A 57,671-nucleotide genomic window follows, 5' to 3' on the forward strand; every position below is an offset into this window, starting at 1 on the left:
ACCAGCCGGTCAGCGGCGACACCCAGCATCGACAGAGCAACGATCGGCGTCGCATAATCGTCGATTGCGTCGCGGTCGTCGTCCTTGAAGATTTGCTGCTCCTGGCAGAAGACCGCGCGGCGCAGCGCATGGGCTTGCTGCCGCTCCCAGCCGGATGTGGCGAATTTCACCTGGAACTCACTGGCACGATAGGGCGCGAAGGGTTCGAAGATCATTTCGTCAGCATCCTTTCATAGGCGGAAAGGGCCGAGCAGGCGCCGCATTTGCCGCAGCCGGCCTTGATGTCCACGGCCTTCAATCCGCTCTCGACCAGCATCCTTGAAAGCGGCGCGAGGATCGAATGCATGAACTCCGGCTTCGGCGCCGGGTGGCTTTCGAGCGGCGTTCCGGAAATCGGGACGAAGGGTACGACGAAGGGATAAACGCCGAGCGCGACGAGCCTTGTGCAGATGTCGAGGATGGCCTCACGGGCATCGCCAAGACCTGCGAGGATATAGGTAGAGACCTGTCCGCGGCCGAAGACCTCGACGGCTGCCTTGAAGGACGCCATGTATTTCTCGATCGGTACCTGCGCCTTGCCGGGCATGATGCGGGCGCGGATCTCGGGGGTGACGACTTCGAGATGCATGCCGAGCGCATCGACGCCGGCGTCTTTCATGCGTTGAAACCAGATGTCGTCTTCCGGCGGTTCGCACTGCGCCTGGATCGGCAGATCGACGGCAGCTTTGATGGCGCGGGCACTTTCGGCAAGCACGGCGGCCCCCCGGTCGTCGCCCTTCGGCGTACCGGTCGTCATCACCATATGCTTGACGCCATCGAGTTCGACGGCGGCCTTGGCAACTTCGGCGAGCTGCGCCGGCGTCTTGTGCGCCACCGTGCGGCCGGCTGCGAGCGACTGGCCGATGGCGCAGAACTGACAGGTTTTCGTCCGGCTCTGATAGCGGATGCAGGTTTGCAGCACCGTCGTTGCCAGCACGTCCTTGCCGTGCAGGACGGCGATCTGCGAATACGGGACGCCGTCGGCCGTCGAACGCTCGTAGAAGCGCGGACGCAAGGGGAAGGAGACTTCGCCGATGACCGTTCCGTCACGACTGATGCGGCTTTTGCCTGCATCATCCGGTTTTTCCACCAGATAGGGGCTTTCGAAGGCCGGCGCCGTGTGCACCGGCACCATCACGGTCATGCCGTCGATGGTGATCGCCTTGTGATCGGAAGGTCCCGCGCCACCGCGCCGGCTTTCATGGCCGGCCTTCGGATCAACGAGCCGGGCTCCGAAGGACTGCAACTCGTTGATCAGCGTTTCGGTCGAGAGGGAGTTCTCCATCGGTCTTTGTCCTTGTCGGTGCGATTTCGTGAGTTGGAAGAAGGGATGCATCCGTCATCGGTGCGGTTACGCGGCCGTCCATCACCAGATGCAGCAGTTCGGGCCGGGCATAGTGGCCGACCGAATCCATCATCCGCTTGCGCTTGACGATCAGACTCATGTCGAGATCGGCAATCAGGATACCTTCGCCTTCGGTCAGCGGCGGCACGACATGTTTGCCTTCCGGAGAGATGATCGCCGTCATGCAGCCGCCGCGCAGTGCCTTTTGCAGCCCCTGGTCGGGCGTGATCGAGGTGATCTGCTCGTCGCTCAGCCATCCTGTGGAATTGACGACGAAGCAGCCGCTTTCCAGCGCATGATGGCGGATCGTCACCTCCATCTGCTCGGCAAAGATCGGGCCGACCATCGAACCCGGAAACTGGGCGATGTGGATTTCCTCGTGCTGGGCCATCAGCGCGTAGCGCGCCAGCGGATTGTAGTGTTCCCAGCAGGCCAGCGCGCCCAGACGGCCCACAGTGCTGTCGACGACCTTCAGGCCGGACGCGTCGCCCTGGCCCCAGATCATGCGTTCGTGGAAGGTCGGGGTGATCTTGCGGCGCTTGAGGATCAGCGTTCCGTCGGCGTCGAACAGAAGCTGGGTATTGTAGAGCGTGCCGTGATCCCGCTCGTTGACGCCCAGCGCCACGACGATGCCATGTTCGCGCGCCGCAGACGCGACGCTTTCGGTGGCAGCGCTCGGGACGGTGACCGCCTCCTCATAGAGACGGATGTGTTCGCGGCCGGAAAGGACGGGCGGCAGGACGAAGGAAAAGTACGGATACCAGGGTACGAAGGTTTCCGGAAAAACAATCAGTTCGGCGCCCTTGGCCGCTGCCTCGCGGATGGCATCCAGCACGCGGGCAAGCGTTTTTTCGCGCGACGTCAGATCCGGCGCGATCTGGACAGCGGCAACCCGGACGGTCGATTTTTTCTCCATGACGAATTCCTCGGTCGGTGAAGTGAGGGGGGGGGCGGAGCAGGGGCTCCGCCCGTTTTCAATGGATAAAGGCGGGTCAGAGGGTCCAGGTATCGAGGATGAAGGCACCGTCGCGGCGATGGATGAGGATCAGGTCGAGCACGTCGAGCGGACTGATCGGCTTGATGCCGGGGATCAGCGCGCCTTCACCATGACCATAGAGCGCCTGGAGCGCGAAACGGCAGGCATAGACCTTGCCGCCCTCTTCCATGAACTTGACGATCTGGTTGTTGAAGTTCAGATGGCCGGGAAAGGCCTCCGCGCCAAGCGTCGGAAAGCCGCGCTGGACGCCGAGCGTCACGCCCGGGCCGTAGAGCAGGATGGAGGTCTCGAAACCTTTCCGCTTCAGGCGGGTGGCCTGCAACAGATTGACGAAACCGATCGAGCCTTCGAAGGCGACGGTATGGAAGGTGACGAGGGCTTTCTCGCCCGCCGCCGCCTGAACGTCCTCGAAAACCTTTTCTTCATAATCGACAAGAAAGTCGCCTTTTTGATTGGCTGGCTTGGTCACTGCGGGCATGGATGGCTCCTTGGTTGAAATCCGATCCCCATCCGGGGAGCATCCATCCAATTGCAAGCCGTGTGCCAGATTGATTTTGCCCAAATGACAGTCAAATACCGCGAAAATACATTCAATTATACAGTCAATTTTGGCACGGGAAATTTCAGGGCTGATTTTCTGGGCGTTTCGATGCAAAAATCGAATGCAGAGAAGCTCAGAATGAATGCCATCAATATACATTCATTCAATTCGGCACCGGCGCAGCGCCCGCCCGGTTCTCCTTGCAGATACCATTTTTCTGGGGGTTGAGACATTTTTCGTGACAGGACGCGGTTGCAACAATATACGGTCAATGTCGACGAAGAAGGACATGGCGATATCCCGATGAAAGACTGGCGACCCGATTTAAGCCGCAGCAGCAGCCCTCGTTACATGGCCATCGCCGACCTGATCGAGATGGATCTGCGCAGCGGTCATCTGGTCATTGGAGACCGGCTGCCGCCGCAGCGTGCGTTGGCGAAGCGGCTGGACATCGATTTCACCACCGTGGCGCGCGGCTATGTCGAGGCGCAGAAGCGCGGGCTGGTGGATTCGCATGTCGGACGCGGCACCTTCGTCACCGGCGGCGCTGACAAGGAACGGCTCGGCTTTGTTTCCGATACAGCGCCGGATCCGCGCCGCGCGTCCGCCATCGATCTTTCGATGAACATGCCGCCGGAACCGACCGATCCGGAACTGATCGCGCGGATGCGCGAGGGGATATCGGCGGTGGCATCCAGCCTGATCCCGTTGCTGCGCTACCAGGGGTTCGGCGGCTCGGGCATGGACAAAGAGGCTGCCGCCGCCTGGCTCAGCCGGCGCGGGCTGGTGCCGTCGCAGGAACGCATTTTCGTGACGCCAGGGGCGCATCCGGCACTATTGGCCATCTGCGGCCTGTTGGCCAAGCCGGGCGAAACCATCCTGTCGGAGAGCATAACCTATCCCGGCATCCGCTCGATCGCGGCGCAGCTGCGGCTTAATCTGTCAGGCTTGCCGATGGACGCTCACGGCATCCTGCCGGATGCCTTCGCCGACGCATGCGAGAGACTGAAACCCAAGGGCCTCTATCTCAATCCGACCCTGCAGAACCCGCTGACGCTGACGATCCCGGAGCGACGGCGCGAGGAGATCTGCGCGGTGGCGCGCAAATTTCACGTGCCGATCATCGAGGATGACGCCTATGGCTTCATTCCGCTGCATGCGCCGCCGCCGTTCGCGGCCATGGCGCCGGACCTCACCTGGCATATCGGAGGCCTGGCAAAATGCATCGGCGCCGGTCTTCGGCTGGCCTATGTCGTTGCGCCGGATACCAAGGCGATCTGGCCTTTCGTCAGCGCCATGCGCGCCAACAACGTCATGGCATCGCCGCTCAACATGGCGCTTGCCACCCGCTGGATCGAGGATGGCACCGCCGATACGATCCTGCGCTTCATCCGCAAGGAGGCAACGGCACGCCAGGAAATGGTCGCAGCCGTTCTGCCGGCTGGCAGCTATCGCGGCGATCCGATCAGTTTCAATATCTGGCTGCCGCTGAACAACGGCTGGACGCGCTCAACCTTCGGCAGCCATATGCGCGCCTCCGGCATCGGGGTCGTCGCCAGCGATGCTTTTACCGTCGAAGGCCCAGCACCGGAGGCGGTGCGCGTCTGCCTTGGCGGACCCATCGACAGGGAAAAACTCCAGGGCGCCCTGGAGTATATGGGTCACGCGCTCGAAGGCCCGCCCGAACTCGCCGCGTCCTTCTTCTAGTCTCGTTCACCGTCTAGAAACACGCCTCGCTCCCGATGAGCAGGCGCTGCGTCACTATGCCATATCGAATCAATCGGATAAATGTACTTATATTGACTGCAATCAATGATGACATTGATCGCAAATATAGGAGCATTCGTCATGCAAACGGAATGGTCGCCAATCCCGCCGACAACAACGGGGCTCAGGGGTCGATGCCCGCGCTGCGGCCAGGGGCACATTTTCAACGGCTTCCTCAAGATGCGGCCAGAATGTGAAGTCTGCGGCCTCGACTATGGTTTTGCCGATCCGGCGGACGGCCCCGCATTCTTCGTCATCTGCTTTGCCTGCGTGCCAAGCGTCCTGCTCGGCGTGTGGCTTGAAGTCCAGTACAGTGCGCCCTTGTGGGTTCAGCTTCTGGTCACAGGCCCCTTCATGCTGGCCACCTGCATACCGCCCCTGCGGCCGCTCAAGGGATGGCTGGTCGCCAGCCAGTATTTCTACAAGGCGGAAGAGGGGAAACTTGTCTCGCCGTCGCCGATCGCACCGTCGAGCTCGGAAAGATGAGTCTCCCGGCCTCGATCATCTGCGACATTATCTGAAACATCTTGGCCATGCCGCCCGCCGTTTGCAACCGCAATCCGAAAGAGCCGGCGCGCGGCCACAGCGTTTGCCGCCATGGTCGCGCAGTCCTGGGGGACTTACTGCAGCAGGGCGCGGGCGCCGAGCGACAGTTCCTTCAGGATGATGGCGCAAGACGTCGCACCGGCATCGAGCACGCCGAGCGACCGTTCGCCGAGACGACTGGCGCGGCCGATCTTTGCAACGAGATGGATGGTCGAATCGCGGCCGGCTTCCGCGGCTTCCACCAATGCGTCGAGCGCCTCGCTGAAGGATTTTCCGGCAGCAGTCGCTGTGTCGAAGGCCTTGACGGCAGGCACCAGCGTATCGATCAGCGTCTTGTCGCCGACCTTGGCCGAGCCGATCTCCTGGATGCCGTCCAGTCCCGCATGCAACATGGCACTGTAGGTCTTCGCGTCCACCGCCTCGACGCCCTGCAGCTTTTCGGCAAATTCGGTAAACATGACGCCGTAGAGCGGCCCCATTGACCCACCGATTTCCGTCATCAGCAGCGTGCCGAGCGTATCGAGCGCGTCGGAAAGCGAAGCGTCTTTGCCCTTCAGGCGCTCGGCGGCCATGCCGAAGCCCTTGGCCATGTTGACGCCATGGTCGCCGTCTCCGATCTTGCCGTCGATCTCGCTGAGATAGGCGCGGTTTTCGATGATCCGTTCGGCCAGCGAAAGAACGATCGCGCCGGCGGCGGCATTTGAGAAAGTCTGCATGGTGATATCCCCCGTCAAAGTACGATCGTGCAGCGCGCCTCGGCATCGATGAGCGTTTTCAGCTCGTCGTCGAGGGCCATCACCGTCAGCGTCGCCCCGACCATTTCGAGCGAGGTGAAATAGTTGCCAATAAAGGTCTTGTGAATCTTCAGCCCACGCCCGGCGATCTCCTGCTCGATTGTATCGTAGAGGATGTAGAGTTCGTTGAGCGGCGTGGCACCGAGGCCGGAGACCAGGACCGCGACTTCCGTTCCTGCCGGCAGGGCATGATCGTCGAGTACGATCTTGCACATGTCCTTTGCCACAGCGTCCGCGGTCTTCAGGGGCTCGACCCGGACGCCGGGTTCGCCGTGGTGGCCGATGCCGACTTCCATGGTGCCCGGCTCGATCGGGAAATTCGGGTGTCCGACAGCCGGCAGGGTGCAGGGACCGAGCCCGACGCCGATCGAACGGCAATTGTCGATCGCCTTCTGCGCGGTTGCCCGCACTTCTTCAAGGCTTGCTCCGTTCGCCGCCTTGGCGCCGCCGACCTTCCACATGAAGATTTCCCCGGCCACGCCACGGCGCTTGTCGCGCTCCTCTGGCGGTGCCGAGCAAACATCGTCATTGGCAACCACCGTCGCGATCTCGATGCCGGCCTTTGCGGCCAGCTTGATCGCCATTTTCACGTTCATGTTGTCGCCCGCATAATTGCCGTAGAGGCAGACGACGCCCTTGCCGCTATCGGCTTCGCGCATGGCGTCATAAAAACTCTTGGCCGTTGGGGACGAGAACAGCTCGCCGACCGCCACGGCATCCAGCATGTTGCGGCCGGTGTAGCCGATGAAGGCCGGCTCATGCCCCGAACCGCCGCCGGTGATGACGCCGACCTTGCCCGGTACGGGCGCGTGCCGGGAGACGATGACCCTCGGATTTTCGGCAAGACGAACGAGATCGGAATGGGCCTTGACGAAACCCTTGACGGTATCTTCGACCACTTCGTCCGGATTATTGATGAACCTTTGCATGGTAACTCCTGTCTATGTCGTCGCGCGTCAGAGGATCGTGTAGCCGCCGTCGATCAGAAGATCGGCGCCGTTGATCATGTCCGCGCCGGCGGAGGCCAGAAACACGGCGGCGGCGGCAATTTCTTCGGGGTAGGCAAAGCGTCCCGTGGGGATGCGCTTGCGCGCAGCCTCTCCCTTTTCGCCGGCCCAGGCCTTCTTGCCGAGCTCGGTGAGCACGATGGTCGGCGACAGCGTGTTGACGCAGATGCCGTGCTTGCCCCATTCGGCGGCAAAGGTCTTAGACAGGCCGATGACGCCGAATTTCGAGGCACAATAGGCGACGTGTTCCTCGATGGCGACCGTGCCCGCCTGCGAGGCAAGATTGATGATCTTGCCGCCCTTGGCCGCTGCGATCATCACCCGGCCGACGGCCTGCGTCACGAGGAAGGTGCCCTTGAGATTGATGTCGATGGTCTTGTCCCAGTGCTCCAGCGCCAGGTCTTCGGCTGGAGCGAGAAAGGCAACGCCGGCGCTGTTGACGGCAATGTCGATACCGCCGAAGGCCGCGACGACATCGGCAACCGCTGCCTGGACCGATGCGGGGTCGGCGACATTGCAGACGAACGGCTTGGCTTCCCCGCCGAGGCGGGTCGCCTGAGCGGCAGCCGCATCGGCATTAATGTCGAGGACGGCAACCTTCGCGCCCTTGGATGCGAAGGCAGCGGTGATCGCTGCACCGATACCGGAGGCGCCGCCGGTGACCAGCGCCACCTTGCCGGTCAAGGGAAAGTTCAGGTCGATCTGTGGGGCAGTATCGGTCATGGTGTCAAACCTCGGTTGTGAGTTCAGCGAGGCGGTCTGCCCCGGTAGAGTGGCCGCCCGCTCTTATTCTTACTTACTTACGCGCTTCCAGCAGCTTGTCGACATTTTCGCCGGTCACGGGCGTCCACGGCGATGCCGGAAGCAAGGGCCTCGGCCGGATTGTTGAACTCGACGGGCGTGCCGCGCCAGGTCGCCCGAAAGCAAGCATCCGCCCCGGCTTTACTATCATGCAATTGAGCCGAAGCCTCCCTTTCAGCCACTAAAATGGCAAAGCGGGCACTGCGGATACGAAGCGTTAACTATATGCTTTGTAAATCAGAATCGCCAACATGGAGAACCGCCGGATGAGTGCTGCGTTGATGGATTTGCGTTTTTCGGAAACGGAAGAACGGGTCGTGCCGTTTCCTTTGTCGGGACAGGTCAGCACCATCAGGCGCTGCGCTTCGAAACTGGAAAGCATCCATGGCGAAGAGGCGCTTCAATATTGGAAAGCCGAATGCCGCGCCCTGGCGGAAAATCTGCGAAACCGCGGCTGTGCCGAAGAAGCGATCCGCGCGCAGGTCATGGCCTTCCAGACTGAAGTCCAGGTGGAAATGATGCGCCGGTATTCGGATCGCCTGGCCGCCGAAGCGTAAGGCGGCGACCACCTCGATCCGTAAACGGGTAAGAGCACGGCTGCGGCGACCGCATCGTCGGGCCTTGGACGCGGACGAAACCGCCACGCGCCGCAAAATATCAGGCGAAACATGATATTTGCCGATCGCGTCCGTTTAGGCGACGCGAGGTTTGGGCCCCCGCCGGCGAAAATGCACTTTTGTGGCGTGGTGCAAGATTTTTTCGACCAAAGCCCTTCAGATATACTTGACTCTAAAATTCATGATATCTAAACGTTTCCGCAGGGTAACGAATTCTAACGGCTGAAAGGTCGTCGGATTTTCGGCCCTGGGTTCGTGCGCTCAACATATTCGGGCTGCCGTCCCTTGGACTATAGGCATGCCCGGTCGATGCTCCTCTCTCGGAGCCTGCCCGGTTCGGGCAAACCCAAACCATCGTCATTGATCTTCCGGCCGGTGCGGCACCTCGCACCGGTACGGCGAAGCTTTGCGCTTCGGTTCGGTTTTGGGGAGGCCTTCGTTGTGAATACCATCATCAAGGATATGCGCGCCGATTTCTGGTGTCTCGCGGGTCTGTTCACGAGGACAGGCTTCCGTTCGACACCGGCTGAAGGCGCCCGGCCGGCCATTCACCACCCTTCCCGACGCGTGGAGAAGCTCCATGCAGAAACAGGAAAGACGATGACTATGGCAACGAGACCGATCTCCCACCACGACCGCGCACCTGCGCCAGCTGCAACGGCAAGGAGCGCTTGATATGGCTGTGACCATCACCGTCGGCACCACGGCCGGCCTCAACTATGACGACTATCTGAGCACCTCGTCCACCTCCTTCCTTAACGGCAACGTCGCCGACCCGGGCTATGGCGAGTTCTACGGCACCGCCCACTCCGTCTTCGGCGGGCCGCAGCATCTCGTTTCCAGCTCGGCTGTCGACGGAACCGCCACGCCGACGGAGAAGGGCGTGCTCGCCACCGGCGATTTCGACTATAATTTCAACGGCCATACCCTCGATGGCACGCTGAACAAGGTCGAATTCGGTTATGGCCCGAAGCTCAACACGGCTGGCCTGCTCGGCGCCGACAGCTACGTGACGCTCGACAGCGGCACGGACCTGACGATCGACGGCCTCAACCTGACGACGACAGGGGCAGGGGCCAACACCACGCACTCGATCCTCTACGGCTTCATCAGTGATACCGCCGTACCGCTGACGGACTATCTCGCGTCGCTCACATCGGGCGTCGAGTTCATCGGCAATACCGGCAACGACACTTTTACGGGCTATGGCTACAACGACGTCATCTCCGGCGGCGGTGGAGCCGATACGCTCAGGAGTGCTGGTGGCAATGACACCATCAATGGTGGCGCCGGGAACGACATCATCAACGGCGGTGCAGGCATCGATACGCTGACGGGCGCCGGCGGCAACGACATCTTCGTCTTCGTGTCGGCAGCGGAAGCCAATAGCGACACCATCGCCGATTTCAACGCTGGCACGTCATCGGGTTTCGCTGACCGTCTGGACCTCAGAGGCAGCAGTGTAACCGCTTTCTCCGGCGCGGCCGCCAACAACAGCATTTGGTTCGACAGTGGATCCAGCAAGTTCTTCGCCGACACGACCGGTGACGCAACGGCTGACTTCGAGATCAACGTCGCATCGATCTCCGGAACACTTGGCGGGAGCGATTTCATTTTCGTTTAGCCGCGACTTCGGGCGGATGGCTGCGCTTCGCCGCAGCCATCCGCCATTTTTGAAAACAGCCGGTCCTGATCTTCGGAATGCTTCGCGGATCAGGCTGGAACCACAAACCGCCAGGGCGTCAGCGCCCTTCACAAGCTCAAAGGACTTCAGATGGCCACCGCCTCGACGACTACACCGCAAGGGACCACCATCACGATCGACGACAACAGCTTTGATCCGCAGATTGCTGCCGGAACGGTTGTTGCCACGGTCACCGTCTCTGATCCGGATGGCCTGTGGAACTTTTTCATCGTCCCGCCAGACATCGATGGGCAAAGCGCCATGACGTCCTTCGGGTGGGTTTATGATGCTGCAGGGTCGCAGGGCGCGGCCGAAGAAGGCATCAGTTTCGAGGAAAACACGACCTCGTTCACGATCAAGATCGTTGCTCTCACGAACATCGATTTCGGCGCGCTCACCTCTTACGATTTCGGTTTCGCGACAGCCTACGGTCCGACCTACGACGAGGTCGAATACGAAGAGGGCATCTTCCTGCCGCTTACGATTGAGGAAGATCCCGGTGCCGTCCCCACCGCCACCGACGACACCGCCTCGGCAGGCAAGAACATCCGGACGACGATCAACGTTCTCGCCAACGACACCGATTCCGACGGCACGATCGATCCGACGACGGTGACGGTGGTTGATGGCCCCGATCATGGCACGTTCAGCGTCAATGCCACGACCGGCGTGATCACCTACACGCCGACGAAGGATTATGTCGGTTCGGACAGCTTTACCTATACGGTGAAGGACAATGACGGCAACGTGTCGGGCGAGGCGACGGTCACCATCGGCGTCGACTCGAAGCTGACGCTGACCTCGTCCAACGAAGCATTCGCCGCGGATGCGCTGGCCATCGGGACAGTCGAAGTCGACGGTGGTGCTGGCGACGACTATCTGAGCGGTTCCAGCAACCCTTCCACGGCGGGCGCCGACACGTTCTACGGCGGCGACGGCAACGACATCATCTTCGGCGCCACCGGCAATGACTATATCGAAGGTAATGCCGGCAACGATTACCTGCGCAGCGGCAGCGGCAACGACACGCTGGTCGGCGGCGAGGGTAACGATACCTATGGCATCCGCTTCTTCGCCAACAAGACGAGTAGCACGGTCGATACCGGAACGGTGACGATCATCGACGACGACGGTGTTTTGTGGAACGGCGCGCCGCGTCCGGCCACGGTTCCCTCTGAATGGAGCTCCCAGCCACCAGCCGCCGCCGGCTATCAGATCACGGGTACGGCGACGAGCACCGGAGAAGGTACCTGGGACCTGGTGGTGGCCGACGACAACGGCGGCACCAAGACCTTTGCGCTCACTCTGGACGGCGACGACCTGAAGATCGTCGGCGGCAGCGAGACCGTCACTATCAAGGACTACATCAACGGCAAATTCGGCATTACGCTGGACGGCGTTGTTGTTCCGACGCCGGTCGCCACGGCCGATTCGGCCGCGACGGTGAAGGACCTGTCGAAGACGATCGACGTGCTTGCCAACGACACGGACGCGGACGGCACGCTGGGTCCGACGACGGTGACGATCGTCGATGGCCCGCTGCACGGCACGCTCACCGTCAACGCAACGACGGGCGTGATCACCTACAAGCCGACAGCCGGTTATGTCGGCGCCGACAGCTTCACCTATACGGTCAAGGACGATGCCGGTAACACCTCGAACGTCGCGGCGGTAACCCTTGATGTGGCGGCAGCGCATATCCTCACCTCGGGCGACGATGTGTTCTCGGGCGACACGAAAGGCCTGACGGCCTCTGGTATCGAGGTCCACGGTGGCGCTGGCGATGACTATATCGTCACCAGCAACCAGGTGGCGATGCCCGACACGATCTATGGCGACGATGGCAACGACCTGATCTTCACCGGCCGCGGCGACGACTATGTCGAGGGCGGTGCTGGCAACGACGTGATCCATGCCCGCGCGGGCAACGACACGGTGATCGGCGGCGCAGGCGACGATACCTATGTCGTCCGTTTCACCGATACCGGCACGACAACGATCACCGACGACGACGGCACGCTTTTCCATGGCACGTTCACGCCGGCGAGCATCCCCGCGTCCTGGTCCCCGGCGCCGGGCGCAACGAGCGGTTTCGGCATCAGTGGCGAGGCGACCATCGTCAGCGAAGGTGTCTGGAGCCTGGCGGTGATCGAAACATCGGGCACCGTTCATACCCTCACGCTCACCTTGACGGACGGCGACCTCACCATCGTCGAATCCGGCAAGCCGCAGACCGTCGTCATCAAGGACTACGTCAACGGCACCTTCGGCATCACGCTGGCGTCTGAAAACCATGCGCCGACGAACCTTGCCCTGTCCAATGACAATGTCGATGAAAACAGCGATGTCGGTACTGTCGTCGGCACCCTGTCGGCCACCGATCCGGAAGGCGGCGCGGTGACCTACACCCTGGCCCAGCCAAGCGACTATTTCGAGATCGTCGGCAACCAGATCAAGGTCAAGGGTTCGCTCGATTACGAGACGATAGCGTCGCATGACCTCACGATCGTTGCATCGGATGCGGACGGCAATACAACGCAGCAGACGTTCGAGATCGGGGTCAACGATCTCGACGAAGCACCGACCGAACCGTCGAAGGGCACGATCACCATCGACGTGTCCGGCTCGGGCACGACGGGCGTCGATTTCGAAGCCTATATGCGCGGCGGCTTCATCTCCGACACAGTCGGCGGCGGCTTCCCGTCCTTCGACAACAGCAGCGCATTCATCGGCGAGGAGATGTTCATCGGCTACGGCACGGACGCCACGTCGAAATACGTTCTCGCCCACGGCAACCTCGAATATTCCTTCGGCACCCACACGATCGTCGGTGAAATCAACACGATCGAGTTCGGCACGCGCGGTACCGGCAGCTTCGACAGCAACGGCTACTTCACTGGCGCCGACACCCTGCTGAAGATCACCGGGCTCACCTTCGCCAATGGCAAGCCAGCCAACTCGACCGAAGAAGCGCAGATCGAGGCAAACGGCCTCGTACACCTCTTCGGTATCGCCCACATGTACGGCAACTCGACCGATCCGGATACCGCTGCAAAAGTGGCGGCGGCGCTCGACAAGATCGCCGATGGCCTCGATGCCTATGCCCAGCATTTCATCGGTTCGGCCGGAGCGGATATCTACGCCGGAACGCAATACAGCGACGAGATCGAAGGCGGCGCCGGAAACGACCTGCTTTCGGGCGGCAGCGGTGACGACACCATTACCGGCGGGGCTGGCAGCGATATCATCGCTGGCGGCTTCGGCTCGGATACCGCGACCTATGGCGAGCTCAAGTCCGCCTACACCGTGACCGACAACGAAGACGGAACGTTCACCGTACTCGACACGGTGGCCGGCACCAGCGACACCCTGACCGGCGTCGAGTTCCTGCGCTTCAAGGATGTGATCGTCGATCTCTCGGACGGCAGCGAAGAAGTGGTCGGAGAGCCGCCGGAAAATATCCAGCTTTCCGCTTCCACGGTTGCGGAAAACGCGACGGTTGGAACGGTCGTCGGCACACTTTCGGCGGTGGACCCGGATGGCGGCACGGTCAGCTTTGCGCTGACGGGCGCCGTCAGCGACAAGTTCGAGATCGTCGGCAACGAACTGCGCCTGAAGGCCGGCATCGATTTCGAAACCGCGCAGTCGCACGAGATCACCGTGCGGGTGACGGACTCGTTCGGTAGCACTACCGACAAGACCTTCACCATCGGCGTGACCGATGTGAACGAGGCTCCCGTGAGCCTGGCGCTCACCAAGACCAGTGTCGCCGAAAGCGCTGCGGTCGGTACGGTTGTCGGCACACTTTCGGCGGCCGATCCGGAAGACGGCGTGCTGACATACACGCTCGGCGCAGACACGGACGGCAAGTTCGAGATCGTCGGCAACCAGCTGCGCGTCAAGGCTGGCCTCAACTATGAGGCGGACGCCAGCCATCCGATCACCGTCATCGTCAAGGACGCGGCGGGCAACAGCACGTCCAGGAACTTTACCATCAAGGTCACCAACGTCGATGAAGCGCCGGGCTCCGTGACGCTGTCGAAGGCGACGGTTGCCGAGAATGCATCGGTCGGCACGACGGTCGGCACGCTGTCCGCGGTCGACCCGGAAGGCGGCGACGTTGTCTACAGCCTGTCGTCCAACCCGGGCGGCATGTTCAAGATCGTCGACAACAAGCTGCAGGTCGCAAAGGCGCTCAACTACGAGACCGGTGCGAGCTACACCATCAAGGTCGATGCCATCGACGTCGGCGGCAATACGACGGTGAAGACGTTCACCATCGGCGTTACCGACATCAACGAGGCACCGGGCTCGGTGGCCCTGTCGAAGGCGACCGTTGCCGAGAACTCGGCCGTTGGCACGACGATCGGAACGCTGTCCGCGGTCGATCCGGAAGGCAAGGCGCTGACATACAAGCTGACCGACAATGCCGGCGGCCTGTTCAAGCTCGACGGCAACAAGCTGCAGCTGGCCAAGTCGGTGAACTACGAGACCCTGAAGTCCGACACGATCACGGTCGAGGTCAAGGATGCGGGCGGTCTGACGGTGACCAAGACCTTCACCATCGGCGTCACCGACGTCAATGAGGCACCGGGCTCGGTGGCCCTGTCGAAGGCGACGGTTGCGGAAAACACCAAGGTCGGCACGACCGTTGGCACGTTCTCGGCGATCGACCCGGAAGGCAAGGCACTGACATACAAGCTGGCCGACAATGCCGGCGGCCTGTTCAAGCTCGATGGTAACAAGCTTCAGGTGGCCAAGGGCATCGACTACGAGACGGTCCAGAGCGACACCATCAAGGTCGAAGTCAAGGATGCCGGCGGACTGACGGTGACCAAGACGTTTACGATCGGCGTCACCGACGTGCTGGAAACGATCACCGGCACATCGGCGTCGCAGACGATCAAGGGCGGCATCGGCGCGGACAAGATCGTCGCAGGCGCGGGCAACGATACCCTGCAAGGCCTGGGCGGCAACGACAAGCTCTACGGCGACGCCGGCAACGACAAGCTCTATGGCGGGCTCGGCGCCGACGATCTCACAGGTGGCGCGGGCTCCGATACCTTCCAGTTCAAGGCGCTGTCGGATTCAACCGTTGCCTCCTCCGGTCGCGATACGATCTTCGACTTTTCGGGCATCGGCGGTGACCGGATCGATCTTTCGGGTATCGATGCGAGCACGAAGGCGTCCGGCGACCAGGCGTTCTCGTTCCTCGGAACGGCAAGCTTTACCGGCAAGGCCGGCGAGCTTCGCTATGAGAAGCAGGCGTCCGACACCTACGTCTATGCGGACGTCAACGGTGACAAGAAGGCCGACTTCGCCATCCATCTCGACGACGCCGTCACGTTGACGAAGGGATATTTCGTCCTGTGATGCCTCAAAGCCGGATGACAGACAGAAAAGGGGGTGGCCGGAAAGGCCGCCCCGAACTGCGTTCAAAGCCAGGTGCGTATCCGCAGCGACTGACGCTGCTGGCAACCGTTTCCGCCTTCGCGATCCTGACGGCCGCCTCGCCGGATTTCCTGGGCCGGCCTGCTTTCGCACAGGACGCCACGCAAGAGCCTCTTGTCGAGACCCCGGAAGGCGCGACCATGCTCGAAAAACTGGTGGCGACCGCCACCCGGATCGGCGAGAACGTCTACGACACCCTGTCCGGTTCGAGTGCCGCCACGCGCGACCAGCTCGAGGTCGAAATGCCGGGCGCGCCGGTTTCCCAGATCATGACGCTGGTTCCCGGCGTAACGACGCAGACCTCCGCCGACGATCCAGGCATCGCCATCAACATGCGCGGTCTGCAGGATTTCGGCCGCGTCAACGTGATGGTCGATGGCGCCCGCCAGAATTTCCAGAAGAACGGACATGAGGCCAACGGTACGTTCTATCTCGACACCAACATGCTGAAAGCGGTCGAAGTGACGCGCGGCCCGAGCTCGGTCGTCTACGGTAGCGGCGCCATCGGCGGCGTCGTCAACTTCACCACGATCGATGCCGACGACGTGCTGCAGGAAGGTGCCACCAAGGGCGGACGCGTCAAGCTCGGTCTCGACACCAACGGCTTCGGCCCGACCGTGCATGGTGAGGCAGCGATCAAGATCGAGGATGCCGCCGAATTCGTGATCGCCGGCACCTGGTTCCAGCCGGACGACTACAGCTCCGGTGATGGCGAGGATATCGAATCGGCGCAGGATCTTCGCTCAGGCCTTGCCAAGGCCAAGTTCCGCCCGACGGACGATCAGGAAATCACCCTGTCGGCGACGCGTTATTTCAACACGTTCGAAAACGGGACTTCCAGCATTCGTGAGGTCGATGTCACGGTCGATACCTACACGGCCGGTTATCGCTATACGCCGGATTCCGATTTCTGGGACCTGAGTGCAAAGGTCTATTATACAAGCACCCTGTCCGACCAGGCCGCTGCGGCCGGGGCGCTCGGCGATTCCGAACAGTCCTTCGATATCGGCACGGCCGGTCTCGATATCTTCAACACATCGAAATTCGATACAGGCGCGTTCTCGCACGAATTGACCTACGGCGCCGATATCTTCCGCGACCGCGTGACGACGGTGGACGCGGCCGGCAGCAGCGACGACCTGACGCCGTCGGGCACACGCGTCGCCTACGGCACCTATGTGCAGGACAAGATCTCCTTCGACGACTGGCTCGAAGTGATCGGCGCCCTTCGCTACGACGGCTACAGCCTGAAGGATGACGATGTCCGCATCGATGGCGAGCGCCTGTCGCCAAAGATCACGGTCGGCGTCACGCCCTGGGAGCAGGTGACCTTCTACACGACCTACGCCGAAGGCTATCGCGCACCGGCAATCACCGAGACCCTGATCGATGGCTTCCATCCACCGCCGGTCATGGGCCAGTTCTTCCCAAATCCGAATCTCAGGCCTGAAGTGGCACACACGATCGAGGCCGGGGTCAACCTGCGCTTCGACGATGTCATCGCCACGGATCAGCTGCGGGTGAAACTGGGCGTCTTCCAGAACGACGTCGACGACTATATCGACCAGGTGTTTCAGAGGTTCCCGATCCCGGGCGGCTATCAATATCAAAATATTGCAAAAGCGCGGATCAAGGGCTTCGAGTTCGAGGCCAACTACGATGCGGGCACGATCTTCGCCGGTCTCTCCGGCCAGATCATGGATGGCGAGAACCTGACGGATGGCGGGCCGCTGCAGAAAGTGCCGCCGTTCCGTGTTGTGACTTCGCTCGGCTTCCGGGCGCTGGACGAGCGCCTGACGGCCGGAACGCGGCTGACCGTCGTCGGCAAGAAAGACGATGATCTCGCCACCGGCTTCGTCGGTGAAGCATACCAGCTGGTCGATCTCTTCGCCAATTTCGAGGTCAACGACACGACGACGGCCAACCTGCAGCTGAACAACATCTTCGACCGGGAATACACCCAGTATCTGAATGCCGATCCCAGCCCGGGCTTCAATGCCAAGGCGTCTTTGACGATCAAATTCTGAGCCTGCCCCGCCCGCCGGCAACGCCGGCGGATGGTTTGAATAGCGACCGGCGGCCTTTCGCCGGCCATGGCTGCAAGCGACACCCGCAAGACGGGCGCGCCCAACGACAAGGACTGACGAGATGACCATCACCATCACCCTGACCGCCGAGATCGGCTCTTCCGCCGGCGTCGATTTCAACACGGAATTCACCAGCTATTTCTCAGAGCTGGTGCCGACGGGATGGCCATATATTCTGGGTGGCGCCAGCACGTTCGAGGGCGACGAGATCGTGCTGCTCGACAAGGTGGTCGAAGGCCAGGAAAGCGACACCAAGGCCATCATCCTCGATGGCGAGGATTTCAACTACTATTTCAACGACCACACGCTGAGCGGGACACTGACGACGGTGCGCCTGTCGACGCTCGGGGACAGCTACAATGAAGCTGACGGCTCTTTCGACCAGGAGGAGAACGGCCATATCACCAATGTCACGACGCCGATCGAGATCAGCGGGCTCAACATCTCCAATCCTTACGGCGTCAAAGGCGATCTCCACGACGTGATCTACGGCCTGATGGGCGGCGACCATGACGGAGGCGGCACCTCCAATCCGGCTCCGCTGGAAGCATTCCTGTGGGCCGAGGCGCATAATATCGTCGGCTCGACCGGCGCCGATAAATACAGCGGCACCCAGTTTGGCGATACCGTGCGCGGCAATGGCGGCAACGATGTCTTTGACGGCAAGGGCGGCTCCGATACCGCGGTCTTTTCCGGTACGAAGGCGAACTACACATTGACGAAGAATGCCGACGGCAGCATCACGGTCCAGGACAACCGCGCCGGCAAGGATGGCAAGGACACGCTGAAAAACATCGAGACGGCGAAGTTCTCCGACGGCACGATCGACCTGACGACCTGGTCCGACAAGGCGCCGACCTCGCTGGCGCTATCGAAGGCAACCGTCGCGGAGAATTCGGCTGTCGGCACCACGATCGGCACGCTGTCGGCGGTCGATCCGGAAGGCAAGACGCTCACCTACAAGCTGACGGACACGGCGGGCGGCCTGTTCAAGCTGTCGGGCAACAAGCTTCAGGTCGCCAAGGCGCTCAACTACGAGGCGCTGCAGAGCGACACGATCACCGTCCAGGTCTCCGATCCGGCCGGCAACACGACGACGAAGACCTTCGCCATCGGCGTGACGGACGTACTCGAAACCATCGCCGGCACATCTGCCGCCGAGACGCTGAAGGGCGGGATCGGCGCGGACAAGATCCTCGGCGGCGCCGGCAATGACGGGATTTATGGTTATGCTGGCAGCGACCAGTTGTTCGGCGAGGCCGGCAACGACACCCTGAACGGCGGCAAGGGTGCGGACAAGCTCGACGGCGGCGCGGGCACCGATACCGCGACCTATTCCGGCGCCACGGCAGGTGTCACGGCAAGCCTCGCAAATGCCGCCGTCAATACCGGCGATGCCAAGGGCGATGCCTATGTGTCGATCGAGCGGCTGACGGGCTCAAGCCACGCCGACAAGCTTTATGGCGATACATCCGTCAACCTGCTCAGCGGCGGTGCCGGCGACGATATCCTGTCGGCCGGTGCAGGCAACGACACGCTCTACAGCGGGCTCGGGGCCGACGATCTGACAGGCGGAGCGGGCGCGGACACTTTCGTCTTCAAGACGCTGGCCGACACCACGGTTGCCGCTGCCGGACGCGACACGATATTCGATTTTTCGGGCACCGGCGGCGACCGGATCGACCTGTCGGCCATCGACGCAAATGAGGCCGCCTCCGGCAATCAGGCATTCAAGTACCTGGGCACGGCAGCATTCACCGGCAAGGCCGGCGAACTCCGGTATAGCAAGCAGGCCTCTGACACCTATGTCTACGGCGACACCAACGGCGACAAGAAGGTCGATTTCGCCATTCACCTGGATGATGCGATCTCGCTGTCGAAGGGATATTTCGTGCTGTGATGCGAAGAGGCCGCTTTGCGGCGCCTCAGTCCGATCCGGCGGACAGCAGGTGGGGGGCGAGGCCTTTCCAAGGGCTCTAACGAAAACGCCCGGCATTTTCGCCGGGCGTCGCTCTGCAGGAGATGAGGGAGGATCTCCATAGCCTGCGGAAGGTCTTCGATCAGAGGATCATTTGCCGGCGTCGAGCCGGTCGATCGCCTGGACGTTGCCGGCCGACGAGCCGTTCGGATCGAATTCGGATTCCAGCCACTTGTCGACGATGGCTTTGGCCAGTTCCGGCCCGATGACGCGTGCGCCCATGGTGATGATCTGGGCATTGTTGGACTTGGCGGCGCGCTCGGCCGAATAGGTGTCGTGGGTGAGCGCCGCGCGGATGCCCGGCACCTTGTTGGCGGAGATCGAGACGCCGATGCCCGTGCCGCAGATCAGGATACCGCGGTCGTTCTGGCCGCTGACGATGGTTTCGGCCAATCCCTTTGACAAGTCCGCATAGAAGCCGGACTGGCTGAGATTGCTGACCTCCAGGCCGCTCTTGGTGGCAAGATGGGCTTCGATGACGTCGAGAAGCGGCTTGCCTGCGCTATCGGCGCCGATTGCGATTTTCATGACTGTTTCCTTCCGTTGACGGTGTTTTTCAAAGTGTAGAGGAGACGTGCTTCAGGATGTCGAGATAGCCGGCCACATCCCAGGCCGAGCGGCCGATGAACAGGCCGTCGATATGCGGTTTGGCGATCAGTTCCTCGCAATTGCCGGGATTGACGCTGCCGCCATAGAGGACGGGCACGGCAATGCCGAGGACCGCGCTCGCCCATTGCGCGATCAACGCATGGCGCTCGTCGGCATAGTCGGCGGAGGCCGGAATGCCGTTGACGCCGATCGCCCAGACCGGCTCGTAGGCGAGAAGCACGGGCTTTGCCTTGTCGGCGCCTTCGAGCAGAGCCAGGGCACCCTCGATCTGCCGCTTGAGAACGGCGTCGGCCTGGCCTGCCTCGCGTTCGGCCAGCGTCTCGCCGATGCAGATGAGCGGGACAAGACCGTGCTTCACAGCCGCCGCCGTCTTCAGCCCCACTGTGCGGTCCGTCTCGCCAAAATGTTCGCGCCGCTCGCTATGGCCGAGTTCGACAATATCGAGGTTGCAGTCCGTGAGCATCACCGGCGAGACTTCGCCGGTCCACGCACCCGCATCGTCCCAATGCATGTTCTGTGCGCCGACCTTGACGCTGGTGTCTGCAAGCCGGTCCTTGACCTGGCGGACGGCTGTGAACGGCGGGATGACGAAGCGCTGGACGCGGCTGTCGCGCGCCGCGTCGGCCTCGGCCAGTCCATCGGCAAAGATCATCGCCTCGGCGAGCGTCTTGTTCATCTTCCAGCTGGTTCCAACCCAGGCGGACGTCTCTGTCATGCTGTTTCCTCCGCGGTTTTCCCGCCAATTTTCTGAAGTTTGATGCCTGCTTCCCTGAGATCCGTTTCATAGACAGGGTCGATCTCCGCGCCGGTCAGAACCGCGTCAAACCCCTCGAGCCCGGTCAGGAAGTGCAGGGCGGATTTGCCGAACTTGCCGTGATCGACGAGCAGATAGGTGCGTGCCGCCGATTTCATCATCTGCCGCTTGGTCTGCACGACTTCCTGGTCCTGATGGAAGGCGGATGCGCCGTGGATGGCCGAGCTCGACAGGAAGGCCGCGTCGGCCCTGAGCGAGCGCAGGGCCTCTTCGGTGGTGATGCCGAAAAAGCCGTTGAACTTCTTCGAGTACTGGCCGCCGAGCGAGATGACGTCGATGCCGGCCACCGGCGCAAGCTTGTTGATCACGCCGAGATTGTTGGTGATGACTGTCAGCGGCCGGATATCCTTGAGATGGTCCGCCAGGCCGCCGGCCGTCGAGCCGTCGTCGATGATGATGATCTGGCCGGGCTCGATCAGCGTCGCGGCATGCTGCGCCAGCCGCCGCTTTTCTTCCGCCGCGATCTTTTCGCGATAGCGGAAATCGCTCTCGAATTGCGGACTCGACTGGATCGAGGCACCCCCATGTACCTTGCGCAGAAGGCCGGCCTGTTCGAGATCGTCGAGATCGCGGTGCACGGTCATCTTGCTGACGCCGAACCGGCCAGCGAGATCCTCGACCGAGGCCGAACCCGTTTCCATCAGGATATCCATGATCTTCTGACGCCGGTCTTCAGGCTTCATCGAACTGCTCGTTTGGTCTTTGTCATACGGTCAAAATAACGGCGCTTCTGAAAATTTCAACCTCCTTAGTGATACTTTGTGATTTTTATATGTGATAATGTGATATAGGCGGTCTACTCTCATGCGGCGAGCCAGGCTTTCTGCTTTCGCGGATTTGCTTTGTTGCGTCAGCCTGTTGCGGCGGGGTCGAATGCCGTGTCATGACTGCGGGGTGAACCACACATGCGCAGTCAGTGCCGGAGCGGGGGAGATTTTTCATGACCAAGACGGACATCGCTCGCCGGGTCTACAACAATGCCTGGAAGCTTGATCCGGTCGTGCGCAGCCTGCTCGACACGGATTTCTACAAGCTCCTGATGCTGCAGATGATCTGGCGGCTCTATCCGGAAGTCGATGCCACCTTCTCGGTGATCAACCGCACCAAGACCGTACTTCTGACCGACGAGATCGATGAGCAGGAACTGCGCGAGCAACTCGATTACGTGCGGGGCCTGCGTTTCACCAAGAAGGAAATGATCTGGCTCGCGGGTAACACTTTCTACGGCCGAAAGCAGATTTTCGCGCCGGATTTCCTTGCCTGGCTCGCCGATTTTCAGCTTCCGGACTATGAGCTTTCCCGCAAGCATGGTCAGTACGAGCTGACCTTCCCCGGCAAATGGACCCACACCAGCATGTGGGAAATCCCTGCGCTGGCGATCGTCAACGAGCTGCGCTCGCGCACGGCGATGAAGGACATGGGGCCTTTTGCCCTTGACGTGCTCTACGCCCGCGCGAAAGCCAAGATGTGGTCGAAGGTCGAGCAGCTCAGGGTCTATCCGGACCTGCGTATCTCCGATTTCGGCACGCGCCGCCGCCACAGCTTCCTGTGGCAGCGCTGGTGCGTCGAGGCGTTGAAGGAAGGCATCGGCAAATCGTTCTCTGGCACGAGCAACGTGCTTCTGGCCATGGACACCGATCTTGAAGCGCTCGGCACCAATGCGCACGAACTGCCGATGGTCGCGGCCGCCCTTGCGCGCAGCGACCAGGAACTGGGTGATGCTCCATACAAGGTTTTGCAGGACTGGAACCAGCTTTATGGCGGCAACCTTTTGATCGTGTTGCCGGATGCTTTCGGCACGGCAGCTTTTCTGCGCAATGCGCCGGACTGGGTTGCCGACTGGACGGGTTTTCGCCCGGACAGTGCACCGCCGATCGAAGGCGGGGAGAAGATCATCGCGTGGTGGAAGAAGATGGGCCGCGATCCGAAGGAAAAGCTGCTCATCTTCTCGGATGGCCTCGATGCCGAAACCATCCTTAAGACCTACCGGCATTTCCAGGGCCGGGTGCGGATGAGCTTCGGCTGGGGTACCAATCTCACCAACGATTTCGCCGGCTGCGCGCCGACGGAAATCAGCGGGCTCAATCCGATTTCCATCGTCTGCAAGGTCAGCGATGCGAACGGACGGCCGGCCGTCAAGCTCTCGGACAATCCACGCAAGGCGACCGGCGAACCATCGGAGGTCGAGCGTTATCTGAAATTCTTCGGAACCGAGGATTTTGCCGAACTGGCGGTCAAGGTCTGACCACCATACGGGCTGAATGGGATCGTGGCTCTTGTCGCGCTATCGCAGGACGCGTAGGTCTTTCGGAAATCCAGCTGTTTTTCCGGCTCAGTGCAAGACGAGAAGAAATTGATATCGGCAACAAAAGACTACGCACTTGAACTCTGCAATGTAAGCCGCAGGTTTGGACAGACCGTTGCGCTCGATGTCGTGTCGCTGGCGATCAGTCCCGGCGAGATCATCTGTCTCGTCGGCCGTTCCGGTTGCGGAAAATCGACACTGCTGAGAATGATCGCCGGGGTCGATACCATCGATTCCGGCCGCGTCCTGCTGAACGGAAACGAAGTGTCCGGCCCCTCCACCTTCGTGGAGCCGGAGAAGCGCAGGATCGGGTTCGTTTTCCAGGATTACGCACTCTTCCCGCATTTGACTGTCGAGCAGAACATTCTGTTCGGTCTCAAGGACCGGCCGAAACAGGAAGCGGCAGACAGGATCGCCTATGTTCTCGAGCATATCGGCATAGCGCACCTGAGCGCGCGGTATCCGCACATGCTGTCGGGCGGCGAGCAGCAGCGTGCCGCCTTGGCCCGCGCTTTGGCGCCCCAGCCGGATATCCTTCTGATGGACGAGCCGTTTTCAAATTTGGACCGCGGCCTGCGCGACAGGGTTCGCGATGAAACGCTTTCGCTCCTGCGAAAGCTCGGCACCACGGTCATCATGGTGACACACGACCCGGAGGAGGCCCTTTCGGCGGGCGACAGGGTTGTTTTGATGAAATCTGGCCGGATCGTCCAGACCGGAACGGGCTACGACCTGCACGACAGGCCCATAAATCCCTATGCTGCGGAATTCTTCTGCGCGTTCAACAAGGTGCCGGGCGTTTACCGCGATGGTCACGTCGAAACGGCAATAGGGCGGTTCGCGCGGCAACTCGATGCCGGCGAGGGCAGTCCGATGACACTCTATATCCGTCCGCGCGGTATCTCGGTCTCGCGCGAGGCGGGTGATATCAGCGGCCGGGTGAAAAGCCGTGTTTTCCTCGGCGAAGTCGAACAGCTTACTGTTCTGGTTGATGGCTTGGAGCAACCGCTTCAGGTGCGGACAATGAACCGGCTGCCGCCAGGAACGGAAGCGGTCGGCCTGACTGTCCTGCCGGACGGTTGGCTGACATTCCCTCCTGCCTAGATTGCAGGTTTGGGCGGCTTCAGTGATCCGATTGTTTACGGTAAAATCAGCCTGATAACTTGACTCGTTTAGTCAGTTAATGCTCGACAGCGTGGCATCGTTCATCTGGAGGGTTACATGAACACGTTGAGCATCGCAAAATCCGTACTGTTTTCCACGACCTTGCTGCTTAGCACAGGCGCCGTTTCGGCAGCGGAACTCAATATTTACACCACCCGCGAGCCGGGTCTGATCCAGCCTCTGCTGGATGCCTTCACGGCCGCCACGGGCACGAAGGTCAATACCGTCTTCCTCAAGGATGGCCTTGCCGAACGCGTCGTTGCCGAGGGCGAAAGCTCGCCGGCCGATATCCTGATGACCGTCGATGCCGGAAATCTCGTCGATCTCGTGGAAAAAGGCATTACGCAGCCCGTCGAGTCCACTGTCCTCACGCAGGCCATTCCGGAACTTCTGCGCGATGCGAACGGCCACTGGTTTGCGCTGTCGATGCGCGCCCGCGTCATCTATGCGGCAAAGGATCTCGATCTTGCCGCCTTCAACTACGAGGATCTGGCCGACCCGAAATGGAAGGGCAAGGTCTGCATTCGCTCCGGTCAGCATCCGTACAACACTGCGCTGTTTGCCGACTACATCGCTCATTACGGCGCTGAAGCGACGGAAAAATGGCTTGCCGGCGTCAAGGATAATCTGGCGCGCAAGGCGGCTGGCGGCGACCGTGACGGTGCCAAGGATATTCTCGGCGGCATCTGCGATATCGCCGTTGCCAATTCGTATTATGTCGGCCTGATGCGCTCGGGCAAGGGCGGCGAAGAACAGGCCGCGTGGGGCAACGCCATCAAGGTTATCCTGCCGACATTCAAGGACGGCGGCACGCAGGTTAACGTCAGCGGTGCAGCGGTCGCCAAGCATGCGCCGAACAAGGCCGAAGCCGTGAAGCTTCTGGAATATCTCGCTTCCGACGAGGCCCAGAAGATCTATGCCGAAGCGAACTTCGAATATCCGGTCAAGCCCGGCGCCGCAGCCGATCCGGTCATCGCATCCTTCGGCGAATTGAAGATCGATCCGAAGCCTTTGACGGAAATTGTCAGCCATCGTAAGCAGGCAAGCGAACTGGTCGACAAGGTCGGCTTCGACAACTAAGAAATCAGGAAGACGCCCGCAGTGCTGCGGGCGTCTTCCCGCCGCCGACGAGATGGATTTCCTCCGATGACCAGCGCCGCGCAAGGCAGCTACCGGCGCTCCGCCGGGTCCAGATGGCTGATCGGCGCCGGTGCTATCGCGTTTCTGGTCATGCTGCCGATCCTGGCGCTCGTGATGCAGGCGGTTCAGGGGTCCGCGGGACTATGGTCGCATCTGGTATCGACCATCCTGCCTGTCGCCCTGCTGGATACGCTGATCCTTCTTTCTGGTGTGGGCTTGATCACCGCCGTTCTCGGCACGACGACGGCCTGGCTGGTCACGGCCTATGCCTTTCCGGGTCGCCGGGTGCTCGAATGGGCCTTGCTGCTGCCCCTGGCGGTGCCGACTTACATCATCGCCTATGCCTATCTCGACATCCTGCATCCGGTCGGGCCGGTGCAAGGCGCCATCCGCTGGCTGCTTGGCTACTCCAGCCCAAGGGAATTCCGCCTGCCGGACGTGCGCTCGATGACGGGCTGCATCCTGCTTCTCGGTTTCGTGCTTTACCCCTATGTCTATATCCCGACGCGGGCAATGTTCCTGACCCAGTCGGCCAGTTTGGTCGAAGCCGCAAGAACGCTCGGCATTTCGAGGCGTGCGGTGTTCTGGCATGTCGCCTTGCCGCTGGCGAGGCCCGCGGTCGCCGTCGGCGTCAGCCTCGCGCTGATGGAAACCCTCAACGATATCGGCGCCTCCGAGTTTCTCGGTGTGCGGACACTGACCGTCTCCATCTATACCACCTGGATTACCCGGTCGGATCTGCCTGGCGCATCCCAGATCGCCCTGTCGTTGCTGCTGGTGGTGGTGACGCTGGTCGCCTTTGAGAAATGGGCGAGAGGTAAACAGCGCTATTCGACCGGCGCGCAGCGCAACCGCGCCTTTGAACCGCGACAGGTGTCAGCGGGCTTGGGCCTAGTGTTGTTCATAACGGTGCTTCTGCCGATTGTCGTCGGCTTTGCGGCGCCTGCAACCTATCTCGCCGTCGAAGCGTGGAAGCGTTTGGAGTTCGCCGGGCTTTCTGCACGCTTCCTCGGTGAGGCGTTCAACACGATCGTCCTTGCGACATTCGCCACGATCTTGACCGTTCTCGCCGGCTTGCTGGTCAGCTATGCCAGCCGCCTGCGCCCCGGGACCACATCTTCCTGGCTTCAGCGTCTTTCGACACTTGGTTATGCCGCCCCCGGCACGGTCATTGCGATCGGCGTGCTCATCGTATCGGCGACAGCCGACCGCTTCATCGACCGGACGGCGCATGCCTGGTTTGGCGTCTCAACGGGCTTGCTGTTCATCGGTTCCGGCGCCGCATTGCTCTACGCCTATACCGTCAGGTTTCTCGCTATCTCCGCCGGCGGGATCGATGCGGGACTGGCGCGCATTCCGATTTCCTTCGATCATGCGTCCCGCGTCCTGGGGCAATCGGCGGCGGGCACGTTTCGTTATGTGCATCTGCCGCTGTCGAAAGCGGCGATAACGGCCGCCGGGCTGCTGGTCTTCGTGGATTGCGTCAAGGAGCTTCCGGCAACCTTGCTGCTGCGGCCGCTCAACGTCGAGACATTTGCGACCCGCCTCTATGGCGAAGCCGCCAGGGGCACCTATGAGGAGGCTTCAATCGCGGCCCTCTCCATCGTCGCCATCGGCATCCTTCCCGTCATCATGCTCTCCCGGATGGGGCGAAACGGGCTGAGACCATAGCGCCGGATGGTTTTCGGTCGAACGATTTGATATTTGAACCCGTCCCAACATCAAAAGCCTGAGGCCAAAAACAAAAACCCAGCCGGTGGAGGCATCCGGCTGGGTTTCTCGCGCATTCTTGTTGGGGATGCGCCGGGAGAACTGGTCTTGTTACGCGCTCAGGCGCAGGCAGTCGGAGCGCGCGGCGAGGGGATGGACCATTGACAGCAGGCGGCGCTTCGGTGCCGCGAGCAGGTTGGCCGTATGATTTTTGGCACTCACTGTTCCCGGCTGCATCTGGCGAAGCGCGCTGGCGGCCGAGTAGAGAAGCGTTTTCATTTCATTGGTCGTGACGCCATCCGCACGCATGACGGCACGGATCATCGGGTCTGTCAGAACCTCAGTGATAGTCAGATCGCTGTTTGCCTGGTGCATTGGGGTATTCCTCGGGTTCATCGTCTTTTCCGGCGGGCGATCCCGGCCGGTGTCTTAAACTTGACATCGTTTTCTTGCGGTGTTACCAGTAGGTAACATTCGAATAGTTACCGACCGGTCACACCTATGTCAAGAAGCCTTGTCAATAAAAATTCGAAATCCGTATCGGGCCTGAAACCGGCAGATATAAGGCTGGAAAAAGGTGACTGTGTGCAGGCGCGCCAGGCGCCGCGCGATCGTATCGTTTCAATGGCTTGCGAGCTGTTTCGGCAACATGGAATTCGCGGCATCGGCGTCGATGCCATCGCGGAAGCGGCCGAGACCAACAAGATGACGCTCTACCGTCATTTCGGCTCGAAAGACGATCTGGTTTGCGAGACGCTGCGGTTTACTTCCGAAAAAGCCGCGGCCTTCTGGGAGCATCTGGAAGCTTCTCATCCGAACGATCCGATGGCCCAGCTTCAGGGCTGGGTTCAAGCCAGGGCACAGTGTCTTGCCGACGATAAATATGGTTGCGACCTTGCCAACGCGGCCGTCGAACTCAAGGAACAGGGCCATCCGGCCCATGTGGTGATCGAAAACTTCAAATTGGCCCAGCGCCGCCGCCTCGAAAAGCTCTGTCGCGATGCGGGGGTCAGCGAACCGGAACTTTTGTCCGACACGCTTTCGATGCTGATGGAGGGCGCCCAGGTGAGCAAGCTCGCCACTGGCAGCGAAGGCCCGTCGATGCGGTTCATGCGGGCCTGCGAGGCGGCAATCGCCTCCTTCCGCCAGCCGGCAAGCAGCACACTCGAAACTGCCGCGCCATAAGGTCGAAATCCCGGCCTGTCGTTCCAGTTCTCATAGGCTGATCTTCAGTGCGATCGAGCCTTTCGACGGAACAAAAACCATCTCCTCGTCATTTACTCGTTGAACCAGACAAATGCTGTGCGGCCGAACTCTCCTGCGCCGCCTGTCAACGAGAAGGACGGCATGTCCCCTTTCCAGGATGTCATCGTAGATTCGGATTCTGAAGATTGGTGGTCGGCGCATCGAGGCGCATCGCCGGTCGTCGGCTCGGCCATTCACAACGGACATCATATCCGCGGCGACCTGCAAGAACTGATCGGCCTTGATGGCGACCAACGCCTGCGCGAAGAAGATCCCTTCACCGAATTCTTCATTCGTGACCTGCCCAACCGCATCATCTTTCACCGATCCCGTTTCGAGATCGACCTCAACCGCGCCCGCGGTGGCGCGATTTATCTCAAGCCCGAGCAGGCCTGGGGACTGAAGGTCTGGAGGGACCAACTGCCGGCGGATTCCGTCGCCGCGTCGCTGCGCGTGCACGATGCCTACTACGCCATGCTGGAATCCTATCTGCGCGGGCTCGAACAGCAATACGGCACCTTCGTTCTCCTTGACATCCACAGCTACAACCACCGTCGCGACGGGCCTGACGCTCCGGAAATGGCCTTCGAAAAGGCGCCGCAGATCAATATTGGCACCTCCTCCATGGACCGCCAACGCTGGGCACCGGTGCTCGACCCCTTCATCGAGCAACTGGGAAGCTTCGAATTTCGCGGCCGACGCGTGGATGTGCGCGAAAACATCGCCTTCCAGGGCAAGGGCGAACAGACGCGCTTCGTCCACGAGCGGTTTCCACAGACGGGTTGCGCCATCGCCATCGAGTTCAAGAAATTCTTCATGGACGAGTGGACCGGCGAACCGGATATGGAAGCGCTCCAGGCGATGCGGGAAATGATCCGCCTGTCGCTGCCGGTTCTTGTTGAAGCCTTGCAGGCGCGGTCATGACCAGCACGCGCCGCAAAGACAGTAACGCGACGGGCGCCCGTCCGGAATGGCTGGAGGAAATCCTCGACTGCATCCGCACGGAAAAATCGGTGCGCAAGGATTTCAACGACGACAGCCGCCTTCATATCGACCGGCCGCTACCGTTCCTTTGCGTGCATGTCAGGCACGGCAGGGAAAATCTCGCGGCACGGGACATTGCCGCCGCCCATGCCTCCTATCTCATCGCCAACGATATCGACGAGGCCCTGCCGATCATCGCGGCGGTCGGCAACGCCCTTCGGACACGGTTCGGCGCCTTCATGCTGCTGGATATCGACGAACTCGAACATGACACGCTGATCACCGATGATGCGCCCTATCTGCCGCCCTTCGCAATCAGGATTGCCGCAACCGGGGAGTCAGCCGCCAAAGAGGCGGCAGCAGCATTGGCCGAGGGCGTCGATATCCACGAGGTCAAGTTCCGCACCCCGCATGTCGAGCCGTTCGAACTGAAGACGGATCGCCAGGCGGCGGCGCTGGCCGGGCAGACCGGATTTCCGCTTGTCGCAATCCGGTTTGCGCCGATCTACCGGCAACCGGAATCGGGAAACATCTATCCCGACCTGCGCGAGCGGCTGGTCGCCAATGTCTTTGACGCGGGACTGAAGGCTTTCGCGGCCTTTGTCGGCGCAACGCAAAGCCTGAAGCTGACGACGCATCGCGCGCTTGGCCGCAAGGCCTTCGTCGATGCCGTCAGCCGCGCCGACCGAAGCATCGACGACGTTGCATCGACTTTCGATTTCCTGCTTGCGGTGACGCCGATCAATGCCGATGCGGCCTGGCAGGAGTTCAAGGCGGACCAGTTCAAGCGCGCGCCACAGTTTCTCTATCGGCCGCTTTCGGTGCAGGTGGAGGTGGAAAAACGGAAACTCTTCTCGGTCGCCTTCGACCATTTCGAGGATCCGGTCCTCTACCATCTTTACCGCGAGAAGCAGCAGGAACTCGACCTGCAGCTGTCGCTGATCTCGGCGCGCGAGACCGGACGTTTCGTCGAGTACAGCCGCGCGCTTTACGGGCCGGTCGAACCGTCGCTCTACCGTGCGGCCACGGATATTCTTGTGAAAACGGCAATGCTTGCCAGCGATGGCGATGACCGCGAGTACGATCCGAAGACCGCGGATTGCCACGAGGTTGAAACGGCGGCGCGCGCGATGATCGCCGACTACCAGCGGCAGTATCAGGGCTTTGCCGCCGAGGTCGAATTGCGCGACGACCTGCCGTCGGGCATGCTGGTTTCTGGCGAACGTTTGCTCATCTCGCGCCACACCCTGATGCCCAGAAGCCGCGTCCACGCGCTTTTGAGCCATGAGATTGGCGTGCACCTGCTCACCTATTTCAACGGTTCCGCCCAAGGGCTTCGGCTTTTTCGCTCCGGTCTCGCCGGCTACGAAGGCATGCAGGAAGGCCTTGCCGTGTTTTCCGAATACATGGCTGGCGGCATGACGGCCGGCCGGTTGCGCCTGATCGCCGCCCGGGTCGTCGCCTGTTCGGCGATGCTGGACGGCAGGCCGTTTGAAGAGACCTACACCATGCTCACGAGCGAACACGGGTTCGGGCCGGTTGCAGCCTTCAATCTGACCATGAGACTGTATCGCGGTGGTGGTCTTGCCAAGGACGCCATCTATCTGCGCGGCCTGCTGGAATTGCTCAGCCATCTCGGATCCGGCGGTGCGCTCGATCCGTTCTGGATGGGCAAGATCTCCGCGTCGCATTTCCGGGTGATGCAGGAACTGAGCCTGCGCGGCCTGCTCAAGGCGCCCGTTATCCGCCCATCCTTCCTGTCACATCCGCAAGCACAGGCCCGCCTCGACAAGGCGCGGGCAGGACTGAACCCACTCGATATGATCATCGGTTAGGAGCCACCATGCGCGTCGCATTCTTCGTCAATTCAATCGAGAGCGAGGAACCCAATTTCAGCACGACGGCGCTGGCGATGGCAGCGCTCGCTCGCGGACATGACGTCTGCTATATCGCGCCCGGCGATTTCGTGCTGCGTCCGGATGACAGCCTGATGGTCCGGGCGACCACCGTGCCTGCCGGAAAGTACAAGAATGCCCAGGCGTTCCACGATGCTTTCCAGGGCAAGGATGCTACGATCCAGACCATCGACGTTCGCGAAGTCGACGTCATCTTCCTGCGCAACGACCCTTCGCTCGATTCCGACGACCGCCCCTGGGCCGCCCATATCGGCGCCATGTTCGGGCGGCTTGCCGGCGACCGGGGCGCCATCGTCGTCAACGATCCCTCGGGACTGGCGCTCGCGCAGAACAAGCTCTATTTCCAAGGCTTTCCGGAAGCGGTGCGGCCAACGACACTGATCTCCAGAAGCATCGAGGAAATCCGCGCCTTCATCGCCGACAACCGCAAGGGCGTCATCATCAAGCCGCTGCAAGGCTCCGGCGGCAAGAACGTCTTCAAGATCGCCACACCCGACGACGCCAACCTCAACCAGATCTTCGAGGCCGTCAGCGGCGAGGGCTACCTGATCGCCCAGGGCTACCTGCCGGAGGCCAAGGCCGGCGACATCCGCTTCTTCCTGATGAACGGCAAGCCGCTGGTGCGCGACGGCGTCTATGCCGCCTTCCGGCGCGTTCCCGCCAAGGGCGAGGTTCGTTCCAACATGCATGCCGCCGGTACGGCGGAAGCGGTCAAGATCACCGACGATATTCTGGCGGTCGCCGAAATGGTTCGGCCGAAGTTGATCGAGGACGGCATGTTCCTCGTCGGCCTCGACATCGTCGGCGACAAGATCCTCGAGATCAACGTCTTCACCCCCGGCGGGCTCCCCGAAATCGCCGCCATGCACAAGATCGATTTCTCTGAAGATATCATCGAGGCGCTGGAGAAGAAGACCGCCATCCGCAACGCCTATGCCGGCTCCATGTCGAACCGGGCGTTGGCGACGCTTTAGAGCGTTTCATCTTCAAACGCTCTAGGCTGTTTTCGCGGCCCATTTGTGCTATCGCGTGCGCCTTCAGACGATTGGAAGCGACCGTGATCCCCTGGACCCTGATTGACACAGCGACAATGCCTGATGGCGGCGGGGAACTGCGCCTGAAGCAGCGCGGCAGCGAGTTCTCCATCATGCTCGGCGCGATCGAACTGATGAACAGCCGACTGAGCGGCTCGGAAGAAGCGCTCGCCCGGCTTTCCTACGAGAGAATCCGCAGCCATGCCCGGCCGCATATGCTGATCGGCGGGCTCGGCATGGGCTTCACATTGCGGGCGGCTCTGGCGGCTCTTCCCGGGGATGCGCGCATAACGGTGGGTGAACTCGTACCCGCCGTCGTCGCCTGGGCGCGCGGACCCATGGCCGGGGTGTTTGCCGGCTGCCTCGATGACGAGCGCGTTGCCATCCGCGAAGGCGATGTCGGCCGTTTGATCCGGTCGGCCTCAGGCGATTACGACGCGATCCTTCTCGATGTCGACAATGGGCCGGAGGGACTGACACGCAGGGCGAATGATGATCTCTACAGCGTCACCGGTCTTCGCGCCGCCCGCAAGGCGCTGCGTCCGAACGGGGTTCTCTCCGTCTGGTCGTCCGCCCCGGATGCGGGTTTTACGCGCCGGCTGCGCGACGCCGGGTTTGCTGTCGAGGAACTGACAGTGCGCGCCAGCACCAAGGGCCGCGGAGCACGTCACGTCATCTGGATGGCCACCAGGAACGGGCAATAGGGGTTGGGGCTACAGGCCTTCGCGCTCCAGCAGGATGCGGACCTCGTCGAACCGGCGCTTGTTTTCAGCGTTCTTCTCGTCCGCCGAATAGCAGGTGCTTGCGACACAAAAGCGCGTTACGCCGAACGGCGCCTTGGCGCTTTCGAACTGGCACTCTATCGTATCGACCATATCCTTCTTCTCGACGCCGTCACGGGTGGAATATGTCATCCGGGCGCCCGGCGGCTTGAGTTCGGGGAAGGACTGGACGACGCCGGTGTGCAGGGTGCCAGTCATCAGCAGATGTTTTGCCACCTTCACGCACAGGTCCTCGACCTTCATCGACTGCGCGGCGGCCGGGGTCGCGACCAGCGCTAGGGCGAGGATGATTTTTCTCATGGCAGACTCCCAAAAATGCCGGCCCCACAGCCAGCCCAAAGGACATAACGGCACCGGTCGTTTTTGGTTCCATAGAAGGCGGCGCAAAACGGCCTGCTGTGGTTGCGATTGTCTTCGCCTGCAATTCAATTGAGCGTAGGATCAGGTGCGAATCGTTTTTGATGCGTCTTTTTCGCAGACTTGGGAGCGCATAGTTCTTCGTAGAATTCCCGGTTTCTGCGGTCCGCAAACTCCACGCAAACAAACTCTGCGTGCGGACCTTTTCACGCGGAACCAGGCACTCTCGTCGCAGTTATCTTTGGCCACGTTGCAAAGGGAGAAGCAGATGACGGATATCAGCGAAGACGACATCAGGATACGGGCCTACGCCCTCTGGGAGGCGGACGGATGCCCGGAAGGCAGCCACGAGGCGCACTGGCAGCAGGCCTTGCGGGAATTGACGGAGGAAGCGGAAGCCGCTGCCGCTCCGCAGAAGGCCGCCAAGACCTCGAAGCTTTCGGTGGTCAAGAACGACGCGGTGATTGAACCGGTCGCCAAGAAACGCAGCAAGATCGCCTGATTTTTCAGACCCTCGACGTGCCGTCGGCACGGCACGTCGGCGGGGACGGTACCGCCCCTCTTTCCCCGGGTTTTCTGACCGTAGCGCGGGGCAGAAATCTTTTGTCGTTCGTGGCGGCTTATTGCACCGCAAAATTTTTTGTCTCCGACGCGCTTTTCTGCGGACATCGACTTCACTTTGCAACATCATGGCATTCGACGGCGCGCTTCGGGCAAACTGTGCGGCGCCGCTAACCGTTGGTACAAGGAATGTGATCTGCGTGAAGATACTTTCGGTGGCGTCGGAAATTTTTCCATTGATCAAGACCGGCGGCCTCGCCGATGTGACGGGCTCGTTGCCGAAGGCCCTTGAAGGCTACAATTGCTACACACGCACGCTCGTTCCGGGATATCCGCAGCTGTTTGCAAAACTGCCCGGTGCCCGGCAGCTTCATTTTTTCCCCGACCTTTTCGGCGCCCCGGCCTCGCTGCTGGAAGCCCGGTATGAGCAGCTTGATCTGCTGATCCTCGATGCCCCCGCCCTCTACAATCGACCTGGCGGCCCGTATCTCGATGAGATGGGGCGCGATCATGCCGACAACTGGAAACGTTTCGCCGTGTTGTCCTATGTGGCATCGGCCATCGCGGGCGGATTGATTGCCGACTGGTCGCCCGATGTTGTTCACACCCATGACTGGCAGACGGCGCTGACCTCCGTCTACATGCAGTATTCCAGCAACGCGAAACAGGTTCCGAGCGTCCTGACGATCCACAATCTGGCGTTCCAGGGGCAGTTTCCGACCTCCGTCGTCAGCCAGATCGGTTTGCCGCCGGAAGCGGTATCGCTCGATTGCCTCGAATATTACGGCGATATCAGTTACCTGAAGGGTGGTATCCGCACCGCCGGCGCCATCACCACCGTCAGCCCCACCTATGCGCGCGAAGTGATCGCGCCGGAGCTTGGCATGGGCATGGCGGGTGCGCTCAGCTCGCGGCCGCGGGCACTGACGGGCATCGTCAACGGCATCGACATGGATATCTGGAATCCGGCCACGGACGCCTATCTGCCGGTCAACTACGACCACAAGCGGATCCGGCTGAGAGGACAGAACCGCGCCAAGCTGCTGGAAAACTTCCGCCTGGACGATGGGCCGGGACCGGTCTTTGCCGCCGTGACGCGGCTGACCTGGCAGAAGGGCGGCGACATGCTGGCCGAAGTGGCGGAGGAAATTTCCGCGCTCGGCGGCCGGCTGATCGTGCTCGGCAAGGGTGAGAAGCATATCGAGACGGCGCTGCTGGCCGCGGCCGGCCGCCATCCCAGCCGTATCGGCGTCAGGATCGGCTATGACGAGGCGACCGCCCATCTCATCCACGGCGGCTGCGACGTCATCATCCAGCCGTCACGTTTCGAGCCCTGCGGCCTCACGCAGCTCTATGCGCTGCGTTATGGTGCCGTACCGGTGGTGTCGCGCACCGGCGGTCTGTCGGAAACGATCATCGATGCCAATGACGCGGCTATTTCGGCGCGGGTGGCAACCGGCTTCCAGTTCCACCCGGCAACGGCCGAGAACCTGCGCTTCTCGATCCACCGCGCCTTTGCCGCCTATCGCGAGCCGAAGAAATGGGCGCGGTTGCAGAACCAGGGCATGAAGGCCAATTTTTCCTGGGAACGAAGCGCCGAACAATATGCAGCGCTCTACGCCCAGCTCATTCCCGACCGCCGGGTATTGCAGACTGCTCCTGCAAAGGCGGCGGAGTAACCGGCGCCGGCAAGGGAACGCTGTTTCCGGTTCACTCCGTTGGTCTCTTCGCAATCATTCCGGCCGAAACAGGGCAAGGCTGCGGCCCGGCATCTGAAAGACACCGGGCTCGTCCGCGCCCCTGTCTACATCTTCCATTGCCGCTTCCATTGCCGCTGTCGTCAGCACACAGGCCCATGAGCCAGACGGCGATGCCGGCAGGGTGAAGGCAACCGGTCCTTCATGCGGATTGAAAAGGATCAGCGCTTCGGACCAGATGCCATCGGTGTGCTGGAGATCCTCCCGGGCAAGATGAACGCCGATCGTCGTGCCGCCTTCGTCCTGCCAATGCTCTCGCGTCTGCTCCCCGCCGCCGGCATTGAACCAGGTCACGGTCATGCCGTCGCGCCAGCTGTCGCGGCGCAGAAGCGGCTGCCCGGCGCGCAGGGTCGTCAGCTGCCGGACGAAATTGCGAAGCTCTTCGGCGCTGTCGGGCAGGTTCTCCCAATGCACCCAGCTGATTTCGTTGTCCTGGCAATAGCCGTTGTTGTTGCCGAGCTGGCTTCGGCCGAATTCATCGCCGGCAAGCAGCATCGGTGTGCCGTGCGAAAGCAGCAGGGTGGCGAGGAAATTGCGCTTCTGCTGGTCGCGGACCGCGTTGATGCCAGCGTCGTCGGTCGCGCCTTCGACGCCGTAATTGTCGCTGCGGTTGTCGTTGTGTCCGTCCTTGCTGTCCTCGCCGTTCGCCTCGTTGTGCTTGTCGTTGTAGGAAACGAGGTCGTTGAGCGTGAATCCGTCATGGGCGGTGATGAAGTTGACGCTTGCCCAGGGACGCCGGCCGCGGAGATCGTAGATGTCGCCGGAGCCGAGCAGACGCGTGGCAAAGTCCGGAGCGGTGCCGTCCGTGTCCTTCCAGTAGTCGCGCACCGTGTCGCGATACTTGTCGTTCCATTCTGCCCAGCCCGGCGGAAAGCCGCCGACCTGATAACCGCCGGGGCCGATGTCCCAGGGCTCGCCGACCAGCTTGACCCTGGAGAGTACCGGATCCTGCGTCACCGCATCGAAGAAGCCGCCGCGCTGGTCGAAGCCCTCGGGCTCGCGGCCAAGGATGGTGCCGAGGTCGAAGCGGAAACCGTCGACATGCATCTCTTCGACCCAGTAGCGCAGAGAATCCGTCACCATCTGCAGCACCCGCGGATGCGAGGTGTTGACGGTATTTCCGGTGCCGGTATCGTTGATGTAATAGCGGTGGTCGTCCGGCAGCGTGCGGTAATAGGAGAAATTGTCGATCCCCTTCAGCGACAATGTCGGCCCGAGTTCGTTGCCTTCGGCCGTATGGTTGTAGACGACGTCGAGAATGACCTCGATGCCGCCGTCATGCAGCGCCCGCACCATGTCGCGCAAACCATCCATGCCACGCGGACCGTAGTATCGTGACGCCGGGGCGAAAAAGCCCAGGCTGTTGTAGCCCCAGAAATTGCGCAGCCCCTTGTCGATCAGGTGGCTGTCATCCGGGAAGAAATGGATCGGCAGAAGCTCCACCGACGTGATCCCGATGCTTTTCAGATAATCGACGATCGCCTTGTCTCCGAGACCTTCGAAGGTCCCGCGCACATTTTCCGGGATGGCCGGATGCAGTTGGGTGAAGCCCTTGACGTGGGTTTCGTAAAATATGGTCCTGGACCAGGGTATCGCAGGACCACGGTCGGCCTTCCAGTCATAGGCGCTGGAATCGATGACGCGGCATTTCGGCATGACGGACGCGCTGTCGCTGTCGTTGAAGGAAAGATCCTTGTCCGCGCTCTCAAGGTCATAACCGAAATGCGCCTTCGACCAGGAAACATTGCCGACGAGTTCGCGGGCATAGGGATCGATCAGCAGTTTGTTGGCATTGAAACGGTGCCCGCCCGGGGGATCGAAGGGGCCGTGAACCCGGTAGCCGTAGAGAGAGCCTGCCTTCAGGCCGGGAATATATCCGTGCCAGATTTCGTTGGTATATTCCGGTAGCTCGATGCGCGCTGTCTCGATCGATCCGGTGTCATCGAACAGGCAGAGCTCGACACGTTCGGCATGGGCTGAAAACAGCGCGAAATTCACACCGTCCGTGTCCGGAACCGCGCCCAGTTTCTGCCATCCGCCGGATTCCACCCTGAACTGGTTCACCCTGGCATCCATTCCCGAAAATCCCCTCGCAGCAAATCCTGAGCAAGAGAATTGTGCGACGCATCATTTTGTTCCATGCGAAGCCGCTTGAATGACAAATATTTTCAGGCACTGATCGTCGCATGCTTCGTTTGCCGAAAAATGGCGAAAACTTGTCGGAGCGCAATTGATGCGCGGGCAAAGCGCTCTATCTTGCTGTTGCCGGCGATTGGTTTCGTGGCTTGAGGCTCACTCTTTCATTTCAGGTTTTCATGCAAGCGCCTGCATCCGACATGCGATACCCGTTCCTCGCCGAGGGCGGCGAGATCGCGTCGCTGATCCTCAAGTTTGACTGGGCGAAAACCTCGATCGGACCACTGTCTCGCTGGCCCGGAAGCCTCAAATCCATCGTTGCCGTCATCCTGCGCGCCAAGGTGCCCATGGTCCTTTTATGGGGCACTGACGGTGTCATGATCTATAACGACGGATACGCCGCGTTTGCCGGCCAGCGCCATCCCGTTTCGCTCGGCTCGAATGTCGGGGAACACTGGCCCGAAGTTGCCGAGTTCAACGCAAATGTGCTGAAGGTCGTCCTGGGCGGCGGAACGCTCGGCTACAGGGACCAGCATCTTGTCATCGAGCGCAACGGCCTGCCGGAAGATGTCTGGCTCAATCTCGACTACAGCCCGGTGCCGGACGACGACGGCGTACCGGCAGGGGTGCTGGCGATCATCAAGGATACCACCCAGCGCGTCCGTACCGAACAGCGCCTGCGCATCGCCCAGGAAGCCGGCGGCATCGGCACGTTCGAATGGTATCCGGAAACGGGTATGCTGGACGTGTCGGACGAGTATCGCCGGATCTGGGGCCTTGCCCCCGACGTGGTGGTGACGGACCGGCTTCTGATCGACCTGCTGCATCCGGATGACCGCGCCAAGAGCGGGCCTGCCAAGCTCGGTCAGAGCAATCCGCTCGACTATGTCGAATACCGCCGGATCGATGCCCGAACCGGTGAGGTCCGCTGGATCGCGCGGCGTGGCGAGGTGGTCTCCAGCCCGGAAAGCGGTAGGCGGCGCTTCATCGGCATTGCTTTCGATATTACCGACCGCAAATGCGCGGAGGCTGCGGTCCGCGAAAGCGAGGCGCGCTGGCGCGGGCTGTTCGAACAGATGCAGGAAGGTTTCTTTGTCGGCGAAGTCATTCGCGACGAAAACGGCCAGATCAACGATTTTCGTTTTATCGAACTCAATCCTGCCTTCGAAAAACATTCCGGTCTCACCACCGAGAGCGCCATGGGACGCAGTGTCCGCGAGGTCATCCCGGGGATTGAGGATACTGTCCTCGACACCTATGCGCAGGTGGTCGACACGGGCGTCCCGCAGATCTTCGAGATTCAGGTGGCGGCCCTTGCCGATCGCTGGTTCGAGGTCCGGGCCCGCAAGGCGGGACCGGACAGGTTCGCCGCGCTCTTCGTCGATATTTCCAGCCGCAAGCTTGCGGAAAAGGCGGTGGCCGCGAGCGAGGCGCGGTTCCGCAATCTGGCGCAGTCGATGCCCAATCACGTCTGGACTGCCTTGCCGGATGGCCGGCTGGACTGGTTCAACGACGGCGTCTACCGTTACAGCGGTGCTTCTCTAGGCGCGCTCGATGGCGACGGCTGGGGTAGCATCGTTCATCCGGACGACCTTCAGAATGCCGCCGAAGCATGGGCGGCGGCGCGTCATGCCGGGCAGCAATATGAAGCCGAGTTCCGGCTACGCCGGCACGACGGTGCCTATCGCTGGCATATCGCCCGCGCCGTATCGCTGCGCGACACCTCCGGCAAGATCGAGAAATGGATCGGCACCAACACTGATATCCAGGAACAAAAGATCGCCGAGGCAGCGCTTGCGGATCTGGCCGCGACGCTGGAACAGCGCGTCGAGACACGCACCTCGGAACTGCTGCAAACCCAGGATGCCTTGCGCCAGAGCCAGAAAATGGAATCGATCGGCAACCTGACCGGCGGCGTGGCGCACGATTTCAACAATCTGCTGCAGGTCGTCAGCGGCAATCTTCAACTGCTCCTCAACGACGTGGCAGGCAACGACCGCGCCGAACAGCGCATCCAGAATGCCATGGCCGGCGTGGCGCGCGGATCGAAACTCGCGTCGCAACTGCTGTCCTTCGGACGCCGTCAGCCGCTTGCGCCGAAAGTGGTCAATATCGGCCGGCTGGTGCGCAATCTGGATGATATTCTCCGCCGGTCCATCGGCGAGGCGATCGAGATCGAGACGATCGTCGCCGGCGGCCTGTGGAACACCCATATCGATCCGGGCAATGTCGAGAACGCCATCCTCAACCTCGCCATCAACGCCCGCGACGCGATGGGCGGCAGCGGCAAGCTGACGATCGAGGCCGGCAACGCCTTTCTCGATGCCGATTATGCCGAGGCCTATAGCGACGTTCCGCCCGGACAGTACGTCCTGCTCGCCGTCACGGATACCGGCGCGGGCATGGCGCCGGAAACGCTGGAAAAGGTCTTCGAGCCGTTCTTCACCACCAAGCCCGAGGGCAGGGGCACGGGGCTCGGCCTGTCGATGGTCTACGGCTTCGTCAAGCAGTCCGGCGGTCATATCAAGATCTACAGCGAGCTTGGCCATGGCACGACGATCAAACTCTATCTGCCACGATCGACGCAGTCCGAAGACGCGATCGTCGAGAGGGATGCCGGTCCCATCACTGGCGGCAGCGAAACCATCCTGGTGGTGGAGGACGACGAAGCCGTGCGTGACACCGTCGTCGCCATCCTCACCGATCTCGGCTACCGGGTCCTGAAAGCCAGGGATGCGCAGAGCGCGCTGACGGTCATCGAAAGCGGTGCCTCGATCGATCTGCTGTTTACCGACGTCGTCATGCCCGGCACGCTGAAAAGCCCGGAGCTGGCGCGCAAGGCCCAGGAACGGCTGCCGCATCTGGGCGTGCTGTTCACCTCCGGATATACCGAGAACTCCATCGTCCATTCCGGCCGGCTCGACGAAGGCGTGGAGTTGCTGAGCAAACCCTATACGCGCGAAGCACTCGCCCGCCGGATCCGCCATGTTCTGGCAATGGCGCCGCCGCGCCCGCCGGTTGCGGAGGTGACTGTGGAAGCGGTTGACGGCGGGATACTGCCCGCCGGTAAACAGACGATCCTCGTCTGCGAGGACGACTGGCTGATCCGCGCGAGTACGGTCGACATGCTCGAAGACCAGGGCCATACCGTACTCGAAGCGGCCGACGCCAAGACCGCGCTTTCGATCCTCTCCGAACGGGCCGTCGATGTCCTCGTCACGGATGTCGGTCTTCCCGACATGTCGGGCGTGATGCTGGCGGAGCGGGCGAAGGCCCTGGTGCCCGGCTTGCCGGTGATCTTTGCCACCGGCCACAGCGATGTCGAAGGGGTGATCCCGGGACCGAATGTCCAGCTGGTCGTCAAGCCCTTTTCCGGCGAGACGCTGGCAGCTGCCATTGCTCTGGTGACAAGAGGCTGACGATCAGGCGTCGACGTCCCGAAACTGAAAATCAGGCGAAACGATCCAAAACGGCACGCCGCGAATTTCGTCGTGCCGAGGCAGGTGACAAAGTGCACCGGCAGTGGTCTAACTCTCTAAATTGCATGAAAGTGCATGCGGGGCGACGTGGATTGAGGGGTTCGGCGCGTGAAAAAATCTTGTGATATCCGGATGTTGGTCCTGCGGTTCTGGTTTGTCGCGGCAGCGGCGTTCGTTGCTGCGGCCTGCTCCGTCCAGCCTGTCATGGCGCAGACAGCCAGCCAGCCCGCATCGGCGGAAAAGGTCGATCAGCTCATCAAGCTTCTCGATGATCCCGAGATTCGGGCGTTGCTGAACAATCAGGCGGCCGCACCGGCTGCCGAGCCTTCCACGGACATGTCCGCAACGGAATTCAGCGCCTGGGGGAACAAGATCCGCGAGCATCTTCGTGGTCTCGGGCAGGCCATTCCGCAGGTGCCTTCCGAATTCATGCGCGCCGGCGGCACCATCGCGGCCGACATCAACGGCCACGGCCCGCTCGGCGTGTTCGTGCTTTTCCTGGCGATGGTTCTGATCGGTCTCGGCGCGGAATGGCTGTTCCACCGCATCGGCAGCCGCAGCCGCCTGCATGCGGCACTGGCACGGACGGATGGGGCAAGCGAAAATCCTCTGCACAGCGCCGGCCGTCATCTGTTTGCCTTGCTGGCGCCATTGGTCGCCTTCAGCCTGGCGAGCCTTGGCCTGTTCATGGCGATGACCTGGCCGCCGCTCCTGGACGCCTTGATGCTGCCTTTGCTGCTGGGTGTCATTGCCTGCCGTTTCGTGATCCGCATCGCCAGAGTCCTGCTTTTGGGACCGTCCTCCGCAAAGGATATTGACGCTTCATCCGGCCTGGTTCCGATTGACCGCGTCTCGGGTCTGTTCTGGTACAAACGCATCTTCTGGTTCGCCTGCATCTTTTTTGCCGGCTGGGCTCTGGTCGGGGTCATGGCGGCCCTTCAAATCGCGCCTGCGGTCAGGGGCGTGGTCGGATATGCTCTCGGTCTCGGTCTGCTACTCGTTTCGATCGAAACCGTCTGGAACCGGCCGGCGGCCATCGCCCGGCCGCATGGCCGGGGTGCCGCGGAATGGGCTCTGACGTTTTACCTCTGCCTGCTCTGGGCGATCTGGGTGGCCGGCCTCATCGTCATCCTGTGGGTGGGCATCTACGCGCTCATTCTGCCGGGCCTCTTGAGGGCGACCACCGCGATGGCGAAGAATGCCTTCGCCGGCGAGGCCGACGTGCCGGGCAGCGGCAATCCGGTTGTTGAAGTGCTGGTCGAACGTGGCGCACGGGCGGCCATCATCACGCTCGCCGTCGTCTGGCTCGGCTTCATCATCAGCAAGCGATCGTCGATGTTCACCGGCGAGGGGATGACCGATCGTATCATTCAGGGCGTCCTGGCGGGCGCGATCATCCTGCTCGTCGCCGATATCATCTGGCAGATCGCCAAGGCGGTGATCAACCGCACGCTGGAACGGGCCCGGGTTTCGACCGCAGATTCCGCCCATGCGGCGCGAAACGGCCGGCTGCTGACCTTGCTGCCGATCCTGCGGACCATGCTGGCAATCGTCATCGCCCTGATCGCCGTGATGATGGTTCTCTCCGGCCTCGGCGTTCAGGTCGCTCCTCTGATCGCGGGCGCCGGCATTTTCGGCGTGGCGATCGGCTTTGGATCGCAGACCCTAGTCAAGGACGTGATCAGCGGCGTCTTCTACATGATGGACGATGCCTTCCGGGTGGGAGAATACATCCAGAGCGGCAGCTACAAGGGAACCGTCGAATCCTTCAGCATCCGCTCGGTCAAGCTGCGCCACCATCGCGGCCCGGTCTTCACCGTGCCCTTCGGTACGCTCGGCGCCATCGAAAACATGAGCCGCGACTGGGTGATCGACAAGTTCACGATCTCGGTCGGCTACGACACCGACATCAACAAGGTCCGCAAAATGGTCAAGGGCGTTGGCGCGGCGCTGCTCGAGGATGAGGAGCTTGGACCGCTGATCATCGAAACCCTGAAGATGAAGGGTGTCGAGCAGTTCGGCGACTACGGCATCAACCTGAGCTTCGCGATGATGACCAAGCCCGGTTACCAGACGACGATCCGCCGCCGCGCCTATATGATGATCCGCGAGGCATTCACCCAGAACGGCGTCGTCTTCGCGTCGCCGACGGTCCAGGTCGCCGGCGGCGATCCGTCCGCGGCTGCGGCAGCCGCGGCACAGGTGAAAACCGCGATGGACCAGAAGAAGCTGGCCGAAGGCGGCGAGGGGGCTTGAGGGACAGCGCTGGAGGATGGAAGGAACTGGATGGGTTCATCCAGCTCACCATTCCAGAACGGCGCCTTATCAGCGTTGGCGGGCCTTGCGGGCCGCATAGCGACGGTCGCGCTCGGCCTTGCGTTCGGCTTCGTCCGCGACAACGCGTGCGATGCGATCACGGGCTGCTTCTTCGCGGGCCGTGGCTTCGGCTTTCGATTCGAGTTCCGCGGCAGCCGTCAGCGCTGCGGCTTCGGCGAGCTGACGCTCGTTTTCTTCCTGCTTCAGGCGGTCGCGTTCGGCGCGGCGGGCTTCGCGCGCAGCGGCATTGGCCTGCCGCTCGGCAAGCTTGGCAGCCAGTTCCGGATCGTCAGCCTTCGGCGCCGTTGCAAACTTCTTCAGAAGCTGTTGCTTGGCTTCGGCTGCGGCTTTGCGCCGATCGGCAAAGCCATTATCGGATGCGTGTCTCAATCTTCGTCGTCCTTGTTTGTGGATTTATCGTTGGTCGGCCGTGGCCGGGAGAGAACTCTCCGCCTCGCCAGCCGACACCTGTGTCGTTTCGCATTTTGCGCTCCCTCAAGATAGGGTGGAAACGCCAAAAAAATAGATAGCCGTCATCTTTCACGTCCAATTTTATTAGGACGGAAGGATAACAGCAGTATGGCGGCCGGGGAAACTGCGCCACGCAATCAGCGTTTTGCGGATTTCCGTGGTACGGCAACCTTCACCGGCGTAGCGGCTTCCTTTTCCAGCCGCAGTTCACGCAGCCGCAGGGTCTTGGCCTCGCGCTCCGCGGCGACAGCATCGATTTCCGAAATCGTCCGGTTGCGGGCCATGAACTGAGTTTGCGTCCTGCTGAAAGCGGACTCCGCCTGATCGCGGGTTTTTGTCGAATTCTCGGTCAAAATGATATCCTGGTGCTATCGCACCTGCGTTTCGTCCAGATCATTCTGTCGAATACGGTGTGCGCATTGGCCCTTCGGCCAAGAAAAAAGGCCAGGCGATTGGCCTGACCTTCCATTGGGCGTCGCCTCTGCAACGGTGCCAGTACATCCGTGGTCACCGGAGAGGCTGCGTCCGATTTAGGCAGCCTGGAGCTGGCAAGCGGACATTTTGCCCGACTTGTTGTCGCGTTCCATCTCGTAGCCGATCTTCTGGCCTTCGACGATTTCGCGCATGCCGGCACGCTCGACAGCGGAGATGTGAACGAAAACGTCCGCGCCGCCGTTGTCAGGCTGAATGAAGCCGAAGCCCTTTGTGGAGTTGAACCATTTAACTGTGCCAGTGGTCATAACGAACCCTTTCAATAGCAACATGTATCCGCCACCGTGCGACGCACAGCAGTCGGTAGTCTCGATTTTTGAAGGGGGAAGTTCGTCAGAGACGCGACAAGCGCGGGCAGAAACAAATATCAGTCAAACAACTATCGATGCCCGAACCTATAGAATGATCTTTCCGGTTTGTCAACTTTTGGTTTTTGGCGCTCTACGAATTTATCCTTTTGGTTGTATCCCTTTCCAGTTTCCCGCAGTTCCTCGTCTTCCTACCGATGACGGGAAATGAAACATCAAAGCCGGCAGCAAGGCATTTCCTTGAACGGTTCGCTTTCACTGTTCACAGTTCAGAGACAATGCGTCCATCCCCTCACGTCTATCACCAACGTGAAAATAGGCACATCTAAACAGGCGAAACGAGGCCCGGCTTTCCAGCGGGCAGAAAGGGATCAGATCATGCTCACTCAGATCAAGGGACTGCACCACGTCACCTCGATGGCGGCAGATGCCCGCACCAACAACCAGTTCTTCACCGACGTGCTCGGCCTGCGCCGGGTCAAGAAGACGGTCAACTTCGATTCGCCCGATGTCTACCATCTCTATTATGGCGACGAGACAGGCGCGCCCGGCACGGTCATGACCTATTTCCCGTTCCCCGACATGGGTCCCGGCCGCCCCGGCACCGGCGAGGTCGGCACCACGGTCTTCTCCGTTCCCGAGGGCTCGCTCGGCTTCTGGAGTGACCGGCTTTCGCAGCGCGGTGTTACGGGTCTGAAGGCGGAAGAAACCTTCGGCGAAAAGCGGCTGAACTTTGCCGGTCCCGATGGCGACGGTTTTGCGCTGGTCGAGGTGCGGGACGACAACCGCCCTGTCTGGACCGCCAATGGCGTTTCCGAGGACCATGCGATCCGCGGCTTCCATTCGGTCGCCATGCGTCTTCGCGACGAGGGGGCAACCGCCGAACTCTTGAAGTTCATGGGCTACGAAACGCTCGACGCCAGGGACGGCGTCACCCGGCTGATCGTACCCGGCGGCAATGGCGCCGGTCTCGTCGACCTTGAAACCATGCCGAACATCCAGCGCGGCCAGCAGGGCGCGGGCTCGGTGCACCATGTCGCCTTCTCGGTCGAAAACCGGGAAAAGCAGCTGGAGGTGCGCAAGGCCCTGATGGACACCGGCTACAATGTCACGCCGGTGATCGACCGCGACTATTTCTGGGCAATCTATTTCCGCACGCCGGGCGGCGTGCTGTTCGAGATCGCCACCAACGAACCGGGCTTCGACCGCGACGAGGATACCGCCCATCTCGGCGAAGCGCTCAAGCTGCCGCAGCAGCACAAGCACCTGCGGCCGATCCTTGAGCAGCACCTGGCAAAGCTGGAAGGCTAAGGGAGAGACATCATGACTGACTATGGTTACGTGCACCGGCTGAAGACCGGTGCACCCGGACATCCGATCTTCTTCGTCTTCCACGGGACCGGCGGCGACGAGCGGCAGTTCTTCGATTTCGGCGGCGACCTGCTGCCGGACGCGACGATCGTCTCGCCGCGCGGCGATGTTTCCGAACATGGCGCCGCGCGCTTCTTCCGCCGCACCGGCGAAGGCGTCTACGACATGGCCGATCTTGCCCGGGCGACCGACAAGATGGCTGATTTCGTGACCCGGCTGGCAGCGGAGCACAAGGCATCCGAGATCATTGGGCTTGGCTTTTCCAACGGTGCCAACATTCTCGCCAACCTCTTGATCGAGAAAAACCTGTTTGCCAAGGCGATCCTGCTGCATCCGCTCATTCCCTTCAAGCCGAAGGACAATGCGTCGCTAGCGGGCAAAAAGATCCTGATCACCGCCGGCCAGCGCGACCCGATCTGCCCGGCCCCGCTGACGCAGGCCCTTGCCGACTATTTTACGGCACAGAAGGCGAGCGTGGAAACTGAATGGCACACCGGCGGGCATGACATCCGCCCGAACGAGATCGAGGCGATTAAGCGGTTTGTGGGGTAGTCGCCCCGTATGCAACTGAGATCGGGGATGCTTTACCCCCCTCTGTCGGCGACGCCGACATCTCCCCCACAAGGGGGGAGATCACCAGCGACCCCGAATTCACCGGGGAAAAGAATGATCTCCCCCCTTGTGGGGGAGATGTCACGCAGTGACAGAGGGGGGTAAGTCTCCCCGATCTCCTCAATATCCCCGTGCCGCCCCCGACGCTGCCCGGCTGTCCATGGCGCCATTGTAGCGCGCGCCGCCGCCTTCCTCGATCTCCGCGAGGTTCTTGCCGCCGACCAGGATGCCCGCCGCCTGGCCCCAGATCGGCCAGCTGGCGTCGATCTGGACGTCGTGGCCCATCTCGGTCAACAGCTTCAACGTGTCGGACGAGAGGGCGAAGGGCTCCATGTAGACCTTGTCGGGCAGCCACTGATGGTGGATGCGTGGCGCGTCGATGGCTTCCTGGATGCTCATGCCGTGATCGATGACGTTGATGATCGCTTCCAGCGTGATGGTGATGATGCGGGCGCCGCCGGGGCTGCCGATGACCATGAAGGGCTTGCCGTCCTTCGAGATGATCGTCGGGCTCATCGACGACAGCGGCGTCTTCTTCGGCGCGATCGCATTGGCCTCGCCCTGCACCAGACCGTAGAGGTTCGGCGATCCCGGCTTCGAGGTGAAATCGTCCATCTCGTTGTTGAGCAGGATGCCGGTTCCGGGCGCAACGACGCCTGCGCCGAATGAGCCGTTCAGCGTATAGGTAACGGCAACGGCGTTGCCGTCATTGTCGACGATCGAATAATGCGTCGTCTCGGTGCTTTCGCCCATGCCCTTCGGCATCAGTTCTTTCGAGACCCCGGCCTTGAACGGATTGATTTTTTCGCGGATCTCCTTGGCATAGGCCTTGTCGGTGAGCTTTTCGACCGGGTTTTCGACGAAATCCGGATCGCCGAGCGCCGAGTTGCGGTCGACATAGGCATGGCGCATGGCCTCGACCATGGCATGCACGGTCTCGGCCGAGCCATAGCCGAGATAGGAGAGCGGATAACCTTCCAGCACGTTGAGAATCTCGCAGATGATGACGCCACCCGAGCTTGGCGGCGGCGAGGAGGCGATCTCGTAGCCGCGGTAATTGCAGGTCACAGGCTTCAGCTCGCGCACTGTATATTGCTCGAAATCGGCCTTGGCGAGAATGCCGCCGGTGGCAGCGCTCGCCTTGACGATGTCGTCGGCGATCGCGCCCTTGTAGAAGGCGTCCGGGCCTTTTTCCGAAATGCTTGAAAGGCTTGCGGCCAGTTCCGGCTGGACCAGCGTCTCGCCGATCGAAAAGGTCTTGCCGTCGGGTTTGAGGAAGATCGCGGCGGCGGCCTTGTCCTTCGACAGTTTTTTCGCACCATTCTGCAGCGAGGCGACGTCGCCCTGATCGAGGACGAAGCCGTCCTTGGCGAAGCGGATGGCCGGTGCCAGCAGGTCCTCGCGCGACAGCGTGCCGTATTTTTCGCGAGCGGTCTCGAAGCCCATGACCGAACCGGGAACGCCGACCGCCAGATAGCCGGCGGTGCTGGCGCCCTTGACGATCTCGCCCTTGTCATCAAGATACATCGTCTTGGTCGAAGCCATCGGCGCGCGTTCGCGGAAATCGAGGAAAGTGGTCTTGCCGTCCTTCAGCCGGATGGTCATGAAGCCGCCACCGCCGATATTGCCGGCGGTCGGATAGACGACAGCCAGCGCATACCCGACGGCAACCGCCGCATCGACGGCATTGCCGCCCTTCTTCAACACCTCGACACCGACATCGGAGGCGAGATGCTGGGCGGTGACGACCATGCCATGCTCGGCCTTGACCGGCTCGGGCGAAGCGGCGAAGGCCGGTTGCAGAGGCATGAGGGCGACGGAGATGATGAGGGCGGCGAAGGTGCCGCGACGGGCGACGGGTATCATGGTGTTCTCCCGGTTCCGGTTTTTCGGATAAGGCATCTTTGCCGAGATCGGTCGGCAATGCCACCCTTTGGGGATGGAAAACTGCCGCTGAGACGGAGAGACGGTACATTCAGAGCGTGTGGCCCCCTCATCCGGCGCCGTGCGCCACCTTCTCCCCGCCGGGGAGAAGAGGGAGATTGCGGCAGCTTCAACGCCCTTCAGCCACGCCCGGAAAATCCGCCGTGGGTTTGCTTTTGTGTTACTTGGCCGGGGCGCTGGAAAGTGCCGATGACTAAGTAATGTATATGACGCCTTCCAGCGCCCCGTTCGATGGTCGTCGGCGGCAACTCCGGTTCCTCTTTGACCGACATTCGCGTCAGCCTTCTGTGCCACACAGGCACGTCCGCAGCCGCAGCAGCCTGCGGAGGGGAACCATTTTCTGCTCGCCCACCGGATGAAGGCCTACGTCCTTCCCGCACCCGGCACCGGCCCCGCCTCACTGCCACGCCTGGCAGCGTATCCATTGGCGGAACGACGTCAGGATGACACAGGTTTTAAGGGCGGGGATCAGCGGGGATGATTTTTGAGTGGAAAGGAATTTTGAGGTGTGGCTGGGGCATCTCAAAGCTCTCCGTCATGCCTGTGCTTGTCACAGGCATCCAGCCACCGCGTGTCGGCGCGGTGAGAGAGTGGTCATGTCGGGTTGAGGAGTCTCTGCGCCATGGACATGGCGCGCTGGATCCCCACCAAAGGGCGAGGAAGACGGAAGGATATAACGCCCCAGGGAACCGTTTGCGTCACATTTTCAAGCGACGATGCAGGTTATTTCGAAGGGAGCAAGGCGCGCCCACGCCGAGGGCATGCCGAGCTGTCCTGTGTCAACGGACAGTTCCTCGGCGGTGAGATTGACGACCCAGACCGCGTGGCCGCTGGGCGCCCCCACCTGAAACGCCAGCACCTTGCCCGGCTTCGACGAAGTCACCGCCTGCCACCTCTGTCCGGCCATTTCCGCCAGTCCTTTGACGATCGCATGGAGCGGCCGTTGTCCGCCCTCGGAAACCGGCTCGCCCTTGCCGGCATAGAGCCCGAACGGGCCGGTCAGCGCCGACAGCGTCAATGTTTCGAGACCGGCGTCCAGCACCGATGCGGCATAACCGGCGGCGAAGGCGGCGGCAAACCGGGCGTTGTGGCGGGGGTCGCGGTTGGCCATCGGGATGCGGCCGCCATCCGGGTTGTCCATCGTGCGGCTGCCATAGGGGTTCTGGCGCATGGGGATGGTCGAGGGGCCGAGGCGGTAGGGTTTGTCGCCGTAGATGGCGCGGACGGACCTTGTGATGAAGGGCAGGGCCTCGAGCGTCTGCATGACGCTGATATCGTCGGCGGCATGGACGATCGGGTTGGTGCAGTGGCTGATGAAAGCGAGGTTTTCGCCGGGCACGCGCTTGCGGTTGAGCTCGGTGAAATAGGAGAGCATACCGCCGCCGAGGCGAACACCGGGAAAGGCTTTCGCGGCCGCCGCGTAAACATCCTCGAGTGGCGGGCAATCGGGCCACTGGCTGCCGGGCGGGGTCGATTGCCGATCGACGGAGGGGCAGACCATGATGGCGTCGGGTGCGAAACCGGCAGCGCGCATCCGGGCCGCGATCTCCTGCATTTCCGCGTCGAGCGGGCGCTGGCAGGGGACGGCGATTTCGAGGGTGGTGGTACCATTGTGGATCGCGGCTAAGGCGGCGAAATCGATGAAGGCGCTGATGTCATGACCGGCTGCGGGATCGAAATGGAAGAGCAGGTCCTGGGCCTTTGGCGCGTCCGGCCGCTGAAGGGCGGTGAGGCTGGCTTTGGCTTCTTCCGGTGTGATCAGCAGGCCGATGGCGGGCATGGTCCCGGTCACAGTGCCGGGGGTGAGGCTGATAATGGGGCCATTTCCGCCGGATGCGGGGCGATTGCCCGAGGCGGGGCGGCTGTCGGTGATCGTCAGGGTGATCTGCTGGCTGACCGGCTCGTTTGCCGGGATCCGGTAGGGCCAGGGCAAAGCGAGGGGGCGGACATAGGTCTTGTAGGAGGCGTCCGACCAGTTGCGCTGGTCCTCCATCTCGAACGTGTCGCCGTCCATGCGGCATTCGACGCTGACGCCGGGGAGCGCCATGTGGGTGATGGCGCGCATGTCCTTGAACGGCTGCCAGGGGTCGATGAGGTCGGGCAGCTGGGTGTCTTCGACTGTGCCGTCGACATGCTCGACGGTGACGGGCGTGCCGGCGACGCCGACGATCGGGTGCAGGATGCAGAAGCCGCAGCGGTTGGTCTCGAAACCGGTGGCCGAACGGGCCTCTGCCCTGAAGGTCAGCGTGCCGCCGGCGGTGCCTTCGATCGAGGCGACGATGTCGAGAAAGGTGTCGTCCGGGCCTTGGCAACGCGCATTGTAGGCAACGGTGAAGCCGGTCTCCGTTTCCGTGACCGCAAGAATCGACAAAGCGGGATCATAGGTGCCCCAGTCGCGATCGCGGACCAGATAGGAAATCGCGCGCAGTATCTCGACGCCGTCATAGGTAATCGCGCGCAGATTGCCGCCGGCAAGCTGCGCCGTCAGCTTTCCGGCCTTGAGGACTTGCGGGGCGGATTCGGTTTTCTTTGTGCCGTAAAGCTGGAAGACAAGGTCGGCGCCGGTCATTTCAGCAAGGTTCCGATATCGACGGTGGCCTTGCTGGCCGCACTTTCATAGGCCGCCTCGACGAGCGCGAAGGTCTTGAGGTTATCCGCGCCGGACGTAGAGGTTTCCTTCCCATGGCGCAGACTGTCGGTCCAATGCTGCTGGATGGCGAAGACGCTTTCCTGGATATTGTGCCATGGACGCGACGCCCAGGGCAGAAGCGTCGGGGCGACGTCGCTGTTGACGGTGCCCCCGGCATTGGTGACCTGCAGCTCATAGCCCTGCGACAGCCGCAGCGAGCCTTCGGTACCGTCGATTTCGATCAGCGTTTCTGGAAAAGGCTCTGTTGCCTGTTTCGTGGCATAGCTGACATCGACGATGGAGGTTGCGCCGCTGTCGTGGTCGAGCAGGATGGTGGCGACGTCCTCGCCGTTGATCTTCGGATTGACGCGTTTGGTGCGGGCCGACAGCGCGGTGACGTCGCCGAGAATATAGCGGGCGATATCCAGCGTGTGGATGCCGAGATCCTCGATGATGAAGCGCTTGCCTTCGGCAAGGTAAGGCTGGCCGGAAAAGACGTCGTAGCCGGAGCGGAAGGAAAAGCGGCCCCAGAAGGGCGTGCCGATCGCGCCGGAATCCAGCGCCTTGCGGACAGCCTGGATCGGCGTCTGCCAGCGGAAATTCTCGTGGATCATCAGCGGAATGCCGGCGGCGGCGCAGGCCGCGACCATGGCCTTGGCATCGGCGAGCGTCGGGGCAAACGGCTTCTGGCAGATGGCCGGAACCCTGTGGGCGGCAGCCATCTCCACCAACGCGCGGTGGCTGTTGACGGTGGTGGCGATATCGACGAACTCGAAGCCGCCATCGGCAAACATCTGGGCGGCATCGGTGTAGCGGCGCACGATACCGAACTGGTCGCCGACGATCTTCAGGCGCTTAGGGTCACGGTCGCAGATGGCGACGATGGCGGCACCCTTGACGTCGTTCCAGCCGTGCATCTGGTTGACGGCGAAGAAGCCGCAGCCGATCAGGGCGCCCTTCAGGTCTGGCATAAAGTTCTTTCCTTCCCAATCTAAAAAGAACCCCTCCCCAACCCCTCCCCCTTGTGGGGAGGGGTTGGGGAGGGGTCTTAAAAACCTTAACCCTTCTTCGCCAGCTGCATCAACGTCACCTGCTGCTGCAAGCGGCGCTGGGCCTGGTCAACCACCACGGCGACGATGATGACGATGCCCTTGATGACCATCTGCCAGAAGGAGGAGACGCCCATCATCACCAGGCCATCGGACAGAATGCCGATGACGAAGGCGCCGATGATGGTGCCGCCGATCGTGCCGCGGCCGCCGGACATCGATGTACCGCCGAGAACGGCCGCAGCGATGGCGTTGAGCTCGAAGGAATTGCCGGTGGCCGGATGCGAGGCCATCAGCTCCGAGGAGATGACGATGCCGACGATGGCGGCGCAGAAGCCGGAGAACATGTAGACGAACATCTTGACGCGATCGACGCGGATGCCGGACATGCGGGCGGCGCGCTCGTTGCCGCCGACGGCAAAGATCTGCCGGCCGATCGGCACGTATTTCGCCACATAGGCGGCGGCGAGCGCTACGACGATGAGGATCCAGATTGATACCGGCAGGCCGATGATGCGGCCGGAACCGAGGAAGCCGAAGCCGGTGGTGGCAAGCTCTTCCTTGCCGACGAGGTTCGGGAAGGTCTGGCCGTCCGAGGAGAGCAGCGCAAATCCGCGTGCGACGTAGAGCGTGCCGAGCGTGGCGATGAAGGGGGCGACGTTGAGCCTGGTGATCAACAGGCCGTTGATGGCGCCGATGACGATGCCGACGGCGAGCGTGATCAGGCAGACCTCGACGACGTTGAAATACATCGTATAGCCGATCTGCAGGTCGATGCCGTTGAGGATCAAGCCGCCGGCGACCATGCCGCAGAGGCCGACGATCGAACCGACCGACAGGTCGATGCCGCCGGTGATGATGACGAAGGTCATGCCCATGGCGAGGAAGGCGTTCAGCGCCACGTGCTTCGACATCAGGATGATGTTGGCCGTCGACAGGAAGTTCGGCGCGAAGACCGAGAAGAAGGCGATGACGGCGAAGAGGGCGATGAACGTGCGCAGCTTCATCAGCGTCAGGAGGATCGAGCCGCCGTCAACAGCGGGTACTTTTTCGGTCGCGGTTGCCGTGGTCATCACGCAATGTCCCCAATGGTTTTGTGTTCGGCCGACTTGTGTCCCTCGGACGCGGCCTTGACGATCAACTCTTCGGTGGCGTCCGCCCGGTCAAGGATCGTCGTGATCCTGCCGTTGCTCATCACGGCGATGCGGTCGGAGAGCGCCATGACCTCTTCGAGGTCGGAGGTGGAAAACAGGATGGCGAGGCCTTCGCCGGCGAGCCGGCGCATGGTGCGGAAGACGTCCGCCTTGGCGCCGACATCGATGCCGCGGCTCGGCTCGTCCATCAGAAGAACCTTCGGATTGGTCATCAGCGCCTTGCCGATGACGACCTTCTGCTGGTTGCCGCCGGACATGGAGGTGACGTCGAAATCCGGGTTCGGCGCCTTGATCGACAGGTTCCGGACCTGCTCCTTGATGGCCGACCGTTCGCGCTCGCCGGAGATGTGGAAGCCAAATTTGACAAATTTTTCCAGGCTCGCCAGCGTCAGGTTCGAGGCAATCGACAGGACCTGGACAAGGCCTTCACGCTGGCGGTCTTCCGGGATGAGGGCGAGGCCCTTGCGGATACGGGTGGAGGTGTCCCTGGCGACGATTTCCTCGCCGGCAACGAAAATCTTGCCGGTCGAATGCGCATGCTGGCCGATGACGCATTCGAAGAATTCGCTGCGGCCGGCACCCATCAGGCCGTAGATGCCCATCACCTCGCCTGATTTGACCGAGATCGACAGATGATCGACGGCAAGGCCGCCGGTCCGGCGCGGCAGGCAGATGTCTTCGGCGCGGAAGGCTTCCGCACCGAGCTTGTGATCGACGGACTTGGCGAAATCCTTGGCGTCAGAACCGATCATCGAGCGGACGATCCATCTGGTGTCGATGTCGCGCACCATCGCCTGACCGGTGATCTGGCCGTCACGCAACACGGTGATGTAGTCGCCGATCCGCATCAGCTCTTCCAGCCGGTGCGAGATGTAGACGATGGCGACGCCTTGTGCCTTCAGCTCGCCGATCACCTTGAACAGGATATCGACTTCGGCGGCAGAGAGCGCCGAGGTCGGCTCGTCGAGGATCAGGATGCGGGTGTCGAGCGAAATCGCCTTGGCGATTTCGACGAGCTGCTGCTGACCGATCGGCAGGTCCTCGACCATGGTTTCGGCGCTGATGCCGGCGTCGAGCTTGTCGAGGAAGATATTGGCTTTTGCGACCTGCGCCTTGTGGTCGATGCCGCGAATACCACGGGTGATTTCGCGGGTGGCGAAGATGTTTTCGGCCACCGAGAGATTGCCGAACAGGTTGAGTTCCTGAAACACCATGCCGATGCCGTGCTTCTGCGCGTCGGCCGGCGAGTTGAACTCGACTTCCTTGCCGTCAAGCAGGATGCGGCCGAGCGAGGGTTTCTCGACGCCGGCGATCATGCGCATCAGCGTCGACTTGCCGGCGCCGTTTTCGCCGACCAGCACATTGACCGCGCCGCGCTTCAGCTCGAGGCTGGCATGCTTGACGGCGACGATGCCGGAATAGACCTTGGTGACGTCGTCGAGTTTCAGGATCGTATCATGGGTTTCGGCCGCCATCTCAGCCGCCGATCGTGATGGTGGCGGGCGTCAGCAGCGCCGGCTGGCCGGCAGACGGCAGCGGATAGGCGCCGAGCGCCTCCACCTTTTTGCCTTCGAGGCCGTCACGCGACAGCTTTTCGAGCGTCAGGCCGTTGACGTGGATGTTGAAGGCCTTGCCGAATTCGGCCCACTGGATCTGGTTCTTGAATTCGTTGAAATTGACGAAGTCGAGGCTGTCGCGAATGGCAGTGCCCTTGATGACCGGGCCGATCTGGATGCGGACATCAGCCTTGCCGTCGCCATCGACATCGGTGTCGAGATAGGCGGCGCGGGATGTTGTCTCGGCCTTGACGATGGTGCCGGATACTTTCGCCGCAAAGGTCCAGGGCGCACTGCCCTCTTTCTCCTTGTGGCCGTATTTCGCTGCGGCGGCATTCAGGTCGGATGCGGCAAGGGCCGAGACCTCCTGGAAGGTGCCGGCGCGCTTTTCGAGGAACGGAATGACTTTCGCATCCCAGATTTCGGCGACCTGACGGTCGGGATTGAACCCGCCGCTCGCGGCTTCCGCAGCCTCTTCGGCCGTTGGCGTCCTGATGATCTTGCAACCGGGCAAAGCCAGCACGATGGCGAGCGAGATTGCGGCGGCTGTCGCGAAGTTCGGCATGGAATTCTGCTCCGTCACATGGAAAGAAACGCAGGGCGAAGACGATCCGCCCTGCGTGCATCCTTTGGGAGGATCAGTTGGTCAGCGCGAAGGTTTCGAGCTTGGCGGAATTCTCGCCGTTGATCAGCACGCAATCCATCAGCTGCTTTTCCTCAGCCGGGCCCTTGCCGGTCTTGATGAACGTGTCGGCCTGCTCGACCGCCATCTGGGCCTGCGCGTAAGCCGGCTGCAGCACGGTTGCCTTGATGCCGCCTGCGGCAATCGAGTCACGCACGTCGTTGGAACCGTCGAAGCCGACGACGATCACGTCCTTGCGGCCGGCGGCCTGGAGAGCGGCGATCGCGCCCATGGCCATCGTATCGTTGCCGGAGATGACGCCCTTGATGTCGGGGTTTGCCTGCAGGATGGTTTCCATCTTGGAATAACCTTCCGTCTGGCTCCAGTTGGCCGACTGCTGGGCGACCATCTTCAGGTCCGGATATTCGTCGATGATGTCATGATAGCCCTTCGAGCGGATGCCGGCATTGAGATCGGCTTCGCGGCCGAGAAGCTCGACATAGTTGCCCTTCTCACCCATCAGCTTGACAAACTCTTCGGCGCCGAGCTGGGCACCCTGATAGTTGTTGGAAACGATCTGCGAGACGGCGACGCCCGTGGCGTTGATTTCGCGGTCGATCAGGAAAGAGGGGACGCCTGCGTCCTTGGCCTTCTGGACGGCGGCGATCGAGGCTTCCGAGCCGGCATTGTCGAGGATGATCGCCTTGGCGCCACGGCCGATGGCGGTATCGATCAGCTGGCTCTGCTTGTTGGCGTCGTCATCGTGAACCAGAACAAGGGTCTCGTAGCCGAGTTCCTTGGCCTTGGCTTCGGCACCGACAGCTTCCGCCTTGAAGAACGGGTTGTCGTGCGAGGGCGTGATGATGGCGATGAGGTCGGCGGCGAAGGCCGGCATGGCGACGCCCAGCGAAAGGGCGCCGGCAAAGGCGGCAAGGGTCAGTCTGCGTGTCAGTTTCATGTGGTTCCTCCCAGGTGAATTGATCGGCCCCGTTCCCGGCGGAACCGATGGATTGTCAGGCTCTAAAGCCCGATGGCGGTCAGGTGATGCGCCGGATGCTTTCGGCGATCTCCTCGGGTTCGAAAACTTTCTTCCAGTCGTCGCGCATCAGCGCGGGGATGCCGAATTCGATGGCCTTGTTGCAGGCATCGGAGAACACGCCCTGGACTTCGCCGAAGATGACGGCGCCGAGGACGTTCATGTGGCCGAGCAGGAAGTCACGGGCGGCCTCTTCCGGCACGCCGCGCTTGACGCACTCGTCCATGGCCTGCTTCATCACGACCAGCAGCGAGGCGGCAACGGTTTCCGACAGGCCCGGCTCCAGCATCGCCATCTGATCGACGGTGACGCGGTGCGAGCGCATGACCGGCGCCCAGATGGTCTTGGCGATTTCCTCGCCGAGGCCATAGGCCTCTTCCGGTCCCTGCATCAGAGCGGAGACGATATGCTGCTTGGCAAACAGGCCGCCGAAATGATCCTTCTTCGCCTGCATCTCCGTCTCG

Annotated in this window: 46 protein-coding genes (2 of these 46 only partly in view); 22 read left to right on the forward strand and 24 right to left on the reverse strand. The window is 61.7% G+C overall.

Features of this window, described 5'->3' with window-relative positions:
- The 4 genes from J2Z75_RS19915 to J2Z75_RS19930 form a co-directional block, all read right to left on the reverse strand.
- On the reverse strand, positions 1-215 hold the start of the coding sequence (locus tag J2Z75_RS19915; RefSeq protein WP_209854518.1) for an MSMEG_0567/Sll0786 family nitrogen starvation N-acetyltransferase. It extends 328 nt beyond the left edge of the window; the window shows 215 of its 543 coding nt (coding positions 1-215); its start codon is at positions 213-215; its stop codon lies beyond the left edge, outside the window.
- Complete coding sequence (locus tag J2Z75_RS19920) at positions 212-1,324, reverse strand: MSMEG_0568 family radical SAM protein (protein WP_209854519.1); 1,113 nt, start codon at positions 1,322-1,324, stop codon at positions 212-214. The genes J2Z75_RS19915 and J2Z75_RS19920 overlap by 4 nt, the downstream gene beginning before the upstream one ends.
- Positions 1,257-2,300 (reverse strand): Nit6803 family nitrilase, encoded by a 1,044-nt coding sequence (locus J2Z75_RS19925; protein ID WP_209854520.1) that lies wholly within the window; start codon positions 2,298-2,300, stop codon positions 1,257-1,259. Before J2Z75_RS19925 ends, J2Z75_RS19920 begins: the two co-directional genes overlap by 68 nt.
- A gap of 76 nt (positions 2,301-2,376) precedes the next feature.
- On the reverse strand, positions 2,377-2,859 hold the full coding sequence (locus J2Z75_RS19930) for an MSMEG_0572/Sll0783 family nitrogen starvation response protein (protein WP_209854521.1): 483 nt from the start codon (positions 2,857-2,859) through the stop codon (positions 2,377-2,379).
- Between the two features lie 366 nt (positions 2,860-3,225).
- On the opposite strand from J2Z75_RS19930, the gene J2Z75_RS19935 reads away from it, so the two are divergent.
- Positions 3,226-4,629 (forward strand): aminotransferase-like domain-containing protein, encoded by a 1,404-nt coding sequence (locus J2Z75_RS19935; protein ID WP_209854522.1) that lies wholly within the window; start codon positions 3,226-3,228, stop codon positions 4,627-4,629.
- 141 nt (positions 4,630-4,770) lie between these two features.
- Positions 4,771-5,175 carry a DUF983 domain-containing protein gene (locus J2Z75_RS19940; protein WP_209854523.1) on the forward strand — a complete coding sequence of 135 codons (405 nt, stop codon included), beginning with the start codon at positions 4,771-4,773 and terminating at the stop codon, positions 5,173-5,175.
- Positions 5,176-5,309: 134 nt separating this feature from the next.
- On the opposite strand, the gene dhaL is transcribed toward J2Z75_RS19940, so the two are convergent.
- From dhaL to J2Z75_RS19955, 3 genes are read right to left on the reverse strand one after another with little or no spacing between them, the layout of a single operon-like run.
- Complete coding sequence (gene dhaL, locus J2Z75_RS19945) at positions 5,310-5,951, reverse strand: dihydroxyacetone kinase subunit DhaL (protein WP_209854524.1); 642 nt, start codon at positions 5,949-5,951, stop codon at positions 5,310-5,312.
- Between the two features lie 14 nt (positions 5,952-5,965).
- Positions 5,966-6,958: a dihydroxyacetone kinase subunit DhaK gene (locus J2Z75_RS19950; protein ID WP_209854525.1), complete on the reverse strand. Its 993-nt coding sequence runs from the start codon at positions 6,956-6,958 to the stop codon at positions 5,966-5,968.
- 27 nt (positions 6,959-6,985) lie between these two features.
- Positions 6,986-7,759 carry an SDR family oxidoreductase gene (locus J2Z75_RS19955; protein WP_209854526.1) on the reverse strand — a complete coding sequence of 258 codons (774 nt, stop codon included), beginning with the start codon at positions 7,757-7,759 and terminating at the stop codon, positions 6,986-6,988.
- 344 nt (positions 7,760-8,103) lie between these two features.
- Between J2Z75_RS19955 and J2Z75_RS19960 the strand changes: the two genes are divergently transcribed.
- The 5 genes from J2Z75_RS19960 (at position 8,104) to J2Z75_RS29615 (ending at position 19,576) form a co-directional block, all read left to right on the forward strand.
- Positions 8,104-8,394: a DUF6074 family protein gene (locus J2Z75_RS19960; protein ID WP_209854527.1), complete on the forward strand. Its 291-nt coding sequence runs from the start codon at positions 8,104-8,106 to the stop codon at positions 8,392-8,394.
- A 736-nt stretch (positions 8,395-9,130) separates the two neighbouring features.
- Positions 9,131-10,078, forward strand: coding sequence for a calcium-binding protein (locus J2Z75_RS19965; protein WP_209854528.1), 948 nt, complete (start codon positions 9,131-9,133; stop codon positions 10,076-10,078).
- Between the two features lie 150 nt (positions 10,079-10,228).
- The gene (locus J2Z75_RS29310) at positions 10,229-15,511 is read left to right on the forward strand and encodes a cadherin domain-containing protein (protein WP_234937455.1); all 5,283 of its coding nucleotides are present in this window, start codon (positions 10,229-10,231) and stop codon (positions 15,509-15,511) included.
- A gap of 14 nt (positions 15,512-15,525) precedes the next feature.
- A complete protein-coding gene (locus J2Z75_RS19995; RefSeq protein ID WP_209854529.1) occupies positions 15,526-17,616 on the forward strand; it encodes a TonB-dependent hemoglobin/transferrin/lactoferrin family receptor in 2,091 nt (696 codons plus the stop codon).
- A gap of 121 nt (positions 17,617-17,737) precedes the next feature.
- Entirely contained in the window at positions 17,738-19,576 is a 1,839-nt protein-coding gene (locus J2Z75_RS29615) for a calcium-binding protein (RefSeq protein ID WP_327791280.1), read from the forward strand.
- A 168-nt stretch (positions 19,577-19,744) separates the two neighbouring features.
- Here the strand turns inward: J2Z75_RS29615 and derI are convergent, their stop codons facing one another.
- The 3 genes from derI to J2Z75_RS20015 are packed head-to-tail and all read right to left on the reverse strand — an operon-like array spanning position 19,745 to position 21,760.
- Positions 19,745-20,182 (reverse strand): D-erythrulose-4-phosphate isomerase, encoded by a 438-nt coding sequence (derI, locus tag J2Z75_RS20005; protein WP_209854530.1) that lies wholly within the window; start codon positions 20,180-20,182, stop codon positions 19,745-19,747.
- A 28-nt stretch (positions 20,183-20,210) separates the two neighbouring features.
- Positions 20,211-20,978 (reverse strand): triose-phosphate isomerase, encoded by a 768-nt coding sequence (locus J2Z75_RS20010; RefSeq protein ID WP_209854531.1) that lies wholly within the window; start codon positions 20,976-20,978, stop codon positions 20,211-20,213.
- Positions 20,975-21,760 carry a DeoR/GlpR family DNA-binding transcription regulator gene (locus tag J2Z75_RS20015; RefSeq protein ID WP_209854532.1) on the reverse strand — a complete coding sequence of 262 codons (786 nt, stop codon included), beginning with the start codon at positions 21,758-21,760 and terminating at the stop codon, positions 20,975-20,977. The genes J2Z75_RS20010 and J2Z75_RS20015 overlap by 4 nt, the downstream gene beginning before the upstream one ends.
- Before the next feature lie 257 nt (positions 21,761-22,017).
- On the opposite strand from J2Z75_RS20015, the gene pncB reads away from it, so the two are divergent.
- The 4 genes from pncB (at position 22,018) to J2Z75_RS20035 (ending at position 27,357) form a co-directional block, all read left to right on the forward strand.
- A complete protein-coding gene (gene pncB / locus J2Z75_RS20020) occupies positions 22,018-23,322 on the forward strand; it encodes a nicotinate phosphoribosyltransferase (protein WP_209854533.1) in 1,305 nt (434 codons plus the stop codon).
- Positions 23,323-23,430: 108 nt separating this feature from the next.
- Complete coding sequence (locus J2Z75_RS20025; RefSeq protein WP_234937456.1) at positions 23,431-24,486, forward strand: ABC transporter ATP-binding protein; 1,056 nt, start codon at positions 23,431-23,433, stop codon at positions 24,484-24,486.
- A gap of 117 nt (positions 24,487-24,603) precedes the next feature.
- Complete coding sequence (locus tag J2Z75_RS20030; protein WP_209854534.1) at positions 24,604-25,626, forward strand: Fe(3+) ABC transporter substrate-binding protein; 1,023 nt, start codon at positions 24,604-24,606, stop codon at positions 25,624-25,626.
- A 150-nt stretch (positions 25,627-25,776) separates the two neighbouring features.
- Entirely contained in the window at positions 25,777-27,357 is a 1,581-nt protein-coding gene (locus J2Z75_RS20035; RefSeq protein WP_234937474.1) for an ABC transporter permease, read from the forward strand.
- Between the two features lie 150 nt (positions 27,358-27,507).
- Here J2Z75_RS20035 and J2Z75_RS20040 read toward each other — a convergent pair whose 3' ends face one another.
- Positions 27,508-27,771: a hypothetical protein gene (locus tag J2Z75_RS20040; protein WP_209854652.1), complete on the reverse strand. Its 264-nt coding sequence runs from the start codon at positions 27,769-27,771 to the stop codon at positions 27,508-27,510.
- Positions 27,772-27,897: 126 nt separating this feature from the next.
- Between J2Z75_RS20040 and J2Z75_RS20045 the strand changes: the two genes are divergently transcribed.
- The 5 genes from J2Z75_RS20045 to J2Z75_RS20065 all read left to right on the forward strand — a co-directional run bounded on the left by J2Z75_RS20045 (position 27,898) and on the right by J2Z75_RS20065 (position 33,279).
- Positions 27,898-28,581 carry a TetR/AcrR family transcriptional regulator gene (locus J2Z75_RS20045; RefSeq protein WP_209854536.1) on the forward strand — a complete coding sequence of 228 codons (684 nt, stop codon included), beginning with the start codon at positions 27,898-27,900 and terminating at the stop codon, positions 28,579-28,581.
- A gap of 162 nt (positions 28,582-28,743) precedes the next feature.
- Positions 28,744-29,565 (forward strand): N-formylglutamate amidohydrolase, encoded by an 822-nt coding sequence (locus J2Z75_RS20050; protein ID WP_209854537.1) that lies wholly within the window; start codon positions 28,744-28,746, stop codon positions 29,563-29,565.
- Positions 29,562-31,460 carry a flavohemoglobin expression-modulating QEGLA motif protein gene (locus tag J2Z75_RS20055; RefSeq protein ID WP_209854538.1) on the forward strand — a complete coding sequence of 633 codons (1,899 nt, stop codon included), beginning with the start codon at positions 29,562-29,564 and terminating at the stop codon, positions 31,458-31,460. The genes J2Z75_RS20050 and J2Z75_RS20055 overlap by 4 nt, the downstream gene beginning before the upstream one ends.
- Before the next feature lie 8 nt (positions 31,461-31,468).
- Positions 31,469-32,515 (forward strand): glutathione synthetase, encoded by a 1,047-nt coding sequence (locus J2Z75_RS20060; RefSeq protein WP_209854539.1) that lies wholly within the window; start codon positions 31,469-31,471, stop codon positions 32,513-32,515.
- 116 nt (positions 32,516-32,631) lie between these two features.
- Positions 32,632-33,279 carry a polyamine aminopropyltransferase gene (locus tag J2Z75_RS20065; RefSeq protein ID WP_234937475.1) on the forward strand — a complete coding sequence of 216 codons (648 nt, stop codon included), beginning with the start codon at positions 32,632-32,634 and terminating at the stop codon, positions 33,277-33,279.
- Between the two features lie 9 nt (positions 33,280-33,288).
- On the opposite strand, the gene J2Z75_RS20070 is transcribed toward J2Z75_RS20065, so the two are convergent.
- Positions 33,289-33,657 carry a hypothetical protein gene (locus tag J2Z75_RS20070; protein ID WP_209854541.1) on the reverse strand — a complete coding sequence of 123 codons (369 nt, stop codon included), beginning with the start codon at positions 33,655-33,657 and terminating at the stop codon, positions 33,289-33,291.
- A 325-nt stretch (positions 33,658-33,982) separates the two neighbouring features.
- Between J2Z75_RS20070 and J2Z75_RS20075 the strand changes: the two genes are divergently transcribed.
- On the forward strand, positions 33,983-34,216 hold the full coding sequence (locus J2Z75_RS20075; protein ID WP_209854542.1) for a DUF2934 domain-containing protein: 234 nt from the start codon (positions 33,983-33,985) through the stop codon (positions 34,214-34,216).
- A 259-nt stretch (positions 34,217-34,475) separates the two neighbouring features.
- A complete protein-coding gene (glgA, locus tag J2Z75_RS20080) occupies positions 34,476-35,954 on the forward strand; it encodes a glycogen synthase GlgA (RefSeq protein WP_209854543.1) in 1,479 nt (492 codons plus the stop codon).
- Between the two features lie 54 nt (positions 35,955-36,008).
- On the opposite strand, the gene glgX is transcribed toward glgA, so the two are convergent.
- Positions 36,009-38,108, reverse strand: a complete 2,100-nt coding sequence (glgX, locus tag J2Z75_RS20085) for a glycogen debranching protein GlgX (RefSeq protein ID WP_209854544.1) — start codon at positions 38,106-38,108, stop codon at positions 36,009-36,011.
- A gap of 239 nt (positions 38,109-38,347) precedes the next feature.
- Between glgX and J2Z75_RS20090 the strand changes: the two genes are divergently transcribed.
- A complete protein-coding gene (locus J2Z75_RS20090; RefSeq protein ID WP_234937458.1) occupies positions 38,348-41,587 on the forward strand; it encodes a PAS domain S-box protein in 3,240 nt (1,079 codons plus the stop codon).
- 192 nt (positions 41,588-41,779) lie between these two features.
- Positions 41,780-43,903, forward strand: coding sequence for a mechanosensitive ion channel family protein (locus tag J2Z75_RS20095; RefSeq protein WP_209854545.1), 2,124 nt, complete (start codon positions 41,780-41,782; stop codon positions 43,901-43,903).
- Between the two features lie 69 nt (positions 43,904-43,972).
- Here the strand turns inward: J2Z75_RS20095 and J2Z75_RS20100 are convergent, their stop codons facing one another.
- From J2Z75_RS20100 to J2Z75_RS20110, 3 genes are all read right to left on the reverse strand, one after another.
- A complete protein-coding gene (locus tag J2Z75_RS20100) occupies positions 43,973-44,353 on the reverse strand; it encodes a DUF6481 family protein (protein ID WP_209854546.1) in 381 nt (126 codons plus the stop codon).
- A 218-nt stretch (positions 44,354-44,571) separates the two neighbouring features.
- On the reverse strand, positions 44,572-44,787 hold the full coding sequence (locus J2Z75_RS20105) for a hypothetical protein (RefSeq protein ID WP_209854547.1): 216 nt from the start codon (positions 44,785-44,787) through the stop codon (positions 44,572-44,574).
- 177 nt (positions 44,788-44,964) lie between these two features.
- Positions 44,965-45,174 carry a cold-shock protein gene (locus tag J2Z75_RS20110; protein ID WP_113242549.1) on the reverse strand — a complete coding sequence of 70 codons (210 nt, stop codon included), beginning with the start codon at positions 45,172-45,174 and terminating at the stop codon, positions 44,965-44,967.
- A 438-nt stretch (positions 45,175-45,612) separates the two neighbouring features.
- Here J2Z75_RS20110 and J2Z75_RS20115 point away from each other — a divergent pair, with 438 nt between their 5' ends.
- Positions 45,613-46,545: a VOC family protein gene (locus tag J2Z75_RS20115; RefSeq protein WP_209854548.1), complete on the forward strand. Its 933-nt coding sequence runs from the start codon at positions 45,613-45,615 to the stop codon at positions 46,543-46,545.
- Positions 46,546-46,557: 12 nt separating this feature from the next.
- Complete coding sequence (locus J2Z75_RS20120; RefSeq protein ID WP_209854549.1) at positions 46,558-47,157, forward strand: alpha/beta hydrolase; 600 nt, start codon at positions 46,558-46,560, stop codon at positions 47,155-47,157.
- 180 nt (positions 47,158-47,337) lie between these two features.
- On the opposite strand, the gene ggt is transcribed toward J2Z75_RS20120, so the two are convergent.
- The 8 genes from ggt to J2Z75_RS20160 form a co-directional block, all read right to left on the reverse strand.
- Positions 47,338-49,026 carry a gamma-glutamyltransferase gene (ggt, locus tag J2Z75_RS20125; RefSeq protein WP_234937476.1) on the reverse strand — a complete coding sequence of 563 codons (1,689 nt, stop codon included), beginning with the start codon at positions 49,024-49,026 and terminating at the stop codon, positions 47,338-47,340.
- A gap of 841 nt (positions 49,027-49,867) precedes the next feature.
- The gene (gene apnL / locus J2Z75_RS20130) at positions 49,868-51,730 is read right to left on the reverse strand and encodes a D-apionate lactonase (protein WP_209854550.1); all 1,863 of its coding nucleotides are present in this window, start codon (positions 51,728-51,730) and stop codon (positions 49,868-49,870) included.
- On the reverse strand, positions 51,727-52,761 hold the full coding sequence (locus J2Z75_RS20135; RefSeq protein WP_209854551.1) for a Gfo/Idh/MocA family protein: 1,035 nt from the start codon (positions 52,759-52,761) through the stop codon (positions 51,727-51,729). The genes apnL and J2Z75_RS20135 overlap by 4 nt, the downstream gene beginning before the upstream one ends.
- A gap of 86 nt (positions 52,762-52,847) precedes the next feature.
- The gene (locus J2Z75_RS20140; RefSeq protein WP_209854552.1) at positions 52,848-53,912 is read right to left on the reverse strand and encodes an ABC transporter permease; all 1,065 of its coding nucleotides are present in this window, start codon (positions 53,910-53,912) and stop codon (positions 52,848-52,850) included.
- Positions 53,912-55,468: a sugar ABC transporter ATP-binding protein gene (locus J2Z75_RS20145; protein ID WP_209854553.1), complete on the reverse strand. Its 1,557-nt coding sequence runs from the start codon at positions 55,466-55,468 to the stop codon at positions 53,912-53,914. The genes J2Z75_RS20140 and J2Z75_RS20145 overlap by 1 nt, the downstream gene beginning before the upstream one ends.
- A gap of 1 nt (position 55,469) precedes the next feature.
- Positions 55,470-56,114 (reverse strand): DUF2291 family protein, encoded by a 645-nt coding sequence (locus tag J2Z75_RS20150; RefSeq protein ID WP_209854554.1) that lies wholly within the window; start codon positions 56,112-56,114, stop codon positions 55,470-55,472.
- Positions 56,115-56,187: 73 nt separating this feature from the next.
- Entirely contained in the window at positions 56,188-57,129 is a 942-nt protein-coding gene (locus J2Z75_RS20155) for a D-ribose ABC transporter substrate-binding protein (RefSeq protein WP_209854555.1), read from the reverse strand.
- A gap of 79 nt (positions 57,130-57,208) precedes the next feature.
- Positions 57,209-57,671: the 3' portion of a phosphogluconate dehydrogenase C-terminal domain-containing protein gene (locus tag J2Z75_RS20160; protein WP_209854556.1), read on the reverse strand. Its footprint extends 365 nt past the window's final position; 463 of the gene's 828 nt are visible here — the last part of the coding sequence; its start codon lies beyond the right edge, outside the window; it ends in the stop codon at positions 57,209-57,211.

This window comes from Rhizobium herbae, assembly GCF_017873135.1.
In the GTDB taxonomy this organism is placed as follows: Bacteria; Pseudomonadota; Alphaproteobacteria; order Rhizobiales; family Rhizobiaceae; genus Pararhizobium; species Pararhizobium herbae.

Bases quoted from the DNA above. Each gene is read 5' to 3' on its own strand.
- J2Z75_RS29310 (WP_234937455.1), top strand. From the start codon at position 10,229: ATGGCCACCGCCTCGACGACTACACCGCAAGGGACCACCATCACGATC.
- J2Z75_RS20140 (WP_209854552.1), bottom strand. From the start codon at position 53,912: ATGACCACGGCAACCGCGACCGAAAAAGTACCCGCTGTTGACGGCGGC.
- J2Z75_RS20135 (WP_209854551.1), bottom strand. From the start codon at position 52,761: ATGCCAGACCTGAAGGGCGCCCTGATCGGCTGCGGCTTCTTCGCCGTC.
- J2Z75_RS20050 (WP_209854537.1), top strand. From the start codon at position 28,744: ATGTCCCCTTTCCAGGATGTCATCGTAGATTCGGATTCTGAAGATTGG.
- derI (WP_209854530.1), bottom strand. From the start codon at position 20,182: ATGAAAATCGCAATCGGCGCCGATAGCGCAGGCAAGCCGCTTCTCGAC.
- J2Z75_RS19930 (WP_209854521.1), bottom strand. From the start codon at position 2,859: ATGCCCGCAGTGACCAAGCCAGCCAATCAAAAAGGCGACTTTCTTGTC.
- ggt (WP_234937476.1), bottom strand. From the start codon at position 49,026: ATGCCTCTGCAACCGGCCTTCGCCGCTTCGCCCGAGCCGGTCAAGGCC.
- J2Z75_RS20010 (WP_209854531.1), bottom strand. From the start codon at position 20,978: ATGACAGAGACGTCCGCCTGGGTTGGAACCAGCTGGAAGATGAACAAG.
- J2Z75_RS19920 (WP_209854519.1), bottom strand. From the start codon at position 1,324: ATGGAGAACTCCCTCTCGACCGAAACGCTGATCAACGAGTTGCAGTCC.
- J2Z75_RS20070 (WP_209854541.1), bottom strand. From the start codon at position 33,657: ATGAGAAAAATCATCCTCGCCCTAGCGCTGGTCGCGACCCCGGCCGCC.
- J2Z75_RS19965 (WP_209854528.1), top strand. From the start codon at position 9,131: ATGGCTGTGACCATCACCGTCGGCACCACGGCCGGCCTCAACTATGAC.
- pncB (WP_209854533.1), top strand. From the start codon at position 22,018: ATGACCAAGACGGACATCGCTCGCCGGGTCTACAACAATGCCTGGAAG.
- J2Z75_RS20110 (WP_113242549.1), bottom strand. From the start codon at position 45,174: ATGACCACTGGCACAGTTAAATGGTTCAACTCCACAAAGGGCTTCGGC.
- J2Z75_RS20095 (WP_209854545.1), top strand. From the start codon at position 41,780: ATGTTGGTCCTGCGGTTCTGGTTTGTCGCGGCAGCGGCGTTCGTTGCT.
- dhaL (WP_209854524.1), bottom strand. From the start codon at position 5,951: ATGCAGACTTTCTCAAATGCCGCCGCCGGCGCGATCGTTCTTTCGCTG.
- J2Z75_RS19935 (WP_209854522.1), top strand. From the start codon at position 3,226: ATGAAAGACTGGCGACCCGATTTAAGCCGCAGCAGCAGCCCTCGTTAC.
- J2Z75_RS20035 (WP_234937474.1), top strand. From the start codon at position 25,777: ATGCTGCCGATCCTGGCGCTCGTGATGCAGGCGGTTCAGGGGTCCGCG.
- J2Z75_RS20015 (WP_209854532.1), bottom strand. From the start codon at position 21,760: ATGAAGCCTGAAGACCGGCGTCAGAAGATCATGGATATCCTGATGGAA.
- J2Z75_RS20055 (WP_209854538.1), top strand. From the start codon at position 29,562: ATGACCAGCACGCGCCGCAAAGACAGTAACGCGACGGGCGCCCGTCCG.
- J2Z75_RS29615 (WP_327791280.1), top strand. From the start codon at position 17,738: ATGACCATCACCATCACCCTGACCGCCGAGATCGGCTCTTCCGCCGGC.
- J2Z75_RS20155 (WP_209854555.1), bottom strand. From the start codon at position 57,129: ATGAAACTGACACGCAGACTGACCCTTGCCGCCTTTGCCGGCGCCCTT.
- J2Z75_RS19960 (WP_209854527.1), top strand. From the start codon at position 8,104: ATGAGTGCTGCGTTGATGGATTTGCGTTTTTCGGAAACGGAAGAACGG.
- apnL (WP_209854550.1), bottom strand. From the start codon at position 51,730: ATGACCGGCGCCGACCTTGTCTTCCAGCTTTACGGCACAAAGAAAACC.
- J2Z75_RS20075 (WP_209854542.1), top strand. From the start codon at position 33,983: ATGACGGATATCAGCGAAGACGACATCAGGATACGGGCCTACGCCCTC.
- J2Z75_RS20115 (WP_209854548.1), top strand. From the start codon at position 45,613: ATGCTCACTCAGATCAAGGGACTGCACCACGTCACCTCGATGGCGGCA.
- J2Z75_RS20065 (WP_234937475.1), top strand. From the start codon at position 32,632: ATGCCTGATGGCGGCGGGGAACTGCGCCTGAAGCAGCGCGGCAGCGAG.
- glgX (WP_209854544.1), bottom strand. From the start codon at position 38,108: ATGGATGCCAGGGTGAACCAGTTCAGGGTGGAATCCGGCGGATGGCAG.
- J2Z75_RS20040 (WP_209854652.1), bottom strand. From the start codon at position 27,771: ATGCACCAGGCAAACAGCGATCTGACTATCACTGAGGTTCTGACAGAC.
- J2Z75_RS19955 (WP_209854526.1), bottom strand. From the start codon at position 7,759: ATGACCGATACTGCCCCACAGATCGACCTGAACTTTCCCTTGACCGGC.
- J2Z75_RS20045 (WP_209854536.1), top strand. From the start codon at position 27,898: ATGTCAAGAAGCCTTGTCAATAAAAATTCGAAATCCGTATCGGGCCTG.
- J2Z75_RS19925 (WP_209854520.1), bottom strand. From the start codon at position 2,300: ATGGAGAAAAAATCGACCGTCCGGGTTGCCGCTGTCCAGATCGCGCCG.
- J2Z75_RS20150 (WP_209854554.1), bottom strand. From the start codon at position 56,114: ATGCCGAACTTCGCGACAGCCGCCGCAATCTCGCTCGCCATCGTGCTG.
- J2Z75_RS19940 (WP_209854523.1), top strand. From the start codon at position 4,771: ATGCAAACGGAATGGTCGCCAATCCCGCCGACAACAACGGGGCTCAGG.
- J2Z75_RS20090 (WP_234937458.1), top strand. From the start codon at position 38,348: ATGCAAGCGCCTGCATCCGACATGCGATACCCGTTCCTCGCCGAGGGC.
- J2Z75_RS20030 (WP_209854534.1), top strand. From the start codon at position 24,604: ATGAACACGTTGAGCATCGCAAAATCCGTACTGTTTTCCACGACCTTG.
- J2Z75_RS19950 (WP_209854525.1), bottom strand. From the start codon at position 6,958: ATGCAAAGGTTCATCAATAATCCGGACGAAGTGGTCGAAGATACCGTC.
- J2Z75_RS19995 (WP_209854529.1), top strand. From the start codon at position 15,526: ATGACAGACAGAAAAGGGGGTGGCCGGAAAGGCCGCCCCGAACTGCGT.
- J2Z75_RS20120 (WP_209854549.1), top strand. From the start codon at position 46,558: ATGACTGACTATGGTTACGTGCACCGGCTGAAGACCGGTGCACCCGGA.
- J2Z75_RS20060 (WP_209854539.1), top strand. From the start codon at position 31,469: ATGCGCGTCGCATTCTTCGTCAATTCAATCGAGAGCGAGGAACCCAAT.
- J2Z75_RS20145 (WP_209854553.1), bottom strand. From the start codon at position 55,468: ATGGCGGCCGAAACCCATGATACGATCCTGAAACTCGACGACGTCACC.